At 76.4% G+C, this 52,796-nt stretch carries 46 protein-coding genes, 1 tRNA gene, 2 pseudogenes and 1 riboswitch; of the genes and pseudogenes, 27 read left to right on the forward strand and 22 right to left on the reverse strand.

Going from position 1 to position 52,796, the window contains the following annotated elements:
* Positions 1–45: 45 nt before the first annotated feature.
* Complete coding sequence (locus tag ACRYM0_RS07165) at positions 46–1,080, reverse strand: Gfo/Idh/MocA family protein (protein ID WP_432503505.1); 1,035 nt, start codon at positions 1,078–1,080, stop codon at positions 46–48.
* 108 nt (positions 1,081–1,188) lie between these two features.
* Between ACRYM0_RS07165 and ACRYM0_RS07170 the strand changes: the two genes are divergently transcribed.
* Entirely contained in the window at positions 1,189–2,250 is a 1,062-nt protein-coding gene (locus tag ACRYM0_RS07170; RefSeq protein ID WP_432503507.1) for a LacI family DNA-binding transcriptional regulator, read from the forward strand.
* Here ACRYM0_RS07170 and ACRYM0_RS07175 read toward each other — a convergent pair.
* Together ACRYM0_RS07175 and ACRYM0_RS07180 are read right to left on the reverse strand one after the other, a co-directional pair.
* Entirely contained in the window at positions 2,241–3,194 is a 954-nt protein-coding gene (locus ACRYM0_RS07175) for a glycosyltransferase family 2 protein (RefSeq protein ID WP_432503509.1), read from the reverse strand. The genes ACRYM0_RS07170 and ACRYM0_RS07175 overlap by 10 nt on opposite strands.
* Entirely contained in the window at positions 3,191–4,075 is an 885-nt protein-coding gene (locus ACRYM0_RS07180; RefSeq protein ID WP_432503511.1) for a glycosyltransferase family 2 protein, read from the reverse strand. The genes ACRYM0_RS07175 and ACRYM0_RS07180 overlap by 4 nt, the downstream gene beginning before the upstream one ends.
* 148 nt (positions 4,076–4,223) lie before the next feature.
* Here ACRYM0_RS07180 and ACRYM0_RS07185 point away from each other — a divergent pair, with 148 nt between their 5' ends.
* Both ACRYM0_RS07185 and ACRYM0_RS07190 read left to right on the forward strand, forming a co-directional pair.
* The gene (locus ACRYM0_RS07185; RefSeq protein WP_432503588.1) at positions 4,224–5,174 is read left to right on the forward strand and encodes a UDP-glucuronic acid decarboxylase family protein; all 951 of its coding nucleotides are present in this window, start codon (positions 4,224–4,226) and stop codon (positions 5,172–5,174) included.
* A gap of 26 nt (positions 5,175–5,200) precedes the next feature.
* Positions 5,201–6,661 carry a protein adenylyltransferase SelO gene (locus tag ACRYM0_RS07190; protein ID WP_432503513.1) on the forward strand — a complete coding sequence of 487 codons (1,461 nt, stop codon included), beginning with the start codon at positions 5,201–5,203 and terminating at the stop codon, positions 6,659–6,661.
* A 347-nt stretch (positions 6,662–7,008) separates the two neighbouring features.
* Here the strand turns inward: ACRYM0_RS07190 and ACRYM0_RS07195 are convergent, their stop codons facing one another.
* The 8 genes and pseudogenes from ACRYM0_RS07195 to ACRYM0_RS07230 form a co-directional block, all read right to left on the reverse strand.
* Positions 7,009–7,959: a glycosyltransferase family 9 protein gene (locus tag ACRYM0_RS07195; protein WP_432503515.1), complete on the reverse strand. Its 951-nt coding sequence runs from the start codon at positions 7,957–7,959 to the stop codon at positions 7,009–7,011.
* Between the two features lie 8 nt (positions 7,960–7,967).
* Positions 7,968–9,389: a PfkB family carbohydrate kinase gene (locus ACRYM0_RS07200; protein WP_432503517.1), complete on the reverse strand. Its 1,422-nt coding sequence runs from the start codon at positions 9,387–9,389 to the stop codon at positions 7,968–7,970.
* Positions 9,386–10,018, reverse strand: coding sequence for a D-sedoheptulose-7-phosphate isomerase (locus ACRYM0_RS07205; RefSeq protein WP_432503590.1), 633 nt, complete (start codon positions 10,016–10,018; stop codon positions 9,386–9,388). The genes ACRYM0_RS07200 and ACRYM0_RS07205 overlap by 4 nt, the downstream gene beginning before the upstream one ends.
* Positions 10,007–11,287: pseudogene (locus ACRYM0_RS07210) on the reverse strand (glycosyltransferase); the annotation flags it as partial. The gene ACRYM0_RS07205 and the pseudogene ACRYM0_RS07210, both read right to left, overlap by 12 nt.
* A complete protein-coding gene (locus ACRYM0_RS07215; RefSeq protein ID WP_432503520.1) occupies positions 11,284–12,255 on the reverse strand; it encodes a glycosyltransferase in 972 nt (323 codons plus the stop codon). The pseudogene ACRYM0_RS07210 and the gene ACRYM0_RS07215, both read right to left, overlap by 4 nt.
* The gene (locus ACRYM0_RS07220; RefSeq protein ID WP_432503522.1) at positions 12,252–13,319 is read right to left on the reverse strand and encodes a glycosyltransferase family 9 protein; all 1,068 of its coding nucleotides are present in this window, start codon (positions 13,317–13,319) and stop codon (positions 12,252–12,254) included. The genes ACRYM0_RS07215 and ACRYM0_RS07220 overlap by 4 nt, the downstream gene beginning before the upstream one ends.
* Positions 13,316–14,857, reverse strand: coding sequence for an HAD-IIIA family hydrolase (locus tag ACRYM0_RS07225; RefSeq protein WP_432503524.1), 1,542 nt, complete (start codon positions 14,855–14,857; stop codon positions 13,316–13,318). The genes ACRYM0_RS07220 and ACRYM0_RS07225 overlap by 4 nt, the downstream gene beginning before the upstream one ends.
* Positions 14,854–16,554 (reverse strand): carbamoyltransferase family protein, encoded by a 1,701-nt coding sequence (locus ACRYM0_RS07230; protein ID WP_432503526.1) that lies wholly within the window; start codon positions 16,552–16,554, stop codon positions 14,854–14,856. The genes ACRYM0_RS07225 and ACRYM0_RS07230 overlap by 4 nt, the downstream gene beginning before the upstream one ends.
* Before the next feature lie 192 nt (positions 16,555–16,746).
* Here ACRYM0_RS07230 and ACRYM0_RS07235 point away from each other — a divergent pair, with 192 nt between their 5' ends.
* The 9 genes from ACRYM0_RS07235 to ACRYM0_RS07275 all read left to right on the forward strand — a co-directional run bounded on the left by ACRYM0_RS07235 (position 16,747) and on the right by ACRYM0_RS07275 (position 22,569).
* Positions 16,747–17,319, forward strand: a complete 573-nt coding sequence (locus ACRYM0_RS07235; protein WP_432503528.1) for a CDP-alcohol phosphatidyltransferase family protein — start codon at positions 16,747–16,749, stop codon at positions 17,317–17,319.
* Between the two features lie 50 nt (positions 17,320–17,369).
* Complete coding sequence (locus tag ACRYM0_RS07240; protein ID WP_432503530.1) at positions 17,370–18,284, forward strand: DUF881 domain-containing protein; 915 nt, start codon at positions 17,370–17,372, stop codon at positions 18,282–18,284.
* Positions 18,281–18,613 carry a small basic family protein gene (locus ACRYM0_RS07245; RefSeq protein WP_432503532.1) on the forward strand — a complete coding sequence of 111 codons (333 nt, stop codon included), beginning with the start codon at positions 18,281–18,283 and terminating at the stop codon, positions 18,611–18,613. The genes ACRYM0_RS07240 and ACRYM0_RS07245 overlap by 4 nt, the downstream gene beginning before the upstream one ends.
* 10 nt (positions 18,614–18,623) lie before the next feature.
* Positions 18,624–19,403: a DUF881 domain-containing protein gene (locus ACRYM0_RS07250; RefSeq protein WP_432503534.1), complete on the forward strand. Its 780-nt coding sequence runs from the start codon at positions 18,624–18,626 to the stop codon at positions 19,401–19,403.
* Between the two features lie 68 nt (positions 19,404–19,471).
* Positions 19,472–19,858, forward strand: a complete 387-nt coding sequence (gcvH, locus tag ACRYM0_RS07255; RefSeq protein WP_432503536.1) for a glycine cleavage system protein GcvH — start codon at positions 19,472–19,474, stop codon at positions 19,856–19,858.
* Positions 19,859–20,033: 175 nt separating this feature from the next.
* Positions 20,034–20,558: an FHA domain-containing protein gene (locus tag ACRYM0_RS07260; RefSeq protein ID WP_432503538.1), complete on the forward strand. Its 525-nt coding sequence runs from the start codon at positions 20,034–20,036 to the stop codon at positions 20,556–20,558.
* Between the two features lie 44 nt (positions 20,559–20,602).
* Entirely contained in the window at positions 20,603–21,298 is a 696-nt protein-coding gene (gene ftsR, locus ACRYM0_RS07265) for a transcriptional regulator FtsR (RefSeq protein ID WP_432503592.1), read from the forward strand.
* Between the two features lie 70 nt (positions 21,299–21,368).
* A complete protein-coding gene (locus ACRYM0_RS07270; RefSeq protein ID WP_432503540.1) occupies positions 21,369–21,851 on the forward strand; it encodes a bifunctional nuclease family protein in 483 nt (160 codons plus the stop codon).
* 118 nt (positions 21,852–21,969) lie between these two features.
* Entirely contained in the window at positions 21,970–22,569 is a 600-nt protein-coding gene (locus tag ACRYM0_RS07275) for a MerR family transcriptional regulator (RefSeq protein WP_432503542.1), read from the forward strand.
* Positions 22,570–22,648: 79 nt separating this feature from the next.
* Here ACRYM0_RS07275 and ACRYM0_RS07280 read toward each other — a convergent pair whose 3' ends face one another.
* Together ACRYM0_RS07280 and ACRYM0_RS07285 are read right to left on the reverse strand one after the other, a co-directional pair.
* Positions 22,649–23,380 (reverse strand): SMI1/KNR4 family protein, encoded by a 732-nt coding sequence (locus ACRYM0_RS07280; protein ID WP_432503544.1) that lies wholly within the window; start codon positions 23,378–23,380, stop codon positions 22,649–22,651.
* A gap of 172 nt (positions 23,381–23,552) precedes the next feature.
* Positions 23,553–24,350 carry a ParA family protein gene (locus ACRYM0_RS07285; RefSeq protein WP_432503546.1) on the reverse strand — a complete coding sequence of 266 codons (798 nt, stop codon included), beginning with the start codon at positions 24,348–24,350 and terminating at the stop codon, positions 23,553–23,555.
* A gap of 126 nt (positions 24,351–24,476) precedes the next feature.
* A riboswitch (glycine riboswitch) is annotated at positions 24,477–24,567 on the forward strand.
* Between the two features lie 228 nt (positions 24,568–24,795).
* On the opposite strand from ACRYM0_RS07285, the gene gcvP reads away from it, so the two are divergent.
* Complete coding sequence (gene gcvP, locus ACRYM0_RS07290; RefSeq protein WP_432503594.1) at positions 24,796–27,579, forward strand: aminomethyl-transferring glycine dehydrogenase; 2,784 nt, start codon at positions 24,796–24,798, stop codon at positions 27,577–27,579.
* A gap of 25 nt (positions 27,580–27,604) precedes the next feature.
* Here gcvP and ACRYM0_RS07295 read toward each other — a convergent pair whose 3' ends face one another.
* Positions 27,605–29,008, reverse strand: a complete 1,404-nt coding sequence (locus ACRYM0_RS07295; RefSeq protein WP_432503547.1) for a glucose-6-phosphate dehydrogenase — start codon at positions 29,006–29,008, stop codon at positions 27,605–27,607.
* A gap of 95 nt (positions 29,009–29,103) precedes the next feature.
* Between ACRYM0_RS07295 and ACRYM0_RS07300 the strand changes: the two genes are divergently transcribed.
* Both ACRYM0_RS07300 and ACRYM0_RS07305 read left to right on the forward strand, forming a co-directional pair.
* The gene (locus tag ACRYM0_RS07300) at positions 29,104–29,598 is read left to right on the forward strand and encodes an NfeD family protein (RefSeq protein ID WP_432503550.1); all 495 of its coding nucleotides are present in this window, start codon (positions 29,104–29,106) and stop codon (positions 29,596–29,598) included.
* Positions 29,598–30,689 (forward strand): SPFH domain-containing protein, encoded by a 1,092-nt coding sequence (locus ACRYM0_RS07305; RefSeq protein WP_432503552.1) that lies wholly within the window; start codon positions 29,598–29,600, stop codon positions 30,687–30,689. Before ACRYM0_RS07300 ends, ACRYM0_RS07305 begins: the two co-directional genes overlap by 1 nt.
* A 22-nt stretch (positions 30,690–30,711) precedes the next feature.
* On the opposite strand, the gene ACRYM0_RS07310 is transcribed toward ACRYM0_RS07305, so the two are convergent.
* Complete coding sequence (locus tag ACRYM0_RS07310) at positions 30,712–31,263, reverse strand: hypothetical protein (RefSeq protein WP_432503554.1); 552 nt, start codon at positions 31,261–31,263, stop codon at positions 30,712–30,714.
* 80 nt (positions 31,264–31,343) lie between these two features.
* Between ACRYM0_RS07310 and ACRYM0_RS07315 the strand changes: the two genes are divergently transcribed.
* Both ACRYM0_RS07315 and ACRYM0_RS07320 read left to right on the forward strand, forming a co-directional pair.
* Positions 31,344–32,159 (forward strand): MBL fold metallo-hydrolase, encoded by an 816-nt coding sequence (locus ACRYM0_RS07315; protein WP_432503556.1) that lies wholly within the window; start codon positions 31,344–31,346, stop codon positions 32,157–32,159.
* A 138-nt stretch (positions 32,160–32,297) separates the two neighbouring features.
* Positions 32,298–33,386, forward strand: a complete 1,089-nt coding sequence (locus tag ACRYM0_RS07320; protein ID WP_432503558.1) for an arabinan endo-1,5-alpha-L-arabinosidase — start codon at positions 32,298–32,300, stop codon at positions 33,384–33,386.
* 15 nt (positions 33,387–33,401) lie between these two features.
* On the opposite strand, the gene ACRYM0_RS07325 is transcribed toward ACRYM0_RS07320, so the two are convergent.
* From ACRYM0_RS07325 to ACRYM0_RS07335, 3 genes are all read right to left on the reverse strand, one after another.
* Positions 33,402–34,370, reverse strand: a complete 969-nt coding sequence (locus ACRYM0_RS07325) for a core-2/I-branching beta-1,6-N-acetylglucosaminyltransferase family protein (protein WP_432503560.1) — start codon at positions 34,368–34,370, stop codon at positions 33,402–33,404.
* Between the two features lie 79 nt (positions 34,371–34,449).
* The gene (locus tag ACRYM0_RS07330; protein WP_432503562.1) at positions 34,450–35,529 is read right to left on the reverse strand and encodes a permease; all 1,080 of its coding nucleotides are present in this window, start codon (positions 35,527–35,529) and stop codon (positions 34,450–34,452) included.
* Positions 35,530–35,632: 103 nt separating this feature from the next.
* The gene (locus tag ACRYM0_RS07335) at positions 35,633–36,460 is read right to left on the reverse strand and encodes an aldo/keto reductase (RefSeq protein ID WP_432503596.1); all 828 of its coding nucleotides are present in this window, start codon (positions 36,458–36,460) and stop codon (positions 35,633–35,635) included.
* 111 nt (positions 36,461–36,571) lie between these two features.
* On the opposite strand from ACRYM0_RS07335, the pseudogene fdh reads away from it, so the two are divergent.
* From fdh to ACRYM0_RS07355, 4 genes and pseudogenes are all read left to right on the forward strand, one after another.
* Positions 36,572–39,817 (forward strand): annotated as a pseudogene (fdh, locus tag ACRYM0_RS07340) (formate dehydrogenase); the annotation flags it as partial.
* Positions 39,818–40,107: 290 nt separating this feature from the next.
* Positions 40,108–41,247, forward strand: coding sequence for a 4Fe-4S dicluster domain-containing protein (locus tag ACRYM0_RS07345; protein WP_432503564.1), 1,140 nt, complete (start codon positions 40,108–40,110; stop codon positions 41,245–41,247).
* On the forward strand, positions 41,244–42,437 hold the full coding sequence (gene nrfD / locus ACRYM0_RS07350; RefSeq protein ID WP_432503567.1) for an NrfD/PsrC family molybdoenzyme membrane anchor subunit: 1,194 nt from the start codon (positions 41,244–41,246) through the stop codon (positions 42,435–42,437). The genes ACRYM0_RS07345 and nrfD overlap by 4 nt, the downstream gene beginning before the upstream one ends.
* Positions 42,438–42,468: 31 nt before the next feature.
* On the forward strand, positions 42,469–43,362 hold the full coding sequence (locus tag ACRYM0_RS07355) for a formate/nitrite transporter family protein (RefSeq protein ID WP_432503569.1): 894 nt from the start codon (positions 42,469–42,471) through the stop codon (positions 43,360–43,362).
* Between the two features lie 81 nt (positions 43,363–43,443).
* Here the strand turns inward: ACRYM0_RS07355 and selD are convergent, their stop codons facing one another.
* A complete protein-coding gene (selD, locus tag ACRYM0_RS07360; RefSeq protein ID WP_432503571.1) occupies positions 43,444–44,451 on the reverse strand; it encodes a selenide, water dikinase SelD in 1,008 nt (335 codons plus the stop codon).
* Positions 44,452–44,501: 50 nt separating this feature from the next.
* Between selD and ACRYM0_RS07365 the strand changes: the two genes are divergently transcribed.
* From ACRYM0_RS07365 to ACRYM0_RS07390, 6 genes are all read left to right on the forward strand, one after another.
* Positions 44,502–44,597 (forward strand) — tRNA-Sec (locus ACRYM0_RS07365).
* A 65-nt stretch (positions 44,598–44,662) separates the two neighbouring features.
* Complete coding sequence (selA, locus tag ACRYM0_RS07370) at positions 44,663–46,000, forward strand: L-seryl-tRNA(Sec) selenium transferase (protein WP_432503573.1); 1,338 nt, start codon at positions 44,663–44,665, stop codon at positions 45,998–46,000.
* Positions 46,001–46,002: 2 nt separating this feature from the next.
* A complete protein-coding gene (gene selB, locus ACRYM0_RS07375; RefSeq protein WP_432503575.1) occupies positions 46,003–47,799 on the forward strand; it encodes a selenocysteine-specific translation elongation factor in 1,797 nt (598 codons plus the stop codon).
* A 189-nt stretch (positions 47,800–47,988) separates the two neighbouring features.
* Entirely contained in the window at positions 47,989–48,330 is a 342-nt protein-coding gene (locus ACRYM0_RS07380; protein WP_432503576.1) for a hypothetical protein, read from the forward strand.
* A 233-nt stretch (positions 48,331–48,563) separates the two neighbouring features.
* On the forward strand, positions 48,564–50,225 hold the full coding sequence (locus tag ACRYM0_RS07385) for a putative bifunctional diguanylate cyclase/phosphodiesterase (RefSeq protein ID WP_432503578.1): 1,662 nt from the start codon (positions 48,564–48,566) through the stop codon (positions 50,223–50,225).
* Between the two features lie 126 nt (positions 50,226–50,351).
* Positions 50,352–51,170, forward strand: coding sequence for a TrmH family RNA methyltransferase (locus ACRYM0_RS07390; protein WP_432503580.1), 819 nt, complete (start codon positions 50,352–50,354; stop codon positions 51,168–51,170).
* Here the strand turns inward: ACRYM0_RS07390 and ACRYM0_RS07395 are convergent.
* Genes ACRYM0_RS07395 through ACRYM0_RS07405 form a run of 3 tightly spaced genes read right to left on the reverse strand, consistent with a single transcriptional unit; the run spans position 51,118 to position 52,622 of the window.
* On the reverse strand, positions 51,118–51,558 hold the full coding sequence (locus ACRYM0_RS07395) for an SRPBCC family protein (RefSeq protein ID WP_432503582.1): 441 nt from the start codon (positions 51,556–51,558) through the stop codon (positions 51,118–51,120). The genes ACRYM0_RS07390 and ACRYM0_RS07395 overlap by 53 nt on opposite strands.
* Before the next feature lie 3 nt (positions 51,559–51,561).
* A complete protein-coding gene (locus ACRYM0_RS07400) occupies positions 51,562–52,110 on the reverse strand; it encodes a YbaK/EbsC family protein (RefSeq protein WP_432503584.1) in 549 nt (182 codons plus the stop codon).
* A complete protein-coding gene (locus ACRYM0_RS07405) occupies positions 52,107–52,622 on the reverse strand; it encodes a YbhB/YbcL family Raf kinase inhibitor-like protein (protein ID WP_432503586.1) in 516 nt (171 codons plus the stop codon). Before ACRYM0_RS07405 ends, ACRYM0_RS07400 begins: the two co-directional genes overlap by 4 nt.
* Positions 52,623–52,796 lie beyond the last annotated feature (174 nt).

Raw genomic sequence — 52,796 nt, forward strand, 5'->3', positions numbered from 1 at the left:
GCCCGCGGCACCGGGTGTGCCGCGGGCCCGTCCGCGCGTGCACGCTCAGCCGACGAGGACCGCCGCGGGCGGCACCGCGACCGGTGCACCCGTCAGCAGCGACTCCTGCGCGGCGTCGGCGATGCGGGAGGCCGCCACGGCGTCCTGCGGCAGGCACAGGTCGCCGTCGACCCCGTTCACCAGGTCCACGAAGGCGGCGACCTCGGCGCGGTAGGCGGCGGCGAAGCGCTCGGCGAACGTGGTGTGCGGGGGGCCGGCGGGGAAGGTGACGCCCGGCTCGGCCGAGCGCGCGGCCAGGGCCTCGTCCATGCCGACCACCACGGTGCCGCGCGAGCCCTGCAGCTCCAGGCGCACGTCGTGCCCGGCGCCGTTGTAGCGCGAGGCCGTCACCACCGCCAGGGTCCCGTCGTCCAGGGTGCACACCGCCAGCGCGGAGTCCACGTCCCCGACGCGGCCGATCTGCGGGTCGCCGTTGTTCGAGCCGCGCGCGTACACCTGCACCACCTCCCGGCCGGTGATCCAGCGCAGGACGTCGAAGTCGTGCACGCTGCAGTCGCGGAACAGCCCGCCGGAGGTGGCGATGAACTCCACCGCGGGCGGCGTGACGTCGCAGGTGACGGCGCGCACGGCGTGCAGCCAGCCCAGCTCGCCGGCGTCGAAGGCGCGCTTGGCCTCGCGGTAGCCGGGGTCGTGCCGGCGCTGGTGGGCGATCCGCACGACGCCGCCGCGCGCTGCGAGGTGCTCCAGGACGGGCAGCGAGCGCGCCACGTCCGGGGCCACGGGCTTCTCGCACAGCACGGGGACCCCCGCCTCGACGCCGGCGCGGATCAGCTCCGGGTGCGCCGCGGTGCCGGCGGCGACGACGAGGCCGTCGATCCCGCTGCGCAGCAGCGCCTCCACGTCGTCGGCCACGACCACCCCGGCGCCGTCACCGGGCAGCGCCGCGGCGACCGCGCGCGCCTGCGCGGGGACGGCGTCGGTGAGGGTGAGGGTCCCGACGCCGGGCGTCGCCACGATGTTCGCGGCGTGCATCGCGCCGATGCGGCCGACGCCGACCAGGCCGAGGTGCAGATCGGGCACGGGGACCTCCAGGGGAGCGGGAACGGGTGTTGGACCGGTCCAACGATCGCTAGGGTGGAGGTCTGGACCTGAGGTGTCAAGGCACCCGGCGGTGGTGGGGAGGCGGACGTGGCGCGGGGACGTGCGGGTGGTGCGGCCAGACCCACGATCCGCAGCGTCGCCGAGCGCGCCGGGGTGTCCAAGTCCCTGGTCTCTCTGGTGCTGCAGGGCTCGCCCCGGGTCGGCGAGGAGAGCCGCCGCGCCGTGCTGGCCGCCGTCGAGGAGCTCGGCTACCGCCCCGACCCGGCCGCCCGCAGCCTCGCCGAGCGGCGCACCCGCACCGTCGGCGTCGTCCTCGACGACCTGCGCAACCCCTGGTTCGTGGACCTGCTGGACGGGCTGCGCCCCGTCCTGACCGCGGCGGGCCTGCGCCCCGTGCTGGCCGACACGAACGCCGAGCCCCGCGCCGCCGGCGACCTCGTGCGGCTGCGCGTGGACGGGCTCGTGGTCGTCGGCACCCGCGACGACGTCACCGCCGTCGAGGAGGCCGCCGCGGCCGTGCCCACCGTCCTGGCGGGCACCCGCGACGCCCTGGGCGCGCCCGCGGACCTCGTCGCCGACGACGGCGAGGCCGGGGTGCGGCTCGTCGTCGAGCACCTCGCCGCGCTCGGGCACCGCCACCTCGCGCACGTCGCCGGGACGGGCGCCGTCGGAGCGCTGCGCCGGGACGCCTTCGAGCGCGCCGCGGGCGCCGGCGGCCTCACCGCGACGGTGGCGGCCGCGGACATGACCGAGGACGGCGGCCACCGCGCCGCGCTGCGGCTGCTGCGCCGGCCGCAGCGGCCCACCGCCGTGCTGGCGGCCAACGACGTCTCCGCCCTCGGCGTGCTCGCCGCCGCCGACGAGCTCGGCCTGCGCGTGCCGCAGGACGTCTCCGTCGCCGGCTACGACGACACGTCCCTGGCAGCCCTGCGCCGCGTCTCGCTCACCAGCGTCGACAACCGCAGCCGCGAGGTCGGCCGGCGCGCCGGCGAGCTGCTGCTGCAGCGGATGGCCGACCCGGCGACCGCCCCGCGCACCGAGCTGCTGCTGCCGCGGCTGGTGCCGCGCCGCAGCACGGGCGCGCCCGCGGCGTCGCCGCCCGGCCCGCCCGACCACCGCGGCGCTCGGCCGCAGCGCCCTCAGCCGTAGTGCCGCGAGGTCGAGGCGCGCTGGGACTCCTCCAGCGCCGCGAACCTCGCCTCGGCGTGCGGCGGCAGCACCCGGCGCTCGCGCACCAGCCACGGCACCCCGCGCACCGCGTCCAGGACCCCCAGGGCGCTGGTGCGGTCGCGGGGGACCGTGCGCAGCAGGAAACCCGTGCGCCGCAGCGCAGCCGGCACCGGCCGGCGCAACCACGTGAACCACAGGGTGTTGCGCACGCCGTGCCGCCGGCGCAGCTGCGACTCGCGCAGCACCGACGCCTGGTGGTGCACCGTCAGGTCCTCCAGGTAGCACAGCTCCCAGCCCGCCGCCGCGAGGTCGGCCGCCAGCAGCTCCTCCTCCCCGCCCAGCCACAGGCGCTTCGAGAAACCCCCCACCTGCAGGAAGGCGTCGCGGCGCACCACCGACGCCCCCGCCAGGAAGCTGCCCAGCGCAGGGCCCGGCAGGCCCGGTGCGCCCCGCACGGGGGAGTCGCGCAGCTCGGCGACGATCCCGTCCTCCACCGAACCCGGCTCCACGACGATCCGGGCGGTCAGCACCGCCACGCGCGGGTCGGCGTCCAGCACGTCCGCCGCGCGCGCCAGCGAACCGGGGTCCCACCAGGTGTCGTCGTCGCAGAACGCCACGTACGGCGTGCTCGCGCTGGCCACCCCGGTGTTGCGGGCCACCGCGCCCTGGTTCTCCGGCAGCACCACCACGTCCAGGCGGTCCGCGCCCGCGCTGCCGCGCGGGTGGCGCTCGCGCAGCGCCTGCGCCGTGCCGTCGGTGGAGGCGTTGTCCAGCACGATCACGCGCGGCCGCTCCGGCAGCCGCAGCAGCCGGCCCACCGCCAGCAGCGCCTCCTCGCGCCGTTGCCACGTGATCAGCACCACCGTGACGCGCTCGTCGGGCGGCCCGGTGGGGATCGCCTCCGCCACGTCCGCGGCGCTCACGCCCCGCGCTCCGCCAGCACGCGCAGCCGCCGCTCGACCTCCGCCGAGGGGTGCCGCCGCGCCCGCAGCGCCCGCGGCAACCGCGGTGCCGCGGCCAGGACCGCGCGGCGGTGCTCGCCGCCCTCGACCAGCCACCGGGCGCTGCGCGCCGCCGCCACCGGCAGCGGCCGGCGCATCCACGCCGTCAGCAGCTCGTTGCGGCCCAGCAGCTCCCGGCGGGAGGCCGCCGGGCCGCGGCTGGGGGAGGGGTGGTGGTGCGCCACGACGTCCTCCACGTACGCCAGCCCCCACCCGGCCGCGACCAGGTCGTAGGTGAGGCGCTCCTCCTCGCCGGCGAAGAAGACCACGTCGTCGAAACCCCCCGCCGCCAGGAACGCCTCGCGCCGCACCACCGCCGTGCAGGCCAGGAAACCCAGCACGTCCGGGCCCGGCAGGTCGGGGCTGCGGCCCCACGGGGCCGAGGCCATGTCCGCGCAGATCGGGTCCAGGTCCTCCTCGGGCCCCACCAGCGTCCGCCCCGCCAGCAGCGCCAGGCGGGGGTGGGCGGCGAACACCTCCACGGCGCGCGCCAGCGCCCCCGGCGCCCACCAGGAGTCGTCGTCGGCGAACGCCACGAGTTCCGTCCTCGCGGCCCGCACCCCCAGGTTGCGGGCCGTCGCCCCCAGGTTGCGGCCCGGCTGCAGCAGCCGCAGCGGCGGCAGCCCGGAACGCTCGCGCCGCTGCGCCTCGGCCCGCACCACCTCCACGCTGTCGTCCGTGGAACCGTTGTCCACCAGCACCACCGGCGCCTCGTGGCGCGGCAGGCTGGCGCGCAGGTCGTCGGCGCGGTCGCGGGTGGCGACCACGACCGTCACGTCGGGGGTGGCGGTGGAGGCACTCACGCGCCGGACGCTAGTGGCGACACGCCGCGGCGCGTGCGGCGGGGTCGGCGGGCGTGTCGGCCCCCGGGGTGGTTGCATCGCCCCCGTGACCGAGACCCCGCGCGAGACCACCCACGCGGCGGAGGCCGCCTCCGCCCCCTCCGGGACCCTGGACGTGCGGCGCTTCTCCCGAGCCGTGGTCACCGGCGGCGCGGGCTTCCTCGGCAGCCACCTGTGCGAGGCGCTGCTGGACGCCGGGGTCGAGGTCGTCTGCCTGGACAGCTTCCTGACCGGCGGGCCCGGCAACGTCGAGCACCTCACCGACCGCCCCGGTTTCACGCTGCGCCGCTGCGACATCACCGAGTACGTGCACGTGCCCGGGCCCGTCGACCTGGTGCTGCACTTCGCCTCCCCGGCCTCCCCGGTGGACTACCTCAAGCTGCCGCTGGAGACGCTGAAGGTCGGTGCCACCGGCACCTGGCACGCCCTGGGCCTGGCCAAGGACAAGGGCGCGCGGTTCCTGCTGGCCTCCACCTCCGAGACCTACGGCGACCCGCAGGTGCACCCCCAGCCCGAGACGTACTGGGGTCACGTCAACCCCGTCGGCCCGCGCGGGGTCTACGACGAGTCCAAGCGCTACGCCGAGGCGCTGACCACCGCCTACCGCACCACCCACGGCGTCGACACCGCCATCGTGCGGATCTTCAACACCTACGGCCCCCGGATGCGCGCCGCCGACGGCCGGGCCATCCCCACCTTCATCCGCCAGGCGCTGGCCGGTGAACCGGTCACCGTCGCCGGCGACGGGCAGCAGACCCGCTCCATCTGCTACGTCGACGACCTCGTCGTCGGCATCCTCGCCCTGGCCGCCAGCGGCCACCCCGGGCCCGTCAACATCGGCAACCCCGAGGAGCTGACCGTCCGGGGGATCGCCGAGGACGTCATCCGCGCCGCGGGGTCCCGCTCCGGCATCCGGTTCGTGCCGCGCCCGCAGGACGACCCGCAGGTGCGCCGCCCCGACACCACGCTGGCGCAGACCCTGCTGGGCTGGAAGCCGGAGGTCGACTGGGCCGAGGGGCTGCGCCGCACCGTGGAGTGGTTCCGCGCCACGGGCGCCTGAGCGGTACCGCGCGTAGTGTCGAGGGGGTGAGCCTCGCTCCCGTCCGCCCCGTCGTCCTCGATGACCGCTTCGCCCGCGAACTGCCGGAGATGGCGGTGCCCTGGCGGGCCGAGGAGGTCCCCGACCCCCGGCTGCTCGTCCTCGACGAGGAGCTGGCCGCCGAGCTGGACCTGGACGCCTCCTGGCTGCGCAGCGCCGACGGCGTGCGGTTCCTGGTCGGCGCGGCCGTCCCCGACGGTGCCGCGCCGGTGGCGCAGGCCTACTCCGGGCACCAGTTCGGCGGGTTCTCCCCGCGCCTGGGCGACGGGCGCGCGCTCCTGCTCGGGGAGCTCACCGACCGCGCCGGCCGGCTGCGCGACCTGCACCTGAAGGGCTCCGGGCGCACGCCGTTCGCCCGCGGCGGGGACGGCCTGGCCGCCGTCGGGCCGATGCTGCGCGAGCACCTCGTCAGCAGCGCGGTGCACGCCCTGGGCATCCCCACCGCCCGGTCCCTGGCCGTCGTGGCCACCGGGCGCACCGTGCGCCGCGAGGAGCCGCTGCCCGGCGCGGTCCTCGCCCGGGTGGCGAGCAGCCACCTGCGCGTCGGCAGCTTCCAGTACGCCCGCGCCACCGGCGACCTCGACCTGCTGCGGCGACTGGCCGAGCACGCCACCGGGCGCCACCACCCCGAGGTCGCCTCGGCCGAGAACCCGCACCTCGCCCTGTTCCGGGCCGTGGCCCGCGCCCAGGCGCGGCTGGTCGCCCGGTGGATGCTCGTCGGGTTCGTCCACGGCGTCATGAACACCGACAACACCACCATCTCCGGGGAGACCATCGACTACGGGCCCTGCGCCTTCCTGGACGCCTACGACCCGGCCACCGTCTACAGCTCCATCGACCACGGCGGGCGCTACGCCTACGGCAACCAGCCCGCCGTGGCGCAGTGGAACCTCGCCCGCCTCGCCGAGGCCCTGCTGCCGCTGCTGCACGAGGACGAGGAGCAGGCGGTCGCCCTCGCGCAGGACGCCCTCGGCGACTTCCGCGAGGAGTACCACAGCGCCTGGAGCGCCGGGGTGGCGGCCAAGCTGGGCCTGCCCGGTGCCGCGGGCGAGGTGGTGCGGCCGCTGGCCGAGGAGCTGCTCGCCCTGCTGCAGGCGGACCGCGTCGACCTCACCTCGTCCTTCCGGGCGCTGGCCACCGCCGCCCGGGGCGACGCCGGACCCCTGCATCGCCACTTCCTCGACGCCGCAGCGCTCGACGACTGGCTGGGCCGCTGGCGCGCCCTGGGCCCGGACGCCGACGCGATGGACCGGGTGAACCCGGTCTACGTCCCGCGCAACCACCTCGTCGAGGAGGCCCTCGCCGCGGCCACCGACGGCGACCTCGCGCCCTTCGAGCAGCTCCTGGACGTCGTGCGGGCCCCCTTCGCCGAACGCCCGGGCCTGGAGCGCTACGCCGCCCCGGCCCCGCCGGACTTCGGCGCCTACCGGACCTTCTGCGGCACCTGAGTCGCGCCGGGGCCCGGTCGGGTTGACGCCCGGGAGCCGAGGAGTCCCCGAGGGCTGGCTCTCCGCCCGCTACCGGGTGCACCATCGCACGAGGCCGCGCAGGAGCGGGCTCCGGACGCCCGCCCTCGGGGACTCCTCGGCTCCCTCGGAACTCACCACGCGCGGTGTGCGGCCTGGTTCCTGCCCAGGTGACGTGCAGCAGGGAGGGGGCGGGTGCGGAGGCCGGCGTCCGGAGCCCGCCCTGTGCGCTCGGGCGAGGCGGTGCACCCGGCAGCGGGCGGAGAGCCGGCCGCAGCACCCGCCACCGACCAACCACCCCACCCCGTGCCGCAGCCGGGGCGAAGGGTTCAGCGCGTGAGGAACCCGGCGGCGGCGTCCAGGACCTCCGCGACGGTGATCCGCGCCAGGGTCGGGTCCACGTCCGCGCCGTGCGGGTCGCCGACGTAGTCGGTGGCCGCCGGGTCGCCGTGCCACAGCACCGCGTGCCGGTCGGCGTCGATCGCCGGGCCCCACCAGTGCGGCGGGGTCGGGCCGAACAGCAGCACCGAGGGCACCCCCAGGGCCGTGGCCACGTGCGCCGTGCCGGTGTCGCCCGACAGGACCAGGCGCGCCGAGCCCACGAGGTCCGCCAGGCCGTCCAGGTCCAGGGCGCCGCAGCGGTCCACCGCGCCCGCGGCGGCCAGCGCCGCCCCGAGCACCGCCTCGTCCGCGGTGCCCGTCACGTGCACCTCGTGGCCGGCGGCGGTCAGCTCGCCCACCACGGCGGCCCACCGCTGCACCGGCCAGCGGCGGGCCGCGAACGCCGCACCCGGGTGCACCACGACCGGCCCGCTCACCGGCGCCGGGGGCAGCGGGCGCAACCGCAGGTCCTCCGGCCCGCAGCCGGCCCCCCAGGCGGCCACCAGGCGGCACCAGCGCGCCACCTCGTGCTCGTTGCGCACCCACCCCGGCCCGTCGTACCCGTCCGTGCGGAAACCCAGCAGGGCCTCCGGGCCCGTGGCCGCCAGCGGTTCCCGGCTGGCCGGGCCGTTGCCGTGCAGGTCCACCGCCAGGTGACCGGAACCCTTCGCGGCCAGCGGCTCCAGCCCCGCGGTCACGAGGACCTCGTCGACCACGCCGCGCCGCTGCAGGAAGCCGCCGATCCCGGCCGGCGCCGCCAGCAGCAGCCGCCGCTGCGGGAACGCCCGCCGCAGCCCGCGCAGCGCCGGCACGCCCGCCAGCAGGTCACCCAGCCCCAGCGCCCGCAGCACCAGCAGGTCCGCGCCGGTCAGCTCGCGCACCTCGCCGGGAGCGCTCACGGGTGCCGTCACGAGCGTCCCGCGCCGGCCGCCAGGATCGACGTGGTGGAGCGCCCGTCCAGGTACGGCAGCAGCACCACCCGACCGCCCCAGCTGCGCACCAGTTCCGCCTCGGGCAGCTCCGCACCGCCGTAGTCGCCGCCCTTGGCCCACACGTCGGGCCGCAGCTCCGCCAGCGCCGCGCGCGGGTCGTCCTCGGTGAACACGCCCACCGCGTCCACGCTCGCCAGCGCCCGCAGCACCCGCTCGCGGTCCGCCTGGCCCACGACCGGCCGCCCGGGGCCCTTCAGCCGGCGCACCGAGTCGTCGGAGTTGATCAGGACCACCAGCGCGTCGCCCAGGCCGCGCGCCGCCTCCAGGCAGCCCACGTGCCCGGCGTGCAGGACGTCGAAGCAGCCGCCCGTGGCCACCAGCGTGCCGCCGGACGCCCGCACCCGCGCCGCGACCTCCGCGGGCGTCGCCCCGGCGGGCAGCTCGCGCACGGGTGCCGGGGCGGGCGCGAAGAACCCGTGCGTGCCGCCGGCGGCCACCCACGCCGAGGCGTCGCGCACCGCCCGCGCCAGCGCCGGGGACAACGCCCCCGTGCGGGCCACCTCCACCGCCGCGCTGGCCGCGAAGCGGTCCCCGGCCCCGCACGGGTCGCCCGTCGCCGGCACCGCCGGCAGGTGCAGCGCCTCGCTGCCCGCCGCCGCGCAGTGCGCCCCGCCCGAACCGGCGGTCACGCACACGGCGGCCACGTCCCACACCGCGCGCAGCCGCGCGGCCAGCTCGTCCGCCCGCAGCGACCCCGCGTCCGGGTGGTGCGCCGCCAGCGCCCCGCGCGCCTCCGCCAGGTTCGGCGTCACCAGCGCGCAGCCGGGCACCGGCGGTCCGCCGCGCGGGTGCGGGTCCCACACCACCGGCACCCGGCGCGCCGCCTCGCCCAGCAGGGCCCGCAGCCGCGGCTCGCGCGTGGTGCCCGCGCCGTAGTCCGACACGAGCACCACGTCGGCCGCGGCCAGCGCCTCGCCCGCCGCCGCCAGCGCGGCGCCGTCCAGCTCGCCCGGGGTGCCCGGGCCGCCGTCGTCCAGGCGCACCAGCACCTGCCCGTCGGCGCGCACCCGCGACTTGCGCCGCGTCGCCCCGGCGTGCGGCAGCGCCACCACGTCCACCCCGCGCAGCAGCGCGCGCAGGCGCCCTCCCGCGTCGTCGCCGGCCACCGGCGCCACCAGCGAGACCTCCACCGACGGGTCCAGCGCCGCCAGCAGCGCCGTCAGCCCCGCCCCGCCGGGGGACTCGCGCACGTCCTCGACGTCCACCACCGGCACCGGCGCGTCCGGGGCCACCCGGTGCACCCCGCCCAGCACCTCCCGGTCCAGCAGCACGTCGCCGACCACGACGACGCGGCGCACCGACCGCGCGGGCACCGGCTGCCCCGCCACCGGGCTCACGCGCTGGCCTCCCGCCGCGACCGCACGGCGGTCAGGTCCATCGCGCGGGTGCCGCGGGCGGCCGGCAGGTGCGCCTCCACCGCCACGCACAGCGTGTGCACCGCCATCAGGTGCCCCTCCTGGACCGCCGAGGTCGACGGCCCCGGCATCACCACGGCGTCGTCGGCCAGGTCCACCAGCGGGTTCGGCGCCGACGTCGTCATCGCCCACACCCGCAACCCGCACTCGCGGGCCCGCTCCGCCGCGCGCAGCAGGTTCGCGCTGCGCCCGCTCGCCGACAGCAGCAGCAGCACGTCACCGGGGCGGCCGTGACCCTCCACCTGCCGGGCGAAGACCTCCTCCACCCCGTAGTCGTTCGCGATGGCCGTGACCGTCGAGGTCTCCGCGTGCAACGAGATCGCCGACAGGGGCCGCCGCTCGCCCAGGAAGCGCCCCACCAGTTCCGCGGTCAGGTGCTGCGCCTCGGCGGCGCTGCCGCCGTTGCCCGCCACCAGCAGCCGGCCGCCGCCGTCGACGACCTCCACCAGCTCGCGCCCCCACCGGTCCAGCCGGTCCGCCTGGCGCTGCAGCGCCGCCAGCACCCCGCGCAGCTCACCGACGTGCTCGCGCACGTACGCCCGCGTGCCCACGACCCCGGAGCCCTCCTCCAGCAGCAGCTCGTACGCCGACTCCGTGGAAGCGGCCACCCGCGCCCAGTCGTAGCGCTCCACCGCGACCTCGCGGCCCGCCGAGCCCAGCCGAGCGGCCACCGCCGCGTCCTCGACCACCGAGCGCAGCGCCGAGGCCAGCTCCGCGGGGTCCACGTGCCCGGCACCGTCCACCGGCACCAGCCGGCCCGTCACGCCGTCGCGCACCGTGTCCAGCATCCCGCCGACCGCCGAGGCCACCACCGGCACGCCCGCGGCCATCGCCTCCAGCACCGCGATGCCGAACGGCTCGTACCAGGGCGTGGCCACCAGCGCGTCGCTGGAGGCCAGCAGCGCCGGCAGGTCCGCGGGGGAGACCCGCCCCACCAGGCGCACCCGGTCGGCGATGCCCAGCTCCACGGCGATCTTCTGCAGGCGCACCGCCTCGTGGTCGCCGTCCAGGTCGTGCGCGGCCGGGCCGCCGGCCACCACCAGCTCGGCGTCGGGCAGCGCCTCCAGCGCGCGCACCACGGCCTCCACGCCCTTGCGCGGCACCAGCCGCCCCACGCTCAGCAACCGCGTGCGGCACCCCGGACGGCGCGGGCCGACCACGTCGGCCGGCACCTCGCCCGGCTCCGCGAAGCGCGCGGTGTCCACCCCGCACGGCACCACCTGCACCCGCCGCGGCGGCGCGCCCGAGGCCCGCAGCTCGGCGACCTCGTCGCGGCACGTGGCGATCACCAGGTCCACGTCCCGGGCCAGGCGGCGCTCGGCGTCCAGCCGTCCCGGCGGGCTGGTGTCCGCGCTGCCCTGGTACCGGCGCTTGACGCTGCCCAGGGCGTGGAAGGTCTGCACCAGGGGGATCCCGTGGGCGCGCGCGGCGGGCAGCGCCGCCGTGCCGGACATCCAGAAGTGCGCGTGCACCACGTCGGGGCGACGCTGCGCGAACTCCTCGTCCAGCACCTCGGCGAACGCCGGCATGAACGGCGCCAGGTCGTCCTTGGCGACCGGCTCGGCCGGCCCGGCGTCCACGTGCACGACCTCCACGCCCGGGCGCAGCCGGGTGCGCCCGGGCAGGCCCGCCGCGTCCCGGCGCGTGTAGACGACCACCTCGTGACCGCGGTCGGCCAGCGCCGAGGCCAGTGCCGCCACGTGCACGTTCTGCCCACCGGCGTCCACGCCGCCCAGCACGGCCAGGGGGCTCGCGTGCTCGGACACCATCGCGATGCGCCGCGGCGTGCGCGCGGTTCCGGTCCCTGCGGGGGCCCTCATGCCACCACCTCCTCGAGCAGTCGGTCCCAGTCCGCCAGGAAGCGTTCCACCCCGAACGCCGCGAGGGCGTGGCGGCGCGCCGCCTCCCCGCGCTCGCGGGCCTCGTCCGGGTCGGCCAGCCACCGCCGGGCGGTGGCGACCAGCACGTCGGGATCGCTGGAGAGCACCCCCGCCGACGGGGGCACCGCCTCCGGCGCGGCCGTCGCCGGCAGCGCCAGCACCGGCATGCCGATCATCATGGCTTCGATCATCGACAACCCCAAGCTGGTCCACCGGTAGGGGTGCAGGTAGGCGCGGTGCGTCCCCAGCGCCTCGTGCAGCCGCGCCTGCGGCAGGTCCTCGTGCACGCTCAGGCCCTCGCCCGCCGCCGTGCCCGCCACCCGCTGCGCCAGCGCCCGCACGCCCATGCCGTGCAGCGCCACCGGGACCTGCTCGGCCAGGCGCAGCAGCACGTCGGTGCCCGCCACCCGCCAGCGCCGCACCGGCTCGTTGACGCTGGCGGCCAGCGAGGCGGACGCGCCCGTGTAGCGGTGACCGGGGTCGATGACGCCGTGGTCCACCAGCGTGGTGCGCGCGTCGCCGCAGTCCCAGTACAGGCGGTTGAAGCTCGTCACGTGCGCGATCGGCACCGCGCGCTGGTCGGCCAGCGGGTGCCGGCTGTCCGCCGCGCCCGCGCGCGGGGCGTCGTGCTCCACGTAGACGGCCGGCACGTCGCGGCCGGGGCGGCGGCCCGTCCAGCGCTCCACCAGCTCCAGCTCCTCGGGGCGCTGCAGCACCACCACGTCGAACTGCGCCGCACGCAGCTCCGCCACGGGCACCTCCACGGCGCTCGCGGGCCAGTCCCAGGTGCGCGCGCGCCCGCGCCCGTCCGGGCCGCGGTCGTCCACCAGCGGCAGCAGGTACTCGTGCGCGCCGGAGACGAACGCGGTCATCCACGACCCGTGCACGTGCCAGACGAGGATCCTCACAGCGTCCCTCCCGCGGGAGCGTTCTCCCGGTCGACTTCCTCCACGACCGCCCCGGGGACGGCAGGTGCCAGCGCCTCCACGGCCGCCACGACCTCCCGCGCCCCCACGCCCGCCAGGCACGGGTGCCCCGGCACCGGGCACGCGCGGGCCCGCGAACCGCGGCACGCCGCGCTCTGGTCGCCCAGCAGCACGTGCGGCACCCCGTACGGGGCCCAGCGCGCCGACGGCACGACCGGCGCGAACAACGACACCACCGGCGTGCCCACCGCGGCCGCCAGGTGCGCCGGTCCGGTGTTGCCCACGACCACGGCGTCCGCGGCGGCCAGCACGGCCGCCAGCCCCGGCAGGTCGGTGCGCCCGCCGAGGTCCACGGCGCCGGGCGCGGCCACCGCGGCGGTCAGCCGCCGCTCCCCGGGGCCGCCGGTCACCACGACGTCGCGCCCGGCGTGCCGCAACGCCTCGACGATCCCGGCGGCCTGCTCCGGCAGCGGCGCCCGCGCCGGCACCGACGCCCCCGGGTGCACCACCACGTAGGAGGCCGGCAGGCCCGGCGGCGGCGGGGCGGTCGTCAGCACCCGCAACCGGCCGTCGTCGCCCGCGGGCACCGGGAAACCGGCGGCCGCGGCCAGTTCCAGCGCCGCCTCGGCCTCGTGCGCGTCGGCGCGCGGACCGCCCTCGCGGCGGTGCCGCACGTCCAGGAGCGAGCCGGGGTAGTCCTCGCTGGTGGCGCTGATGCGCGCCACCCCCGCCAGGCGCAGCAGCAGCGCCAGCGGCAGCGGGCTCTGGTGGAACGAGGTGAAGACCACCGCCTCGTCGTAACCGCGCTCGCGCACCGCCGACACGAGGTCCTGCACCGCGGCGGGGTCCACCGCGGCGGGGGAGAACCCGCTCCACGGCGGGTCGAACACGAGCACCTCGTCCACCCCGGGCAGCAGGCGCGCCGCACCGGCCCCGGCGGGGGAGGCCAGCACGTCCACGCTCGCGCGCGCGGCCAGCGCCCGCACCGCCGGACCCGTCAGCAGGACGTCGCCGTCGTTGTCCAGGCGCGCGGCCAGCACCCTCACGAGGAACCCCCGCGGCCGGCGGCCAGGGCCAGGTCCACCGCCCCGGCGAGGTCGGCGGCCACCGCCGCAGCGGCGGCGACCTCCTCGGGGCGGGTGACGGGCGTGGGCACCAGCACGGCCCGGGCGCCGGCCGACAGCGCCGCCTCCACGTCGGCGCCGATGTCGCCGACCACCAGGCACTCCGCCGGCAGCACGCCCAGCTCCCGGGCGGCGTCCAGCACCATCCCCGGCTCGGGCTTGCGGCGCGCGGACGGCTCGTCCGGGCCGTCGGGGCAGAACTGCACCGTGTCGAAGCCGCCGACCAGGTCGGCGAGGCGGGCGTTGACCGCCTCCACCTGCGCCGTCGTCAGCAGCCCGCGCGCCACCCCGGACTGGTTGCTGACCAGGCCGGTGCGCAGCCCCGCCGAGCGCACGCGCTCCAGCGCCTCGCGGGCACCGTCCACGGGGGCCACGAGGTCCGGGTCGCCGTTGTAGGGCACGTCGTGCACGAGGGTGCCGTCGCGGTCGAACAGCACCGCGCGCACCGGCGGCGGCCACGGCGCGGGCGGGTCGCGCCGCCAGCGCAGTTCCGCGCGCACCCGGTGCCACACCGCGGCCGGCGGGATCGCGGCGCTCGTGACGAGCATGCGGCGCACCTCCGCGGCGTCGCGCGGTCCCGGTGCGATGCGCCGGTACGAGAACTCCGCCGTCAGCCCCGCCCAGGCCAGCGCGGCGACGGCCGCGGTGCGCCGGCGACCCGCCAGCGAGGCCACCACCGCGGTCGCGGCGGCCGCGGTCGTGACCACGTGCCCCGGCAGCCTGCCGACGGCCGACTGCGCGCGCTCGCGCCAGCCCGGGCCGTGCAGCGCCGACATGGTGGCGTCATCGGCGTTGCCGCGCTGCTGGCGCAGGCTGGCCAGGTCGGTGGAGGGACGCACCGGGTGCACGGCGCCGTGCTCGCCGCGCACCAGTTCCCAGCCGGCGTCCAGCACGCGCAGCGCCAGGTCGGCGTCCTCGCGGAACGCGCGCGGGAACCGCTCGTCGAACCCGGCGACCTGCTCCAGCGCGGTGCGCCGGTACGCCATGTCCGCGGTGATCCACGCCGCGTCCGCCAGGCCGGCCGTGCCGCGCTCCCAGTCGGTGGGGCGCCGGTGCTCCGGCAGCGGGACGGTGATCCGCCCCTGCACCCCGGCCACCCGTCCCGGCGCCGCGGCCAGGTCGGCCACCAGCAGCTGCGACCATTCCGGGGGCAGCTCCACGTCGTCGTCCACGAACGCGACCCACTCGCTCGCGGTGCGCCGCCAGCCGGCGTTGCGCGCCGCGGCCGGGCCGCGCCCGCCGGAGCGCACCAGGCGCACCGGCAGGCCGGCCGCGCGGGCGCGCTCGCAGGCGCGCTCGCAGGGGTCCTCGCCGCTGTCGCGGCCCCGGCGGTCGTCGACCACGACGACGAGTTCCGCAGCGGGGCCCCGCTGAGCGGCCAGCGTGGTCAGCAGGACGTCGAGGCTCGGGCGCCCCACCGTGGGGACGACGACGGAGAACCGCGGTGCGGTGGAACTCACGCGCCGTCGGCCCCGGACGCGCCCTGCTCCGCCGGCGCGGCGAAGGTGCTGCGACGCACCAGGTGCGGGCCGAGGACCAGCAGGTCCACGGGCGCGGAACCGAACAGCTCCAGCGCGTCGCGCGGGTCGTCGACCATCGGGCGCCCGGCGGTGTTCAGGCTCGTGTTCACCACCACGGGCAGGCCGGTGCGCTCCTCGAACGCGCGCAGCAGGGCCGCCACCTTCGGGGTGCGCTCGTCGTCGATCGTCTGGATGCGCGCGGTGCCGTCCACGTGCGTGACGGCCGGGATGCGCTCGCGCCACTGCGGCGCCACCTCGTGCACGAAGAGCATGTACGGGCTGGGGAACGGCCCGTCGGAGAAGATCTCCGGCGCCCGCTCCGAGAGCACCATCGGTGCCACCGGGCGGAACTGCTCACGGCCCTTGACGTCGTTGAGGCGCTCGAGGTTCTCCTTCTTGCCCGGGTGCGCCATCAGGGAGCGGTGCCCCAGCGCGCGCGGGCCGAACTCCGCCCGGCCGTCGAACCAGGCGACCACCCCGTCGGCGGCCAGCACGTCGGCGACCTCGCCGGCCAGGTCCTCGGGGGTGCTGAAGGGCAGGCGCGCGGTGCGCAGCCACTGCGCCAGCTCCTCGTCGCTCCAGGAACGGCCCAGGGCGGCGTCGTGCATCGGGACGATCGCGTCCCCGCCGTCGGCGGCCAGCTGCAGCGCGGCCCCCAGCGCGGTGCCCGAGTCGCCCGCGGCGGGCTGCACGAACACCTCCTCGAACGGCGACTCGCGCCAGATGCGGGAGTTCGCCACGCAGTTCAGGGCGGTGCCGCCGGCCATCGCCAGCACCCGGTCACCCGTCTTCCCGTGCAGCCAGGTGGCGACGTCCACGAGGGTGCGCTCGAGCACCTCCTGCACGCTGGCGGCCAGGTCGGCGTGGTCGGTGTCGCGGCGCGGGTCCCACTGCTCGCCGTCCAGCAGCCGCGGCGCCCACCGCGACCAGTCCGGGGCCTGGGCGACGAAACCGCCGTCCCCGGTGGCGTGCACGAACTCGGCCAGCTCGTCGGCGAAGCGGGGCTTGCCGTAGGAGGCCAGCGCCATGACCTTGTACTCGTCCGAGGAGTGCAGGAACCCCAGGTGCGCGGTCAGCGACTCGTAGAGCAGGCCCAGCGAGTGCGGCAGCCGCTGGCTGGCGAGCACCTCCAGCGACCCGCCGCGGTAGCGCCCGGCCAGCGAGGAGACCGCCTCGCCGCGCCCGTCGATCGTCAGCACGCTGCAGCCGCCCTCGCGCGCGGCCTCCGGGGAGGCCAGCGCCGCCGAGGCGGCGTGCGCGACGTGGTGGGGCACGTGGCGCACCTTCGCCGGGTCGAGCCCGGGCAGGGCGGTGGCCAGCGCCTCGGCGGCGCGCTCGGCGTAGCGGGTGCGGATCGCGTCGTCCGGGTCGCCCAGGTCCAGCTCGGAGCTCGGCAGCACCAGCGAGGGGTCGTACGAGTAGCCGACGAGGTCGAGGTCCTCCGGGCGCAGGCCGCCGGCCGCGAGGGCGTGCTTGATCGCCAGCTCGGGCAGCTCCCACGTCGAGTACGGCACGGGCCGCTTGCCGTGCTTGCGGCGGCTGAAGCGCTCCTCCTCCGCGGCGAAGACCACCTCGCCGTCGACCACGAGGGCCGCGGCGGGGTCGTGGAAGACGGCGTTGACGCCGAGCACGCGCATGGGGGTCGTCCCTCTCTGTCCGGGCGATCGCCCACGTCCGACGGTGTGCACCGGCGCGCGGCGAGCGCGGACCGGCCGAGCCGTAGGCTGCCAGAGGCGGCAGCCCGCTGCCCGCCAGGGGGCGCGGCGCGGCGCAGCGGAGTCGAACACAACCACAGGGGGTGCGCAGTGGCTACGGCGGGTGGTCAGGCGGTGAGCGACCGGGTCTGGACGCTGCCGAACGCGCTCAGCTTCCTGCGCCTGCTGCTCGTGCCGGTCTTCGCAGTCCTCATCGTGCGCGGCCACGACGGGTGGGCGCTGCTGGTGCTGGCCGTCAGCGGCGCCAGCGACTACCTCGACGGCCACCTGGCCCGCCGCTGGGACCAGGTCACCCGTCTCGGGCAGGTGCTCGACCCCTTCGCCGACCGGCTCTACATCTTCACCACGCTGCTGGGCCTGGCCTGGCGCGACCTGGTGCCGTGGTGGCTGGTCGTCGTGCTCGTCGCGCGCGACGTCGCGCTGGCGTGCACCGTGCCGCTGCTGGCCCGGGTGGGCCACGGCGTCCTGCAGGTGCACTTCCTCGGCAAGGCGGGCACCTTCTGCCTGCTGTACGCCTTCCCGCTGCTGCTGCTGGGCGAGGTCAGCCCGCTGCTGTCGGCGGTGGCCGGCGCGGTCGGCTGGGCCTTCGCCCTGTGGGGCACCGGGCTGTACTGGTGGGCGGGGGTGCTGTACCTGCAGCAGGTCGCCGGGCTGGTGCGGGCGGAACGGGCGGCGGGCGGGGCGTGAGCGGGACCGCCCCGGGAGCGCCGGCGTCGCGGCGGCGCCCGGACGCCAGCATGAGCCTGCTCACCGAGGTGATGCAGCGCCCCGTCGACCCCGGCTACGCGGCCGCCGCCGAGCGCCGCCGCGCCGCCGGCGACCCCCGCCCGGGTCGCCCCCGCGCGCTGAGCGCCGTGGCGGCCCTCGTCCTGGGCACGCTGCTGGCCGTCGCCGGCGTGCGCGCCGCGGTCGGCGCACCGAAGGCCGACCGGGGCCGTGCCGAGCTGCTGGAGCGCGTGGAGGCCGCCACCGCCCGCGCCGACGCCCTGGCCGCCCGGGCGGCGCAGCTGCGCGGGGACAACGCCGCCCTGGCCGAGCGCCTGGGCGGGGACCCGGCCGCGGCCGCCGGCGCGGTCGCCGACGCGCTGGCCGTCGCGGCCGCCGCCGTCCCGGTGAGCGGACCCGGTCTGGAGGTGACGCTCAGCGACGCCGCGCCGGACCCCGTGCAGGTGCAGGGGGCCGGCGCCCCCGGGCGCGTGGTGGACCGCGACCTGCAGACGCTCGTCAACGGGCTGTGGCTGGCCGGGGCCGAGGCCGTCGCGGTCGACGGGGTGCGGCTGTCCTCGCTGTCGTCGATCCGCGCCGCCGGGGAGGCCGTCCTCGTCGACTACCGCCCCCTGACCCCGCCGTACCGGGTCAGCGCCGTCGGCGCGCCGGCAGCGCTGCAGACCGGCCTGGCCACCTCGGTGGCGGGCCGCTACCTGCAGGTGCTGCAGGACAACTACGGCATCGGCGTGGACGTGCGCACCGCCTCCGCGGAGGACCCGCTGGTGCTGCCGGCCGCCGGACGGCTGCAGCTGCGGGTGGCCCGGCCCCCGACCGGGGACGGCGCGGCGGGCGCGGCCGGCGGCGGGACGGCGGGTAGCGTTCCGGCGGCCGGCGCCGGCGCGCTGGACGGGCAGGAGCCGGACGAGCGGGGAGGGGTGCCGTGATCGCGGCCGTGGGGCTGCTGGTGGGGGTCGTCGCCGGGGTGCTGCTGCACCCGGAGGTGCCCGTCGCCCTCCAGCCGTACCTGCCGATCGCCGTGGTCGCGGCCCTCGACGCCGTCTTCGGGGGGGTGCGCGCCGTGCTCGACGGCATCTTCGACGACCGGGTGTTCGTCGTCTCGTTCCTGTCCAACGCGGTGGTGGCCGCCCTCATCGTGTACCTGGGCGACCAGCTGGGCGTCGGCTCGCAGCTGTCCACGGGCGTCGTGGTCGTCCTGGGCGTGCGCATCTTCTCCAACGCCGCGGCGATCCGCCGGCACCTGTTCAAGGCGTGAGCGCGCTCCGGTGAGCACCGCCCCCGCCCCCCGACCGCCCGGCGCCTCGCCGTGGCGGCGCCTGTGGCGCGCGGCGCGCCCGCGGGCCACCCGGGCCCAGCTGCTGGCCGGGGTGCTGTGCGCCGCGCTGGGCTTCGGCGTCGTGGTGCAGGTGCGCCAGACGGACGTGGCGGGCCTGGCCGACCTGCGCGAGAGCGACCTGGTGCGCATCCTGGACGACGCGGGCGAGCGGGGGGACCGGCTGGCCGAGGAGGTCCGCGAGCTGGAGCGCACCCGCTCGGAGCTGACCGCCGGCACCGACTCCGCCGAGGCCGCGGCGCGGGCCGCCGAGCAGCGCGCGCTGGAGCACGGGCTGCTCGCCGGCACCGTGCCCGCGGTCGGCCCGGGCATCACGGCGACGATCACCGACCCCGCCGGCGAGGTGGGGGCCGCGCAGTTCGTCAGCCTGGTGCAGGAGCTGCGCGACGCCGGTGCCGAGGCGGTGCAGGTGGGGGACGTCCGCGTGGTGGCGAGCACCGCCTTCCAGTCCCCGCCTGCGGGCAGCGGGCCCGGTGTCGTGGTGGACGGCACCCTGCTGACCCCGCCCTACGAGGTGCGCGTCGTGGCCGACCCGCAGACCGTCTCGACGGCGCTGGACATCCCCGGCGGCGTGCGGGAGTCGTTGCGGCAGCTGGGGGCGGAGCTGTCGGTGCGCACCTCCGAGGAGGTGCGGGTGAGCGCCTTGCACGCCGTCTCCAGCCCTCAGTACGCTCGCCCGGCGTCACCGGGAGCCGCCGCCGGGGACGAGTGACCGGCAGCGGTCGACGGCCCGGGGCGCCCGTCCCGCCGGCCCCCCCACGACGAGGAGCGAGACGCCCCATGGCCTCCAGCGTGCCCGAGGACCTGCGCTACACCGCCGAGCACGAGTGGGTGCGCGTCGAGGAGGACGGCACGGTCCGCGTCGGCATCACCGACCACGCGCAGGGCGCTCTGGGCGACGTGGTGTACGTGTCCCTGCCCGCCGAGGGCGAGGCCGTCACGGCCGGCGCGGCGTGCGGCGAGGTGGAGTCCACCAAGAGCGTCAGCGAGGTCGTGGCCCCCGTCAGCGGGGTCGTCGCCGCGCAGAACCCCGGTCTGGAGACGCGCCCGGACCTGGTGAACTCCGACCCCTACGGCGAGGGCTGGATGTTCACCGTCACCCCCTCCGGCGACGCCCAGCTGGACGGGCTGCTCGACGCGCAGGCCTACCGCGCCCACCTGGGCTGACCCGCGCCGGCCCGCCCGGGCGGGGCGGGGGCGCGCCCGGACGGGTGGCGTGCACGGGGAGTGTGGAGCCGGTCGCAGGCCCCGGCTAGGGTGGCGATCAGCGTCAGGAGCGGGGACCGTCCCGCGGCGGTGTGCCGGGCGGACGGTCGTCCGCGGTGTTGCGAGAGGTGGTGCGATGTCTCCGTCGGGCACGTCCCCGGACGAGGGGACGACCCCCGGGCCGGGCGCGGACGAGCGTCCCGCCGATTCGACGATGTCCTTCGCGGGACTGGCCGTCCCGGAGGTCCACGAGGCCGTCGAGGGGGGCCTCAGCAGCGAGGACCTGGCGGCGGTGGAGGCGCTGCCCCGCGGTTCCGCGCTGCTGGTGGTGCGCCGCGGCCCCAACGCGGGCGCGCGCTTCCTGCTGGACGCCGAGCGGACCTCGGCCGGCCGGCACCAGGCCAGCGACATCTTCCTGGACGACGTCACCGTCTCGCGCCGGCACGCGGAGTTCGTGCGCGCCCCCGACCCCGTGAGCGGGCCGGGTTTCCGGGTCCGCGACGTCGGCAGCCTGAACGGGACCTACGTCAACCGCGAGCGCATCGACGACGTGCTGCTGCGCCCCGGGGACGAGGTGCAGATCGGCAAGTACCGCATGGTCTACCACCCCAGCCCGCAGTCGTCGGCGGCCGCGGCCGGTGGGGGCGGGCGGTCGGCGTGAGCGCGGCGGCCTCGCGGGCGGCCTTCGACCCGGACGCGCCGCGCATGACGATCGGCGAGGTGATGGCGCTGCTGTCGCCGGAGTTCCCCGACGTCACCATCTCCAAGATCCGCTTCCTGGAGGAGCAGGGGCTGGTGGAGCCGCGGCGCACCGCCGCGGGCTACCGCAAGTTCTCCTCCTCGGACGTGGACCGGCTGCGGTACGTGCTCTCCGCCCAGCGCGACCACTACCTGCCGCTGCGCGTCATCCGGGAGAACCTGCACGCCATCGACCGCGGGCTGCAGCCCCCGGAGCAGCCCGGCGCGGCTCCGCGCGTCCCCGACGCGACGGGTGCGCCGTCCGTGGAGCGCTTCGACGGCAGCGCCGCCCGGTTGCGGCTGACCCGCGCCGAGCTGCTGCGCGAGAGCGGCGTGGACGGCGAGCTCCTGGACGCGCTGGAGGGCTTCGGCGTGCTGGGGCCGGCCCCCGGCGGGCCCTGGTACGACGGCGAGGCTCTGGAGGTGCTGCGCGCGGCCGCCACGCTGGCCGGGCACGGCATCGAGGCCCGGCACCTGCGCGTGTTCCGCTCGGCGGCCGACCGGGAGGTGGCGCTGGCCGAGCAGGTGGCGGCCCCCCTGCAGCGGCAGCGCTCCGCGGACTCGGCGGACCGTGCCGAGCACGTGGCGCGCGAGATCGCGGCGGCGTGCCTGCGGCTGCACACCGCGCTGGTGGCCGGGGCCCTGAGCCGCATCACGGGCTGAGCGGGGCGCGCCGCGCGCCACGTGCCGGGCGCCGCCCCCCTGCGGCGCCGGAGAGGGGTACGGTGAAGGCGTGCGTGCGCTCGATGTCATCGGCGTCCGGGTCGAGATGCCCTCCAACAACCCCATCGTGCTGCTGCGTGAGCGCGACGGGGACCGCTACCTGCCGATCTGGATCGGCGCGCCGGAGGCCAGCGCCATCGCCTTCGCCCAGCAGGGCGTGGTCCCACCGCGCCCGCTGACCCACGACCTGCTGAAGGACGTGATCACCTCCCTGGGCCGCACCCTGGAGGAGGTGCGCATCGTCGAGGTGCGTGACAACGTCTACTTCGCGGAGCTGGTCTTCGACGGGGGCGCGACGGTCAGCTCGCGCACCTCCGACGCGATCGCCCTGGCGCTGCGGGTCGGCTGCCCGATCGTGGGCGCCGACGAGGTGCTGGACTCCGGTGGCGTGCCGGTCCCCGACGAGGACGAGGACGAGGTGGAGAAGTTCCGCGAGTTCCTCGACCACATCACCCCGGAGGACTTCGAGTCCGGTTCGGGCCCGGATCGGTGAACGGCGCGCCGCGCGCCTCGTTGACGCTCCGCGGGTGCGACTCTACGGTCAGTTGACAGGACGCTCCCGGTCGGCACGGCACCGACGATCGGACCGGGGCGATGATGAGGAGGCCGGCGTGAGCAGAGGCGAGGCAGACGCGGGTTCGTCGCGTGGCGGGAAGCCCGTGCCCGCTCAGGGCCTGCTGTTCGCCGAGGACCTGCCCGAGCTGGACGACGAAGTGGGCTACCGCGGCCTGACGGCGTGCAAGGCGGCCGGCATCACCTACCGCCAGCTGGACTACTGGGCCCGCACGGGTCTGGTGGAGCCGAGCGTGCGCAGCGCCTCGGGATCGGGCTCGCAACGGCTGTACGGCTTCCGCGACATCCTCGTGCTGAAGGTCGTCAAGCGCCTGCTGGACACCGGGGTCTCGCTGCACCAGATCCGCACCGCCGTGACCCACCTGCGCGAGCGCGGGGTGGACGACCTGGCCCAGATCACGTTGATGAGCGACGGTGCCAGCGTCTACGAGTGCACGTCCGCGGACGAGGTGATCGACCTCGTCCAGGGCGGCCAGGGGGTCTTCGGCATCGCGGTGGGCCGGGTGTGGCGCGAGGTGGAGGGCGAGCTGGCCTCGCTGCCCAGCGAGCGCCTGGCCGAGCGCACCGAGGTCGCGGCCCCGGCGGTGGTGCTCGCCGACGAGCTGAGCACCCGCCGCCGCGCTCGCGAAGCGGGCTGAGCAGCACGCACGCGTGACGGCGCCCCCGGCCGCAGGGCCGGGGGCGCCGTCACGCGTGCGGTGGAACCCGCCGATCGGCTCAGTCGAGCAGGTGCGCGTTGGGTAGGGCCTGGCGCGCGAAGGGGTCGACGACCCAGTCGTGGCTGTCGGGCAGCCACAGCACCGCCGCGAGCAGCGCGTCGGCCCAGGTGGACAGCAGCACCTCCAGGGGTACCCGCCAGGAGTGCTGGTAGGACTCGCCGTCCTCGGCGAGCTCGAGCAGTTCCACCTGCGTGCTGGAGGAGCCCAGCCGCACCGCCAGCAGCCCCTCGTCGCGGGCGAACACCGGCAGCAGGCCCGGCGGGGCGCCGGGGCCGGGGCCCTGGCCGCTCGCCCGGCGCACCGCGTCCTCCAGGCTCAGCGGCACCCACCCGCCGGGGCCGACGGTGGGGGAACTGGTCCGGTAGCGGGTGCGCACCGGTTCCACGCCGTCGACGCAGCGCCACCAGGCGCGCGCGCCGCGCGGCACGAGCAGCCCCATCTGGCGCTCGGTCGCGTCCAGGGCCGCGTCGTCCACGCCGGGGCGCAGTCGGGTGGCGATGTCCGCGCCGGCGCGCGCCCACCGCGCGCGCAGCACGTCGACCAGCTGCAGGACGCGGGTGGCGTCGGCGCCCTCGACGTCGGGGTGGCGCACCGGCTCGCTCGCGGTGGTGCGCTGCGGGGTGAGGGCCGGGGGTGGTGCGGGGTGTGGGATCGCCGTGGCCGCCGCCGCGGGGGCGGTCCGGGCGGCGCGCACCAGGCGGTGGCGGTTGACGGGGGAGCTGGACGTCACGGAACCTCCTCGGACCCGCGGCGGAGCGGGGTGGTGCTGGGTGGCGCTGGGCGGTACTGGTGGTGCGGCCGGACCCGCTGGCGCACACCGTGATCGCACGGTAAGGGTGTCCGGTGCCGTGCGCACGTCGGCGCCGCCACGGCAACCCCTGCCCGGCCAAGTGTCGCTGAATTCACCCTCCGTGACCAGAGGGGCGGGTCCCGTCTCGGACGTGCTGGTCGAGGACCACGTCGAGCAGGCGGTCGAACTGCTCGGCCACCCGCTGCGCCGCCACGGGGCGCAGCGCGTGCAGCGGCTTGCCCGCTCCTTGCGACTGCGGCACGGCCACGCGGTCGGGCAGCGGTTCCAGGACCAGGTCGCCGAACAGCGAGCGCAGCTCCTCCAGCCGGAAGCGCTGCTCGCCCGAGCGGGGCGAGTACCGGTTCACCAGGACGCCGGCCACCCGGGGGCCCGAGCGCAGCGCGGCGACCTCGTCCAGCGTGCGGCCCACCGCGGCCACCGAGAAGCGGCTGGCGTCGGAGACCACGAGGACGGCGTCGCTGGCGCGCCAGGCCGAGCGGGTCAGCCCGCCCAGGGACGGCGGGCAGTCCAGCAGGGCGAGCTGGTGGTCGTCGAGCTTGCGCAGCGCGCGCCGCAGGCTCTCCAGGTCGGCCTCCTGGGGGTCGGGCGCGTCCAGCCCGGCGGAGGCGGCCGAGCCGCTCACCACGTCGAGCAGCCCGGGGTGGTCGTCCACCCACCCGCTGGGGGCCACCGCGGACTCCGCGACGCGGCGCTTGGGGGTGCGCAGCACCGCGGCCACGTCGTGCGCGCGCTGCGCGGTCACGTCCAGCCCCGAGGTCGCGTCGGCCTGCGGGTCGAGGTCGACGACGAGGGTGCTGAGGGAGCGGTGCAGGGCGGCGGACGCCAGCCCCAGGGTCACCGACGTCTTGCCCACGCCGCCCTTCGCGCTGCAGACGGTCACGGTGATCATCGCGAGAGGATACCGGTCCACGCGGCCCGGACCGCCCGCGCCGCAGCGGGATCGGTCCTCGCGCCACCCGTCGCACCAGCGGGTCGCGAGCACCGGTGACCTACAGTGGCACCGGAAGCTGGCTGCGCATCCCGCGCGGGAGAGACCCCGGTCCGGCCGGGGCGCCGAAGGGGCAACGACCCCGGAACCTCTCAGGCGGAAGGACCGCGGGGGACAGGCCGCTCTGGAGGTCCCGCCGCGCGGGCCGACAGACGGGGACGTCCTGACCGCCACGACCCCCGGAGCCCCCGTGACCGCCACCGCACCCGCCCCCTCCGGCACCACTCCCGGCAGCACCAGTCCCGGCAGCACCACGCCCGACAGCACCGCCGCGGCCCCCGGCACGGGCGGGCCGGTGCCCTTCGCCGGCCGGCACATCGGCCCCGACGCTGCGCAGGCCGCCCGGATGCTCGCCACCGTCGGCCTGTCCTCCCTGGAGGAGCTCGTCGAGCGCGCCGTGCCCGCCGGCATCCTCGAGCAGCCCGGCGCCCTGGACCTGCCGCCGGCGCTGGACGAGGCGTCGGTCACCTCGGCGCTGCGCGCTCTGGCTGCGCGCAACCGCGTGGTCCCCTCGATGATCGGCCTGGGCTACCACGGCACCCGCACCCCCGCGGTGGTGCGGCGCAACGTCCTGGAGGACCCCTCCTGGTACACGGCGTACACGCCGTACCAGCCGGAGATCTCCCAGGGCCGGCTGGAGGCGCTGCTGAACTTCCAGACCGCGGTGGCCGACCTGACCGGCCTGGACGTGGCGAACGCCTCCCTGCTCGACGAGGGCACCGCCGCGGCCGAGGCGATGACGCTGGCCCGCCGCGTATCGAAGGCGCCCGCCGGAGCGGTGTTCGCCGTCGACGCCGACGTGCTGCCGCAGACCCTGGCGGTGCTGCGCACCCGTGCGGTGCCGCTGGGCGTCGAGCTGGTGGGCGTGGACCTGGACGCCGCCGACCCGCTGGCGGCGCTGGGGGAGCGGGCCCCGTTCGGCCTGCTCGTGCAGTACCCGGGCACCTCCGGCTGCGTGCGCGACCTCGCGGGCGTGGCCGCGGCCGCGAAGGCGCGCGGCGCGGTGGTGGTGGCCGCCGCGGACCTGCTCGCCCTGGCCGTGCTGCGCGCACCCGGCGAGTTCGGGGCCGACGTGGCCGTCGGCTCCTCGCAGCGCTTCGGGGTGCCGATGTTCGCCGGCGGCCCGCACGCGGCGTACGTGGCGGTGCGCAAGGGGCTGGAGCGCAACCTGCCCGGCCGCCTCGTGGGCGTCTCCAAGGACGCCGACGGCGCGCCCGCGTACCGCCTGGCCCTGCAGACGCGCGAGCAGCACATCCGCCGCGACCGGGCCACCAGCAACATCTGCACCGCGCAGGTCCTGCTGGCCGTGGTGGCCGGCTGCTACGCCGTGCACCACGGCCCGGAGGGGCTGCGCGCCATCGCCGCGCAGGTCGCCGGCACCGCCGCCGGTCTGGCGGCCTCGCTGCGCGCCGGGGGCGTGGACGTCGTGCACGGGGAGTTCTTCGACACCGTCCTGGCCCGCGTGCCCGGCCGCGCCCGCGACGTGGTGGCCGCCGCCCTGGAGGCGGGGGTGAACCTGCGCCTGGTCGACGACGACCACGTCGGCCTCACCTGCGACGAGACCACCGGGCCGCAGCAGGTGGCCGCGGCGCTGGCCGGGTTCGGCCTGCGTCCGGCCGAGCGGGCCCCGGCCCACGCGCTGCCCGCCGGGCTGCTGCGGACCTCGCCGTTCCTGACGCACCCGGTGTTCTCGCGGCACCGTTCGGAGACGTCGATGCTGCGCTACCTGCGCCGGCTCTCCGACGCCGACTACGCCCTGGACCGCGGGATGATCCCGCTGGGTTCGTGCACCATGAAGCTCAACGCCACCACCGAGCTGGAACCGGTGTCGTGGCCGGAGTTCGCCGACCTGCACCCGTACGCGCCGGCCGACCAGCTCGCCGGCACCGCGCAGCTCGTCGCGGACCTGGAGCACTGGCTGGCGGAGGTCACCGGGTACGACGCGGTGTCCCTGCAGCCCAACGCGGGTTCCCAGGGCGAGTTCGCCGGGCTGCTCGCGATCCGCGCCCACCACCGCTCCCGCGGCGAGGCGCACCGCACGGTCTGCCTGATCCCCAGCTCCGCGCACGGCACCAACGCGGCCAGCGCGGTCATGGCCGGCTTGCGCGTCGTCGTCGTGGCCTGCGACGCCGAGGGGAACGTCGACCTGGACGACCTGCGCGCCAAGGTCGCCGAGCACGCCGGCGACCTCGCGGCGATCATGGTGACGTACCCGTCCACCCACGGGGTGTACGAGGAGTCGATCCGCGAGGTCTGCGCCCTGGTGCACGACGCCGGCGGCCAGGTGTACGTCGACGGGGCCAACCTCAACGCCCTGGTGGGGCTGGCCCGGCCCGGCCGGTTCGGCGCGGACGTCTCCCACCTGAACCTGCACAAGACGTTCTGCGTCCCGCACGGCGGCGGCGGACCCGGCGTCGGCCCGGTCGCGGTACGCGCCCACCTGGCGCCGTTCCTGCCCGCCACCACCCCCGACGCCGACCCCGAGCGCGTCGGCATGGTGTCCTCCGCGCCGTTCGGCTCCGCCGGGATCCTGCCGATCTCGTGGGCGTACGTGCGCCTCATGGGCGCGCAGGGGCTGCGCGCCGCCACGGTGCAGGCCGTGCTCAGCGCCAACCACGTCGCCGCCCGCCTGTCCGGGGCGTTCCCGGTGCTCTACCGCGGGCCCGGCGGGCTCGTGGCCCACGAGTGCGTCCTGGACCTGCGCCCGATGACGAGGGCGACCGGCGTGAGCGTCGAGGACGTCGCCAAGCGGCTCGTCGACTTCGGTTTCCACGCCCCGACGATGTCGTTCCCCGTCGCCGGCACCCTCATGGTCGAACCCACCGAGAGCGAGGACCTCGCGGAGGTCGACCGGTTCTGCGACGCGGTGCTCGCCATCGCCGCCGAGGTCCGGGAGATCGAGGAGGGCCGCTGGGCGGTGGCCGACTCCCCGCTGCGCCACGCCCCGCACACCGCCGCCTCGCTCGTGGGCGAGTGGGACCACCCCTACACCCGCGAGCAGGCCGTCTACCCGCCCGGGGTGGACCCGCGCACGAAGTACTGGCCCCCGGTGCGCCGCGTCGACGGCGCCGCCGGGGACCGCCACCTGGTGTGCTCCTGCCCGCCGCTGGAGGAGCTGGCCGAGGCCTGAGCGGACCGGCGGCGCGCCCGCGGGGTCAGCGCCCGTCCGCCCCCTCCAGGGCGGGCGGGCCCTGCGGCCCGTCGCTGCCGGCGGGGTACTCCCGCAGCGGCGCGGCCCCGCGCTGCCAGGCGGCCAGGATCGGCTCGACGATGCGCCAGCCCTCCTCCGCCTCGGCCGCGTGCGCCGACAGCCGGGTGTCCCCGGCGAGCACCGCCAGCAGCAGCTGCCCGTACGGGCCGGGCTCCTGCCGGGCCAGGTCGGCGCCCATCTCCACGGCCTCCAGCTCGAACGGGTCGCCGGCGCCGTTGAGGTCGAAGCGCAGCGAGACCCGGTCGGGGTCCAGCTGCAGGCGCAGCTCGTTGCGGTGCGGGCGGGGCCCCTCGAACACCGCGTGCGGCACCTCGGCGAAGCGGACCACCACCTCGCGCCGATCGGCCGCCAGCGCCTTGCCGGTGCGCAGCCGGAACGGCACGCCCGCCCACCGCCAGGTGTCCACGTGCAGCACCACCTCGGCGTACGTCTCGGTGCCGCGCTCGCCGTCGACGCCGGGCGCGTCGACGTAGTCGTCGACCTCCCGGCGGCCGTGGCGGCCGTCGACCGTGCCGGCGGTGTACCGCCCGCGCGCCGTGCAGCGGGCGACCTCGTCCTCGTCCAGCGTGCGCACCGCGCGCAGCACGTCGACCTTGCGGGCGCTGAGGTCCGCCGGGCGCATCGACTGCGGCGGCTCCATCGCCACGTACGCCAGCAGCTGCAGCAAGTGGTTCTGCACCATGTCGCGCAGCGCGCCCGAGCGGTCGTAGTAGCTGGCGCGGGACTGCGCGTCCACGGTCTCGTCGAAGACGATGTCGACGGACTCCACGTGGGTGCGGTTCCACACGGACTCGAAGAGGCGATTGGCGAACCGCAGACCCAGGACGTTCAGGACGGTCTGCTTGGCCAGGAAGTGGTCCACCCGGAACGTGCGGTCCTCGGGCACGACCCGCCCCAGCGCGGCGTTCAGGCGCCGGGCGCCCTCCAGGTCCTGCCCGAACGGCTTCTCCACCACGACGCGGACGTGCTCGGGCAGGTCGCACTCCCCGAGCGCGGCGACGACCCGTTCGAACAGCACGTGGGGCAGCGCCAGGTACACCACGACGGGCTCGCCGTCGCCTGCGCGCTCCAGCGCGGCGCGCAGCACCTGCGGGTCGGTGACGTCGCCGTGGACGTACGCGGCGGTGCCGGCCAGCTGCTCGCGCACCTCGTCCGGAGCGTCGCCCGCACCCTCGGCCAGGGCCCGGCGCACGTGGTCGCGGAAACCCCCGTCGTCGAGGTCGTCCTGGGCGACGCCCACCAGCCGCACCCCGTCGGGGTGCACCGGGGCGATCTGCGCCAGGGCGGGCAGCAGGTATCGGGCGGTCAGGTCCCCGGTCGCGCCGAGGACCACGAACTGCGCGGTCACGGATCCCTCCATCCTCGTGCGGGTGCGTCCGGGCCCCAGCACAGCAGCCGGGGCCGCCGCGCGCGCGCCGGGGCACCCCTAGGATCGGGTCGGGGGTGATCGCGGTGGGGTTCCTGGAGGAGCTGCTCGAGCGCAGCTGGCTGCTGTGGATCGCCGCCGCGCTCGTCCTGGGCATCCTGGAGATCACCGCGATCGACCTGGTCTTCGCGATGCTGGCCGGCGGCGCCCTGGCCGGGGCGCTGGCGGACGCGCTGGGCCTGGGGTTCGTGGGGCAGGTCCTCGTGGCCGCCGCCGTCGCCGGGCTCCTCATCGGCACGATCCGCCCGGTCCTGCTGCGCCGGCTGCGCATGCCCCCGACGGGCACGACCAACGCCGCGGCGCTCGTGGGCCGCCCCGCGCTGGTCCTGCACGAGGTCACCGTCCGCGGCGGCCTGGTCAAGCTCGCCGGCGAGACGTGGTCGGCCCGGTCGGCGCCGGGCCGGGCGTTCGCCGAGGGCGAGGACGTCGTCGTCACCGCGATCGACGGCGCCACCGCCGTGGTCGGCCCCGCCGACGGCGGGGCGCCGGAGCAACCCGAGGAGAGCACCTGATGGTGGACACCGTCGTGACCCTGGTCGTCCTGGTCCTCGTCGTCCTGTTCGCGGTGGCGGTGATCGTCCGCACCATCCGCATCGTCCCGCAGGCCTCCGCCGTCATCGTGGAGCGGCTGGGGCGCTACTCGCGCTCGCTGGACGCCGGCCTGCACTTCCTGGTGCCGTTCATCGACAAGGTCCGCGCGACCGTGGACCTGCGCGAGCAGGTGGTCTCCTTCCCCCCGCAGACCGTCATCACCTCCGACAACCTCGTCGTGAGCATCGACACGGTCATCTACTACCAGCCCACCGACCCCAAGGCCGCCACGTACGAGATCGCCGACTACATCCAGGCGATCGAGCAGCTCACCGTCACCACGCTGCGCAACGTGGTCGGCTCGCTGGACCTGGAGCAGACCCTCACCAGCCGCGACCAGATCAACGGCCAGTTGCGCGGAGTGCTGGACGACGCCACCGGGCGCTGGGGGATCCGCGTGAACCGCGTCGAGCTGAAGGCCATCGACCCGCCCGCCAGCGTGCAGGACTCCATGGAGAAGCAGATGCGCGCCGAGCGCGACCGGCGCGCGGCCATCCTCAACGCCGAGGGCTTCAAGCAGTCGCAGATCCTCACCGCCGAGGGGGAGAAGCAGTCGCAGATCCTGCGCGCGGAGGGCTCGGCGCAGGCCGCGATCCTGCGCGCGCAGGGCGAGGCGCGCGCCATCACCCAGGTCTTCGACGCGATCCACCGCGGCGACCCCGACCCCAAGCTGCTGGCCTACCAGTACTTGCAGACGCTGCCGCAGATCGCCCGCGGCGACGCCAACAAGCTGTGGATCGTGCCCAGCGAGCTCAACGACGCGCTGAAGGGCTTCGGGGCGATGTTCAACGCGCACGGCGGTTCCAGCTCCGACGGGGGAGGCGGGGGTGCCGCACCGCGGCGCCGGCCCGAGGGCGAGGCCCCGGCGGCCGGTTTCGAGGAACCCGTGCTGGAGGACCCGGCGGAGGCGCTGAACCGCGCCCGGGCCGAGGCGGCCGGCGCCACCCGCGACGCCGAGGGCGCCACCCGCCGGGTCGGCGGGACGGGTGGGGTGCCACCGCAGGAGGGGTGAGCGCCCCGGGCGGACACGCCCCTCAGCCGGCCTGGGGCGGCACCGCGGTCCGCCCACCGGTGTGGCCGGACCCCAGCGCCTCCACCACGGCGGTGCGCCGCAGCGACTCCAGCTCGGCGGCCTGCCGGTCGGCGCGGTGCACGAGCTCCTGCAGCTCCTCGGCGTCCAGCCGGGGGTCGTTCATCGCCAGCTCCCGCAGCGAGCGCCACAGCGCCCCCTTGCCCTGCACCCCCAGGGAGAGCATCTCCAGCTCGACCACGGAGCTCAGCGGCGAGCGGCGCAGCAGGCGCCCGTTGGTCTTCAGCGTCCCCAGCGCCTCCCCGGCCCGGCCCAGCGCCTGCAGGCGGCGGTCGGGTTCGACCCCCAGCGTCCGCATCAGGCGGGTCAGCGTGCGGCGGTCCTCGTCGATCTCCGCGGTCAGGCGCCCCAGCGCGTGGCCGGCGTCGGTGCCGCGGTGGCTGCGCGCCGCGCGGGCGAACCGGGCGCGGCCGGCCGTGGCCCCGGCGAGGTGGTCGTTGAGGTAGATGGCCAGCAGGTGCTGCCGGTCCGGCGGGGGGGTGCGCTCGTCGTCCACGTCGGTGCACTACCCGCGGCGGGCGGGGAGAAACCGTCCTCGGGCGGTTCCCGCCACCCTCGGCGGGGTAGGGGACGGTCGTGGAGCCCAGCGACCGGGAGCTGTCCCTGACCTTCATCGGCACCGCGACGACGCTCGTGCGCTACGGCGGGCTGACGCTGCTGACCGACCCGAACTTCCTGCACCGGGGGCAGCGCGCCTACCTCGGCAAGGGGCTGGTCGCGAAGCGGCTCACCGAGCCGGCCCTGGGCGTGGCGGACCTGCCGCGGCTGGACGCCGTCGTGCTCTCGCACCTGCACGGCGACCACTTCGACCGCGTCGCCCGCCGCGGACTGCCGCAGGACGTGCCGCTGCTGACGACGCCGCACGCCCGCCGGCGCCTCGCCGGCCGCCACGGCTTCACCGACGTCACCGGCCTGGGCACGTGGGACTCTCGCACGCTGGTGCGCGACGGGGTGCAGGTCCGGGTGACGGCGGTGCCCGGCCGGCACGCGCCGGAGCCGTGGCAGCGGCTGCTGCCCCCGGTGATGGGCAGCGTGTGGGAGTTCGGCCCGCCCGGCGCGCGCGCCGAGTTCACCGTGTACGTCTCCGGGGACACCCTGAACGTCCCGGAGCTGCGGGAGATCCCCCTGCGCTACCCCGAGGTGGACCTGGCCGTGCTGCACCTGGGCGGCACCACCCTGCCCGGTGGCCTGGTGGTCACGATGGACGGCGTGCAGGGCGCCGACCTGCTGCAGGTCGTCGAGCCGGTGCACGCCGTCCCGGTGCACGTGGACGACTACCGCCTCTTCCGCTCGCCGCTGTCGCACTTCCGCGACGAGGTGGAGCGCCGCGGGCTGGGGGAGGTCGTGCGGTACGTGGCGCGCGGGCAGACCGCGGTGTTCGACCCGCGCTGAACGGCTGAACGACCGTCCGCTGCGGCCGCCGTGCGTCCCGCGACGCGCCGCCCACCTGCTTTACAACGTTGTGAGTGATGGGCATCCTGTGAGGGCACTCGCACGGAGTGCGCTCGACGAGGAGCAGGAGGAAACCCCGTGCCCCGTTCCACCACCGGCGACGAGACGGTCCCCACGCGGCGTCGCCGCACCACCCTGGCCGCGGCCACCGCGGCGCTGTGCCTGCTGGCCGGTGCCGGCACCGCGAACGCCGCCGGGCACCACGGCCCCCCGCCCAGCGGCAAGCTGCCCATGAGCGGGGACACCGGCGACTACGTGCCCGGGGTCGTGGACGACCCCGTGCACGACCCCACGTTGTTCAGCGACCGCGGCACGTACTACGTCTTCTCCACCGGCGTGGCCAACGCCGACGACCCCGGCGGGGTGTTCGTGCGCAAGGCCACCGACCTGGCCGGGCCGTGGGAGTCGGTCGGGGCGATCGAGCTGCCGGAGTGGACGAAGGCGTACGGCGTGGGACACCTGTGGGCCCCGCACGTCGTGCAGCGCGGCAACACCTTCTACCTGTACTACGCGGCGTCCTCGTTCGGGTCCAACAACTCCGCCATCGGCGTGGCCACCACCCGCACTCCCGGCGACCTGGACAGCTGGGTCGACCACGGCCCCGTCCTGCGCTCGGACACCGACGACGACTACAACGCCATCGACCCGCAGGTCTTCTCCGACGGCGGCCAGTGGTACATCGCCTTCGGCTCCTTCTGGACCGGGGTGAAGATCCAGCGGCTGTCGGACATGTTCACCCCGACCGGTCCCGTCATGGACCTGGCCAGCAACCCGGTCGACCCGCCCAACGCCATCGAGAACCCGCAGGTCTTCAAGCACGGCGGCTACTGGTACCTCACCGTCTCCTGGGACTTCTGCTGCCAGGGCGTGAACAGCACCTACAAGACCGTCGTCGGCCGCTCGAAGAGCCCCACCGGCCCGTTCGTGGACCGCGAGGGCGAGGCCATGACCGACGGCGGCGGCACCCTGCTGCTGGGCGCCCGCGGGAACCAGATCGGCACCGGCGCCCTCGACGTGCTCAACGACCGCGGTCGCACCTACGCCGTGCACCACTACTACGACGCGAAGACCGGCGGCACGATCCGCATGCAGATCCGCGAGGTGGAGTGGCGCGACGGCTGGCCGTACTTCAGCTACGGCCCCGGCGACGGCGCACCGGCGTCGTGAGGCCGCCCGGGCGGATCAGCCCGGGCACTCCACGCCCGCGCGGTCGGCGTCCACCAGGGCGTCGACCGCGCGGACGAAGGCGTCGCTGGCGGGGCTGACGACCTTGCGGGCGAACGCCGCGCCCGAGGCACGCACGGCCTCCAGGTCCGAGAGGACCACGGTGCGCGGGTGAGGGCTGCCCCCGGGGAAGAACGTCCAGCTGGTGGGACCCGCCTCGACGCGCAGCTCCGGCCGGGCGCCGAGGACGCTGTGCGCGAACGACTCGTCCGGCAGCAGCGTGGAGGCGAAGTACCGCTGCACCGTCCGGTCCTGCGCGGCGGCCAGCAGGTGCGCCACCGCGCGAGCCGACAGCGTCATCCACAGCGAACCCTTGCGGTAGGCCACTCCCTCGGGCGCCGCGGGGCAGCCCGGGCCGCGGCGGTGCCCCAGCACCAGGGTCCGGCCCCCCGCCAGCCGCAACCGGGGGCCGCCCACGAAGGCGCCGGCCCGCTCGCTCAGGCGCGCGGCGCCCCCCACCCAGCGCGGCGGGAGCAGGTCGCCACCCGGCACCTCGTGCCAGCAGTCGCGGTAACGCTCGGCGTAGTCGCGCGGGTCCGGGCGCAGCAGCGCGTCGGTGCCGCGCTCCAGGAGCCCCTCCTCCCACCGGCGCAGGTCGCGCACCGGGTGGTCCTGCCCCGAGACCACGACCGTGGCCCGGGGCTGCCAGCGCTCCTCCGCCGTGCGCAGCGCCTCCAGGACCGCGGCCGTCAGCGACCACGTCCCCCAACCGACCCGCAGGCGGCTGCGCAGCTCCTCCGCGCCTGCCGCCGCCAGCTCGCGCGTCGGCAGGAACCCGCTGCCCCGGGCGTGCCGGACCAGCACCCTGGCCCCGGGCGAGAGCTCCCGCACGCGCTGCACCGCGCCGAGCACCCGTCGCGGTTCGGTGTGCGCGAGGAGGACGTACGCGAAGGACGTCGCCCGGGGCGCCGGGGCGGCTTGGAGCACGACAGGGAGTGTGAAGGTTGAACCTGCGACGGTCCAGTGGTTCGGCGAAGTCACCACCGGGCGCCGCACGGGGACGCCGTCACCCCCGCCCCGTCAGGAGCGTCAGCAGCAGCGCACCCAGCAGCCCGCCGGCGGCCACGACCGCCAGCGTCCACAGCACCACCCGCACCCGCAGGGCGCGCGCCACCATCACCGCCGACGGCAGGCTCACCGCGGGCAGCACCACCAGCAGCGCGCCGACCACGGCGCTGCCGAAGCCGACGGCGGCCAGCCCCTGGGCCAGCGGCACCTCCCCGGCCGTGGGGATCACCAGCAGCGTGCCGAGCACCACGGCCACCAGCGCGGTCAGGACGCCCCACGAGCGGGCGTCCTGGCCGAGCGGGAAGAGCCAGCCGCTGAACGCGCCCACCGCGAACACCACGACGAGGTACTCCGGCACGACGAGCAGCGACGTGCGCGCCAGCGCGCGGGGGAAGCCGCGGGCGCCGGGCTCGTCCGCGGCGGCGGTGACCACCTCCGCGGCGTCGGCGGGGACCCGGTCACCGGCCAGGCGCGCCACCAGCGCGCTGCCGGCCACCACGACGAGCAGCCCCACCACCAGCCGCACCGCCGCCCACTGCCACGGCGCCACCAGCAGCAGGAACACCAGCACCGCGGGGTTCAGCAGCGGGTTGCCCAGCCAGTAGGCCACCACCCCGGCGGTGGGGGCGCCGCTGCGGCGCAGGGCCGAGGCCACCGGTGCCGTGCAGCAGGTGCACATCATCGACGGGGTCGCCAGCAGCCCGCCGACCAGCGCGCTGGAGGAGCGGCGGCGCCGCTGCAGCAGGCCCAGCAGCCAGCGCCGCGGCACGAGCGTCCGCACGGCCGCGGCGATGACGAGGCCGGCGACGAGCGCCTTCCACACCGCGGCGGCGTAGACCTGCGTGAACCTCCAGCCGGCCGCGAGGCTCGGCGCGGACCCCGGCTCGATGCCGGCGGCCTCGACGACGGAGGTCCCCGACCAGGCGCGCGTGCCCGCCAGCTCCACCGTCCGCGCCGCGTACGGCGACCACTTCGACCACAGCAGCAGCCCGGCCGCGAGCGCGGCGAACACCAGCACGCCCAGCACGGCGGACCTGCCCGGCCCGCGAGCGGGTACGGGGGTTCCGGGGACGGCCACGGGGGGCTCCTCTCGACGGTGCCCGCGGGCGTGCGCTGCTGCACGCGCCGGGCGGCCGCCGCACCGTAGCGCGGCGGCCGCCCCGGCGGTGCGCGCCGGCGGGTCAGTCGGGCACGAAGTCGAACGTGTCCGGGTTCGGGCCGGTGCGGCCCTCCTCGCCCTTGTCCAGGGCGCCGATCGCGACCACGTCCTCGCCGCTGAGCTCGAAGTCGAACAGGGCGAAGTTCTCCTCGATGCGCGCCGGCGTCGTCGACTTGGGGAAGACGACGTCACCGCGCTCCACGTGCCAGCGCAGCACGACCTGCGCGGGGCTCTTCCCGTACCGCTGGGCGATCTCCGTGACGACCGGGTCGCCGAGGACGGCACCTTGGGCGATGGGCGACCACGCCTCCACCGCGATCCCGTGCTGCGCGCTGGCGCGGCGGACCTCGTCGTTGGTGAAGTACGGGTGCACCTCGATCTGGTTGACCGCCGGGACGACGGTCGTCTCGTCCAGCAGCCGCCGCAGGTGGTGCGGCTGGAAGTTGGACACCCCGATCGAGCGCAGCCGGCCGTCGGCGTGCGCCTCCTCCAGCACCCGCCAGGTGGAGGCGAAGTCCCCGCCGTACCGGGTGGGCAGCGGCCAGTGGATGAGGAACAGGTCGAGGTAGTCGGTGCCCAGCGCCGCGAGCGAGTCGTCGATCGCGCGGCGGGCGGCGTCCGGCTCGTGGAAGCCGTTGTTCAGCTTGCTGGTGATCCAGACGTCGGCGCGGTCCACGCCGGCGTCGCGCACGCCCTGGCCGACTCCCGCCTCGTTGCCGTACATCTCGGCGGTGTCGACGTGCCGGTAGCCGACCTCCAGGGCGCGGCGCACCGCCTGCGCGGTCTCGGCCGGGTCGATCTGGTAGACGCCGAAGCCCAGCTGAGGGATCTCGCGGCCGTCGTTGAGCATGATCGTGGGCACTGCCACGGGAACTCCTCCTCGGTCTGGCTGACCTGTCGCGCAACACGCTGGTCCCGGTTGCGCGAGCGCGCCACCGGAACCTGCCGTATGGTCCGGGCCATGGGGTTGAAGACCTTCATCGAGGGCTGGCCGGTCTACCGGCAGCTCACGGGCGACGATCCGCTGGGACGCGGTGCCGCGTCGCAGTCGAAGCGGTCCGCGACGCTGACGCCGCGCACCGCGACGGCCGACAGGGTCGCGAAGTCCGTGTGCCCGTACTGCGCCGTCGGCTGCGGCCAGCGCGTCTACGTCAAGGACGAGCGGGTCACCGCGATCGAGGGCGACCCCGACAGTCCGCACTCGCGCGGGCGGCTGTGCCCCAAGGGTGCGGCCAGCGAGCAGCTCGTCAACGGCGACCAGCGGGTGACGACGGTGAAGTACCGCGCCCCCTTCGCCACCGAGTGGTCCGACCTCGACCTCGACACCGCGATGGACATGATCACTGACCGGGTGATCGACGCGCGCCGTCGCGGGTGGCAGGACGCCGACGACCACGGCAACAAGCTCAACCGCACGATGGGGATCGCCAGCCTGGGTGGCGCCACGCTGGACAACGAGGAGAACTACCTCATCAAGAAGCTCTTCACCGCGATGGGCGCCGTCCAGGTGGAGAACCAGGCCCGCATTTGACACTCCGCCACGGTGCCCGGTCTGGGTGCCTCGTTCGGTCGCGGTGGGGCCACCGGTGACCTGCAGGACCTGAGCAACGCCGACGTCATCGTCATCCAGGGTTCGAACATGGCCGAGTGCCACCCGGTCGGGTTCCAGTGGGTGATGGAGGCGAAGGCGCGCGGGGCCAAGGTCATCCACATCGACCCCCGCTTCACGCGCACCAGCGCGCTCGCGGACACCTACGTGCCGATCCGCAGCGGCACGGACATCGTGCTCCTCGGGGCGATCATCAACCGCGTCCTGACGCAGGAGCGGGACTTCCGCGAGTACGTGCTGAACTACACGAACGCCTCGTGGATCATCAACGAGGACTTCCAGGGCACCGAGGACCTCGACGGGCTGTTCTCCGGGTTCGACCCCGAGACCCGCTCGTACGACACCGACTCCTGGCAGTACGCCGGCTCCGAGGAGCACGGCGACGAGGAGGAGGAGACCAACCGCTCCTCCGACAGCGAGACCGGCCAGTCCATGGGGTCCGGCGGCGCTCCCGTCGACCACCAGCAGATCCAGCGCGACGAGACGCTGCAGGACCCGCGCACGGTCTGGCAGATCCTCAAGCGCCACTTCGCGCGGTACACCCCGGAGATGGTCGCCGAGGTGTGCGGCGTGCCCACCGACGTCTTCGACGACGTCGCCGAGGCGTGGATCTCCAACTCCGGCCGCGAGCGGACCGGCGCGCTGGTCTACAGCGTGGGCTGGACCCAGCGCGGCACCGGCGTGCAGTACATCCGCACCGGCGCGATCCTCCAGCTGCTGCTGGGGAACATGGGCCGCCCGGGCGGCGGCATCATGGCGCTGCGCGGCCACGCCAGCATCCAGGGCTCCACGGACATCCCCACGCTGTACAACCTGCTGCCCGGGTACCTGCAGATGCCGCACGCCGAGCGCCACCCGGACCTGCAGACCTACGTGGACAGCATCAAGGGCACGAACCAGAAGGGCTTCTGGGGCAACGCGGACGCCTACACGGTCAGCCTGCTCAAGGCGTACTTCGGTGACAGCGCCACCGCGGAGAACGACTACCGCTTCGACGACCTGCCCCGCATCAACGGTGACCACGGCACCTACGGCCAGGTCATGGACATGATCGCCGGCGGGAAGATCTTCGGGTACTTCCTGCTGGGGCAGAACCCCGCGGTCGGCTCCGCGAACGGCCGTGCCCAGCGCCTGGGCATGGCCAACCTGGACTGGCTCGTGGTGCGCGACCTCGTGATGATCGAGAGCGCCACGTTCTGGAAGGACTCCCCGGAGGTCGGCACCGGCGAGATCGTGCCGGAGGAGTGCCGCACGGAGGTGTTCTTCCTGCCCGCCGCCACCCACGTGGAGAAGGAGGGCACCTTCACGCAGACGCAGCGGTTGCTGCAGTGGCGCGAGAAGGCCGTGGAGTCCCCGGACGACGCGCGCAGCGAGCTGTGGTTCTTCTACCACCTGGGCCGGCGCATGCGCGAGAAGCTGGCCGGCTCCACCGACCCGCGCGACCGCCTGCTGTTCGACATGACCTGGGACTACCCGGTGCACGGCGAGCGCGACGAGCCCGACGCCCACGCCGTGCTGAAGGAGATCAACGGCTACGACGTGACCACCGGGGAGCTGCTGCCCGGGTACACCTCGCTCAAGGCGGACGGCAGCACCTCCAGCGGCTGCTGGATCTACTCCGGCGTGTACGCCGAGGGCGTCAACCAGGCCGCCCGCCGCAAGCCCGGGCGCGAGCAGAACCTGCACGCGCCCGAGTGGGGCTGGGCGTGGCCGATGAACCGCCGCGTCCTGTACAACCGCGCCTCGGCGGACCCGGACGGCAAGCCGTGGAGCGAGCGCAAGGCGCTGGTCTGGTGGGACGAGGACACCGGGAAGTGGACGGGCGACGACGTGCCCGACTTCGAGGCCACCAAGGCGCCCTCCTACCGGCCGCCGGAGGGTGCCACGGGCGTGGAGGCCCTCGCCGGTGACGACCCCTTCGTCATGCAGTCCGACGGCAAGGGCTGGCTGTTCGCGCCCAAGGGCGTCGTCGACGGCCCGCTGCCGGCGCACTACGAGCCCGCCGAGTCGCCGTTCCGCAACACCGTCTACACCCAGCAGCAGAACCCGGCGCGGGTCATCTACACCAACCACCTCAACGAGGTGCACCCCAGCCCGCCGGAGCCGGGTGACGACGTGTTCCCGTACGTGTGGACGACCTCGCGCCTCACCGAGCACCACACGGCCGGCGGCATGAGCCGGTTCCTGCCGTACCTGTCGGAGCTGCAGCCCGCGCTGTTCATGGAGGTCTCCCCGGAACTGGCGGCCGAGCGCGGCCTGCAGCACCTGGGGTGGGCGCACGTCATCACCGCGCGGGCCGTGGTGGAGGCGCGCGTCATGGTGACCGACCGCCTGGCCCCGCTGAAGGTGCAGGACCGCGTGGTGCACCAGATCTGGCTGCCGTACCACTGGGGCTCGGGGGGCCTGACGACCGGCGACGTCGTCAACGACCTGGCGCACATGACGGTCGACCCCAACGTCCACATCCAGGAGTTCAAGGCCGGCACGTGCGACGTGCGCCCGGGGCGCCGGCCGCAGGGGCGCGGGGCGCTCGACCTCGTCGACGAGTACCGCGTGCGCGGCGGGGTCACGATGGCCACCGGCAGCGTCGCGGTCACCCAGCAGTACCTGGACGGGCGGGTGGCCCGCGGCGAGCAGGCCGTGGCCGGTGGCACCCCCGCGGGCACGGGGGAGCACCCCGAGCTCATCGAGAAGGTGCTGTCGGTGCGGCACGACATCCGCTCCCGGCCGGGGCAGCCGCAGCAGGAGGGCGTCGACGGGCGCGCCCTGGTGCTGGGCGACGGCCCGCGCGCGGCCGCCCGCAGCGCGGGCGAGGACCGGGCGGACCGGGCGGACCGGGCCGACGGGGACGGCGCCGGCGACGGCGGGGAACAGGGGAGGGAGAGCTAGTGGTCTCGGCGAACAGCCTGTCCGGGCGACTGGAGGACCCTGCCCGCGACGCGGGGTACGTCGACCCGCCACCGCGCAAGGGCTTCTTCACCGACACCTCGGTGTGCATCGGCTGCAAGGCCTGCGAAGTGGCGTGCAAGGAGTGGAACGCGGTGCCGGAGGACGGCATCGACCTGCTCGGCATGTCCTACGACAACACCGGTGGGCTCGGCGCGGACTCCTGGCGCGCGGTCGCCTTCATCGAGCAGTCCCGGCCGGTGGGGAACCAGACGGCGCCGTTCTCCTCCGCGGCCACCGGCCGCAGCGCGGAGCAGCTGCAGCAGGACACCGTCGCCGCCGGCATCGACGTGTTCGACGAGGCGTCCCGCCTCGGGACCGGCGTCCCCGGCGGGCAGCCCCTGGCGGACGCCGCCGCGGACGCCTCCGGCGGCTGCGGGTCGGGCGGCGGGTGCGGTTGCGGCGCCCAGGCGTCCGCCACCACGAGGTCCTCCGGGACCGCGGAGGAGGGCGAGCAGTTCCTCGGCATGCCGGGGATGCTGGCGCCCGCCGCGCTGCCCGACCGCGACGGCCGGCAGTCGATGCGCTGGCTGATGATGTCCAACGTCTGCAAGCACTGCACGCACGCCGCCTGCCTGGACGTGTGCCCCACGGGGTCGCTGTTCCGCACGGAGTTCGGCACCGTGGTGGTGCAGGAGGACATCTGCAACGGCTGCGGGTACTGCGTGTCCGCCTGCCCCTACGGCGTCATCGACAGGCGCGAGGTCGACGGCCGGGCCTGGAAGTGCACCCTGTGCTACGACCGCCTCGGCGAGGGGGACACGCCGGCCTGCGCGAAGGCGTGCCCGACGGAGTCCATCCAGTACGGCGACCTCGACGAGCTGCGTGAACGGGCCGAGCGGCGCCGGCAGCAGCTGCACGACGTGGGCGTCACCGAGGCGCGCCTGTACGGGCACGACCCGGACGACGGCGTCGGCGGCGACGGGGCGTTCTTCCTGCTGCTGGACGAGCCGGAGGTGTACGGGCTGCCGCCGGACCCCGTGGTCACCACCCGGGACCTGCCCTCGATGTACAAGCACATGGTGGTCGCCGCCGGGGCGATGGTCCTGGGCGTCGTCGCGGCGGCGGTGGGGCGGCGATGAGCGAGCAGCCCCAGATGAAGGGTCTGCAGCCGGAGCCACGGCCCTCCCAGGCCACCCCGCACCAGGCCGGCCAGCCCGACCGGCCCGGCACGGACCCGGTGGGCGGGCAGGCGGCGCGCATGTGGAGCGCCGGCATGGGGCGCCGGCGGCAGGAGGGCGGCAAGCGCCGCCGGGGTGATGTCAACGCCGTCGTCCCCGAGGCGGAGTTCCGCTCCTACTACGGCCGCGCGGTGCTCAAGCCGCCCGTGTGGGAGCACGACATCGCCTACTACCTGTTCACCGGCGGGCTCGCCGCCGGCAGTTCGATGCTCGGCGCGGTGGCGAACCTGCGCGGGGACGTCGGCGCGCGCCGCGGCCTGCGGCTGACCGCCCTCGGGGCGGTCGGCGCCAGCGCCTACTTCCTCATCGCCGACCTGGGCCGGCCCGAGCGCTTCTACCAGATGCTGCGCGTCGCCAAACCCACCTCGCCGATGTCCGTGGGCACGTGGATCCTCTCCGCGTACGGGCCGCTGGCGGGGGCCGCCGCCGTCTCGGAGGTCGCTCCGCTGCTGCCCCGGCACGGCCTCCTGGGCCTGGCGCGCAAGGTCGCCGGGCCGGCTGGTGCCCTCGCCGGAGCCGGGGCGGCGTTGACCGCCCCGCTGCTGGCGACCTACACCGCGGTGCTGTTCGCCGACACCGCCGTGCCGAGCTGGCACGAGCCGTACCGGGAACTGCCGTTCGTGTTCGCCGGCAGCGCCCTGGCCAGCGGAGCCGGCGCCGGGATGCTGCTGGCGCCCCTGGCGCAGGCCGGCACCGCCCGCACCGCCGCCGTGATCGGCGCCGGGCTGGAACTGACCGCGGCCCACCGGATGGAGAACGAGCACGGCATCGTCAGCGAGCCGTTCCACCACGGCCGGCCCGGCAGGTTCCTGAAGACCGCCCGGGCGCTCACCCTCGCCGGTGCCGCCGGCGCGGTCCTGGGCCGCCGCTCCCGGTTGCTGTCCGCCGCCGCGGGCGCCAGCCTGCTGGCCGGGTCGCTGCTGACGCGCGTGGCCGTCTTCGAGGCCGGGGTGGCCTCCGCGAAGGACCCCAAGTACGTCGTCGTCCCCCAGCGCGAGCGCCTGCGGGACCGCGCCGCGCGCGAGCAGCAGGACCACCGCGCCGAGGACGGGGGAGTCCAGCAGGACAGCGCCCAGGAGACCCGCACGTAGCACGCACACAGCACCACCCCGGGGAGGGACCGTGGCGTTCAAGTCACCCGACCAGATCGCCGTCGCCGCCGTGGCGGCGGGGGAGAAGAAAGCCCACCTGAGCGTCGGCAAGCTCCTCGTCGGCGGTTTCCTCGCCGGTGCCTACATCGGCATCGCGGGCCTGCTGGCCGTCGACGTCAGCGCCGGCATGGACCGGGCCATCTGGGGCGGTGCCGTCACCTTGATCACCGGCGCGGTGTTCAGCCTTGGCCTGATCCTCGTCCTCATCGCCGGCTCGGAACTGCTCACCGGGAACATGGCGCTGGTGCCGATGGCGCTCATGCGGCGCAAGGCCACCTGGGGGCGCCTGGCGCGCAACTGGGGCCTGGTGCTGGCCGGGAACCTGGTGGGCTCGCTGTTCGTGGCCTACTTCCTCGCGGTGCAGACCGGGGTGATCGGCGGCCCGGGTGCCGAGGACGGCACCACGGCCGCCGCGACGTTCGAGCGGCTGTCGTCCATCGCGTCCGGCAAGGCCCTGGCGGAGAGCAACCTCGAGGTGTTCCTGCGAGCCATCGGCTGCAACTGGCTGGTGTGCCTGGCGGTGTGGATGTCGCTGGCGGCGGAGGACGTCGCCGGCAAGATCCTCGCGATCTTCTTCCCCATCACCGCGTTCGTGGCCCTCGGGTTCGACCACGTCGTCGCCAACATGTTCTTCCTGCCCGCCGCGTACTGGGCCGGGACCCCCGGCCTCGGCTGGGGCGACATCCTGGCCAACTGGCTCTTCGCCGGGCTCGGCAACGCCATCGGCGGCGCGGTGCTCGTCGGGGTCGCCTACTGGTTCCTGTACCTGCGCGGCACGCCGCAGGACGCGTCGAAGCCGGCCGGCACTTCCGACGACTCCGCCACCGCCGGCGCCCCCCGCGGCAGCGGCCGCGACGCCCCCTGACCCTCCCGACCCCCGCGGTGATCTTGCACGGTTGAACCTTCACCCGTGCAAGATCACCGCGGGGCGGAGGCGGCCGGGGGGTCAGCGGACGGCGATGGTCACGCCGTCGCGGGCCGGGACGAACTCGCCCACGACCGGGTACCCGGGCACCTCACCGGCCACCAGCAGCCCGCCGGAGGTCTGCGCGTCGGCCAGCAGCACCAGCTCGTCCTCGCCGGTGCGCCCGGCGTCCAGGCTCGGGCGCACCCACTGAAGGTTCCGGCGGCTGCCGCCGGGCACGAACCCGGCCGCCAGCGACTCGCGCGCACCGTCCACGTACGGCACCGCCGCGGCGTCCACGACCGCGCTCACCCCGCTGGCGCGGGCGATCTCGTGCAGGTGCCCCAGCAGCCCGAACCCCGTCACGTCGGTGGCGCAGCGCGCCCCCGACGCCAGTGCCGCCTCCGAGGCGTGCGCGTTCAGGGTCGTCATCACCGCCACCGCCTGCTCGAAGACCTCCCCGGTCTGCTTGTGCCGGTTGTTCAGCACCCCCAGGCCCAGCGGCTTCGTCAGCGTGATCGGCACCCCCGCCACCGCCGCGTCGTTGCGCAGCAGGCGCTCCGGGTCGCCCGTGCCGGTCACGGCCATCCCGTACTTCGGCTCCGGGTCGTCGATGCTGTGCCCGCCGCCCAGGTGGCAACCGGCCGCCGCCGCCGCGTCGGCGCCACCGCGCAGCACCTCGCGCGCCAGCTCCGGCGGCAGCACCTCGCGCGGCCATCCCAGCAGGTTCACCGCCACCAGCGGCGTGCCGCCCATCGCGTACACGTCGGACAGCGCGTTCGTCGCCGCGATCCGCCCGAACGCGTAGGCGTCGTCCACCACGGGGGTGAAGAAGTCCGCCGTCGCGATCACCGCCAGCCCGCTGCGCACCCGCACGACGGCGGCGTCGTCGCCCACCCCCACGAGCAGGTCCTCGCCCGGCGGCGGCGCCAGCCCCGCCACCATCTCCTCCAGCTCCCCGGGGGGGATCTTGCACGCGCAGCCGCCGCCGTGCGCGTACTGCGTCAGGCGCACCGTCGCCGTGGGGTCCGTGGTCGTCACGGCGCTCACCGTAGGCCCGCGCCGCGCGTGTGGCAGGCTGGCCCCCGCACGCTGAGCGGGGAGGCGTACGGGTGCCTGGTGGCCCCCGCGGTCTTCAACACCGACGTGACCGAGCACCTCGGTCAGGTGGGTTCGATTCCCATCCGCCTCCGCCAGCGCGCACCCCCGCCGGCGCACGCCCTGGCCCCCGGGTGGGTGCCCGGGGGTAGGTTCGGCCACCGTGCCCGCCGCCCCGACCGCCACCCAGCCCGAGAGCCCGCAGGACCCGCGCCGCGCCGTGCCCCGCACCGACGCCGTCCTGGCCGCCCCGGAGCTGGCCGCCGCCATCGGCGCGCGCGGGCGCGAGAGCGTCAAGGCCGCCGTGCGGGAGGTGCAGCAGCGGGTGCGCGCCGGGCAGGTCGCGCCCGGCGACGTCGTGCCCGCCGTCCTGGCCGCCCTGCCCCCCACCGCCACCGCGCGGCGCGTGCTGAACTGCACCGGCACCGTCCTGCACACCAACCTCGGGCGCGCCCAGCTCGCCCCCGCAGCCGTGGACGCCGTCGCCACCGCCGCCGGCGCCACCGACGTCGAGATGGACCTGGCCACCGGCCGGCGCGCCCGGCGCGGGCGCGGTGCCCTGGCCGCCCTGCGCGCCGCGGTGCCCGACGCCGGCGACGTGCACGTCGTCAACAACGGCGCCGCCGCCCTCGTCCTGGCCGCCACCGCGCTGGCCGCCGGCCGCGAGGTCGTCGTCAGCCGCGGGGAGATGGTCGAGATCGGCGACGGGTTCCGCCTGCCGGACCTGCTGGTCTCCACCGGCGCGCGCCTGCGCGAGGTCGGCACCACCAACCGCACCACCCGCGCCGACTACGCCGCCGCGATCGGGCCGGACACCGGCATGGTCCTGAAGGTCCACCCCTCCAACTTCGTCGTCACCGGCTTCACCGCCGGCGTGGACGCCGGCGACCTCACCGGCCTGGGCGTTCCCGTCGTCGTCGACACCGGTTCCGGGCTGCTGGCCCCCGAACCGCTCCTGCCCGGTGAACCGGACGCCGCCACGGCCCTGCGCGCCGGCGCCGACCTGGTCACCGCCAGCGGCGACAAGCTCCTCGGCGGCCCGCAGGCCGGGTTGCTGCTGGGCCGCGCCGACCTCGTCGAGCGGCTGCGCCGGCACCCCCTGGCGCGGGCGCTGCGCGTGGACAAGCTCACCCTCGCCGCCCTGGAGGCCACCCTGCGCACCACCGCCACCCCCACCCACCGGGCCCTGCACGCCGACGTCGCCGTCCTGCGCGAGCGGTGCGCGGCGCTCGCCGGAGCGCTGCGCGCCGGTGGTGTGGACGCCGAGGTGGTCGACGCCGCCGCCGTCGTCGGCGGCGGCGGCGCGCCCGGGGTGCAGCTGCCCTCCGCGGCCGTCGCGCTGGACGAGGCGCTGGCCGCACCGCTGCGGCTGGGGGAGCCGCCCGTCGCGGGGCGCCTGGAGCGCGGCCGGCTGCTGCTGGACCTGCGGTGCGTGGACGGCTCCGCGGACGCCGAGGTCGCCGGCGCCGTGCTGCGCGCGGCGCGGGGAACGGGGGTCTAGGGGTGCACGTCGTCGCCACCGCCGGTCACGTCGACCACGGCAAGTCCAGCCTGGTGCGGGCCCTGACGGGCACCGACCCGGACCGGCTCGCGGAGGAGAAGCGCCGCGGCCTGACGATCGACCTGGGCTTCGCGTGGGCGCAGCTGCCCGGCGCGGGCACCGTCGCGTTCGTCGACGTCCCCGGGCACGCCTCGTTCGTGCCCACCACGCTGGCGGGGGTGGGGCCCGTGCCGGTGGCGCTGCTCGTGGTGGCCGCCGACGGCGGGTGGATGCCGCAGTCCGCCGAGCACCTGGCCGCGCTGGACGCCCTCGGGGTGCGCCACGGGCTCCTGGTGGTCACCCGCGCCGACCTGGCCGACCCCGCCGGCGCCCTGGCCGCCGCCCGCGAGCACCTCGCCGGCACCACCCTGGCCGGGGTGCCGGCCGTGGCGTGCAGCGCCGTCACCGGCGCCGGCCTGCCGGAGCTGCGCAGCGCGCTGGCCGGCGTCCTGGCCGCCGTGCCGGCACCGCCGGCCGACGCCCCCGTGCGCCTGTGGGTGGACCGCGCCTTCACGGTCCGCGGGGCCGGCACGGTCGTCACCGGCACCCTGGGGGCCGGCACGCTGCGCGGCGGCGACGAGCTGGACCTGGCCACCGCGTCCGGGGTGCGCCGCGTGCGGGTGCGCGGGTTGCAGAGCCTGGAGCAGGACGTGGCCCGGGCCAGCGGCGTGGCCCGCGTCGCGGTGAACCTGCGCGGCGTGGAGCGCGGCGACGTCACCCGCGGCGACGCCCTGCTCACCCCCGGCTGGTCGGTGCGCACCGGCGTGGTCGACGTGCGCTGCCCGGGCGGGCGCGCCGACGGCGAGCCGGAACCGCTGCCCGCCCGCATCGTCGTGCACGCGGGCTCCGCCGCCGTGCCCGCCCGCACCCGCCCGCTGGGCACCGACGGGCCCGACCTGCTGGTGCGCCTGCAGCTGGCCGCGCCGCTGCCGCTGGTGCTGGGCGACCGGCTCCTGCTGCGCGACCCCACCCGCCACCTCGTCCTGGGTGCGGGCGTCGTGCTCGACGTGCGCCCGCCCGCGCTGCGCCGGCGCGGCGCCGCCGCGACCCGCGCCGCCGACCTGCACGGCCTGCACGGCGAGCCCGACGAGACCTCCGAGCTGCGCCGCCGCCGCGTGGTGCGCGGCGCGGACCTGCGCGCCATGGGCGTGGACGTGCGCACCACGCCCGTGGCGGGGGACTGGCACGTGGCGCCGGGCCTGCTGGAGCAGGTGGCGCAGCGGCTGGCCGCGCTGGTCGCCGAGCACGCCGCCGCCGACCCCCTGCAGCCCGGACTGCCGGTCGAGGAGGCCCGCCGGGCACTGGCCCTGCCGGACCGGGCGCTGGTGCTGGCCGCCCTGCGCCCGCCGCTGCGCGTGGTGGACGGGCGCGTGGTGGCCGGTGCGGCCGCCGGGGAGCTGCCGCCGCGGGTGGCGCGCGCCGTGGCCGCCGTCCTGGACGACCTCGCCGCCCGCCCGTTCGCCGCCCCCGACGCCGAGCGGCTGCGGGAGCTGGGACTGGGGCGCAGCGAGCTGGCCGCGGCCGTGCGCGCCGGGCGCCTGGAACGCGTCGCCGAGGGCGTGGTGCTCGCCCCGGGGGCGCTGCGGCTGGCCGCGCGGGAGCTGGCCGGCCTGCCGCAGCCGTTCACCGCCAGCCAGGCCCGCGGGGCGCTGGGCACCTCCCGCCGGGTGGCGCTGCCGCTGCTGCAGGCCCTGGACGCGGCGCGGCTGACCGCCCGCGACCCCGACGACCGCCGGCGCGTGCTGGCCGGGGCGGAGTGATCGGGGTGGACTGACCGCCGCGGACCGACCGGGGCGGGTGCGGCGCCGGTGGGCCGTCCGGGGGGTGGTGCGCCGCCACGCGGGTGAGTGCGCGTTTAAGCACAGCGCCGTCATGTGATCACGTGGTGACACTGGGGCAGCGCCCCCCGCACCGGGCGGCGCCGCGCGACGCACCCGGAGGAACGGCCCGTGAGCACTCCCCAGCCCCACCCGCTGCCCGAGCCGAGCGGTCCGCGCGTCGTGCGCCTGCAGCCGGTCCTGGCCACCGCCGTGCCCGCCACGGGGCTGGTGGCCTCCGTGGTGCTGTTCGCCCAGGCCGGCCCCGGCACGGCCGCGCTCGTCGCCGGCGGTGCCCTGCTGACCGGTGCGGCGCTGCGCTGGGCGCACCGCACCGCCGCCCTGGCCCGCAACCTGCGGGCGCTGGGCCTGAGCGTCCCCGGCAGCGAGGGGCGGGACGAGGTGGACGCCCCCCGCGTCCGGGACGCGGGCGCCGCCGAGGCGGTGGTGCCGGCTCGCGGCGAGGCCGCCTGACCGCACCCGCCCTCCCGCCGGCGCACCGGCTCTCCCGCTGCAGCGCTACCGCCTCCGGCCGCGCTGACCCGCCGGTGCACCTGACGAGGCACCCGATCGGGTGACGGGTGGGGTTGCTGAGGTGCCGCCCCTGCGGCAGCGTGTTCCCCTTGTCACGCAGTGCAGTGACGCGCGAGGCTTCGACGATCCGGGGACGGGCGCCGGTTCGCACCGGTGGGGAGGGAGGGCAGGCCATGACGTTGTGGCCCTGGTCCGCGCGTCACCGGGCCGGTGACGACGTGCGCGCCCGCGTGGTGCCGTGGGCCGTGGCGTCCCCGCTCGTGGTCGTGGGCGTCGTGGCGCTCGCGCAGCGCGCCCTGGACGGCCCGCCCAGCCTGGCCACGCTGCTGGCGGCCCTGTGCGGTGGGCTCGTCAGCGCCCTGCTGCTGCTCGCGCTGGCCGTGAAGTCCGCCGAGCGCGTGGACGAGGACGCCCGCCAGCGCCAGGACCTGCTCGACGCGGCGCTGCGCCAGGCCCTGCACGACCCGCTCACCGACCTCGGCAACCGCCAGCTGTTCACCGACCGCCTCCAGCACGCCCTGGCCCGGCGCGGCTCGCGCGGCTGCGCCGTGCTCTACCTCGACCTGGACGGCTTCAAGAAGGTCAACGACACCCACGGTCACGCCGCCGGCGACGCCGTGCTCATCGAGGTCGCCCACCGGCTGCGCGCCGCCGTGCGCCCCGAGGACACCGTGTCCCGCTTCGGCGGTGACGAGTTCGCCGTGCTGTGCGAGGACCTCGCCGACGACCTCACCGCCAGCCGCATCGCCGAGCGCGTCGTGTCCTCCATCGCCGACCGCCCCGTGACCGTCGGCCCGGACCGCTCGCTGACCATCACCCCCAGCGTCGGCATCGCCCTGGCGAGCGACGAGGGCGACGCCTCCAAGCTGCTGCGCCGCGCCGACGCCGCCCTCTACCGCGCCAAGGAGGGCGGCAAGGCGCGCTCGGAGCTGTTCGACGAGCACATGCAGGCCCAGGCCGTGGACGCCTCCCAGACCGAGGTGGACCTGGCGATGGCCGTGGAGCAGGGGCAGCTGCGGCTGCACTACCAGCCCATCGTCGACCTCACCGACGGGCACGTGCAGGGCGTGGAGGCCCTGCTGCGCTGGCAGCACCCCCGCCGCGGCCTGCTGCACCCCGGCGACTTCGTGCCCCTGGCCGAGCGCACCGGCCTGATCGTGCCGATCGGGCAGTGGGTCATCCGCGAGGCGTGGCGGACCCTGTCGGAGTGGTACGGCCGCGAGGGCGACGACTGCGACTTCACCGTCTCCGTCAACGTCTCCCCGCGCCAGCTGGCCGGCGGGCAGCTGCTCGACGCCGTGGCCGCCGAGCAGCCGCCCGGCGCGGCCGGCAACGCGCTGCTGGTGGAGGTCAGCGAGGAGCTGCTCGTCGCCGACGCCAACGCCGGCTTCAGCACCCTGCACGCGCTGCGCATGATGGGCGTGCGCGTGGGCGTGGACGACTTCGGCCGCGGCGTCTCCTCCCTGTCGCACCTGCAGACGATGCCCGTGGACCACGTCAAGGTGGACCGGCACTTCATCGCCGGCCTGGGCCGGCGCCGCCAGGACGAGGCCGTCGTCGCCGGCATCATCGGCATGGCCCGCAACATGGGCGTCGGCGTCATCGCCGAGGGCGTGGAGACCCCCGAGCAGCTGGGGGCGTTGCGGCGCATGGGCTGCGACGCCGCCCAGGGCTTCCTGCTGGCCCACCCCGGGCCCGTCCTCGACCTGGACCGCGCGCTGCCCGAGGCCACCGCCGGGATGCTGCACGACGTCCTCGACCTCGAGCGCGCCACCCGCGACGTCGAGGCCGGCGCCCACGCGGCCGCGCTGCCCCGCGACCCCGCCGTGCGCTGAGCCCTTCGAGCTCTCGCCGCTCGACACCTCCCCGTGGTGATCTTGCACGGGTGAACGCTCGACCGTGCATGATCACCACGGGGAGGCGGGTGTCGAGCGCAGAGCGGTGCCGGGTAGCGTCCCGGCGTGCCGCGGATCGAGCTCGACGACCTGACCGATGACCGGTACGCGGACCTGCTGCGCGACTACACCCACCTGAAGGACGTGCAGCTGCGCGCCCGCCGCGAACCCGCCGAGGGCCTGTTCCTCGCCGAGGGCGTCGAGGTGGTCCGCCGGGCGCTGGCCGCCGGGCACCGGCCCCGCTCGTTCCTGCTCAGCCCCGCCCGCGCCGACGAGCTCGCCGACGTCCTGCCGCCCGACGTCCCCGTCCTGCTCGCCCCCGTCGAGGCGTTCGCCCGGCTGACCGGCGTGGACCTGCACCGCGGCGCCATCGCCTCGATGCACCGCCCGCCGCAGCGCGACACCACCGTCCTGCTGGACGCCCTCGGGCCCGGCCCGCGCCGGCTCGTGGTCCTCGAGGACGTCGTGGACCACACCAACGTCGGGGCGCTGTTCCGTTCCGCCGCCGCGTTCGGCGTCGACGGCGTCCTCGTCAGCCCCCGCTGCGCCGACCCGCTCTACCGGCGCAGCGTGCGGGTCTCGATGGGCACCGTCCTGCACCTGCCGTGGGCGCGCGCCACCACCTGGCCCGGCGACCTGGACCTGCTGCGCCGCAACGGGTTCACCGTCGCGGCGCTGGCGCTGGCCGACGACGCGGTGGACCTGGGGGAGTTCCGCGCCCCCGAGCGCCTGGCGCTGCTGCTGGGCACCGAGGGCGACGGGCTCAGCCGGAAGGCGCTCGCCTGTGCCGACGTGGCGGTGCGCATCCCCATGGACGAACGGGTGGACAGCCTCAACGTCGCCGCGGCCAGCGCGGTGGCGCTGTGGCAGACGCGTCCGCGCTGACACCCCCGCCGACACTCCCGCTGACGAGGCGGCGCAGGGCGACCCACGCCAGCGGCGCGTACGGCGCGACCAGCAGCGCCGGGGTCAGCCGCAGCTCGGTGAGGCTGCCGCCGGGCACCGAGACCACCCGGTGCTCCAGTTCGGCGACCAGCGGCCCGGCACCCACCCGCCACCGCCAGGTGCGCGAGGGCTCGTCCACGGCGGTCACCCGGAACGGCAGGCGCACCCCCAGCGGCGCCCGCACGGTGCCGGTGACGCCGGCGGCGATGCGCGGCGCGGAGCAGTCCACCCCGGCGATCTGCGGCGACCACGACGGCCAGCGCGCCGGCAACGCGTAGTCCTCCCACGCCGCGTCCGCGGCGCGCCGGCCGCGCGCCACCAGCAGCACCGCTCAGCCCGGCAGGGCGATGTCGGCGACCTCCGCGCCGGGCAGCGCGGCGACGTCCGCGCCGCGCACCACGAGCTTGGAGCGGCGCACCCCGGAACCGATGAGCACCCACGGCGAGGCCGCCACGGCGCGGTCCACGAGGACCCGCCACCCGTCCGGCAGCCCCACCGGGGTGATGCCGCCGAACTCCATCCCCGACTCGGCCACGGCCCGCTCCTGCGGCAGGAACGACGCCTTGCGCACGTCCAGGGCCTTCTTCACGGCGCCGTTGACGTCGGCGCGGGTGGTGGCCAGCACCACGCACGCCGCGACGCGCTCGTCACCGGCGCGCTTGCCGGCCACGACCACGCAGTTCGCCGACCCCGCCGGCGGCACCCCTGCCGCCTCCACGAGGGCGGCGGTGTCGGCCACGTCCGGGTCGATCGCGCACACCCACGCCCCCTGCGGCAGCGCCGCGGCCACCTGCGGCGGCAGCAGCTCGGGGTGCTCGGCGGCGGGCAGCAGCTCCAGCGTCCCGGCGACCTTCTGGGCCTCGGCGGGTGCGGTGCTCACCGGGAGTAGACGGGGGCGAGCGTGGCGCGCGCCAGCACGTGGCCGAGGCTCATGAACGCGGCGACGGTGGGGGTGGCGCCCTCGGGCAGCCCCAGGGACTCCACGTCCAGGGCGTGCACGGCGAAGACGTAGCGGTGCGGGCGGTCGCCGGGCGGGGGAGCGGCGCCGGTGTAGTCGGCGGTGCCCATGTCGTTGCGCAGCACGGTGGCGCCCTCGGGTGCGGGCTGCGCGCCCGCACCGGTGGGCAGGCTCGTCACGGTGACGGGCAGGTCCACGACCGTCCAGTGCCAGAAGCCGGCCGGGGTGGGGGCGTCGGGGTCGAAGACGTTGAGCAGGAACGACTTCGTGCCCTCCGGGAAGCCGGACCAGGACAGCTGCGGGGACGTGTTCCCGCTCGCGTGCGCCTCGGCCATCGGCTCGCCCTGGGCGACGTCGGTGGACGTCAGCGTGAAGGACGGCACCTTCGGCAGCAGCGAGTACGGGTCCGGTGCGACGGGGCGTTCGAGGTCCATGCCCCGACCCTACGAGCCCCGCCCACCGCCCGCAGCCCGCCCACCCGCTGCCTCCGGCCCCGTCGCGACCCCGCCCCTCCCTTCTTCCGTGTTGTTGGTCGGGGGGGCGGGGGCCCGGGGGAGGTGTGCCCGCGGGGGCGTGGGGGGGGGGGGGGGGGGGCGGGGGGGGGGCGG

It is taken from the genome of Kineococcus arenarius subsp. arenarius (genome assembly GCF_050871845.1).
Taxonomy (GTDB): Bacteria; Actinomycetota; Actinomycetes; order Actinomycetales; family Kineococcaceae; genus Kineococcus.

What these genes read in the sequence shown, in the direction of transcription:
- ACRYM0_RS07335 (WP_432503596.1), bottom strand. Translation starts at nt 36,460, where the DNA reads ATGCTCAACGACGGCCGCGAGATCCCTCAGCTGGGCTTCGGCGTCTAC.
- ACRYM0_RS07285 (WP_432503546.1), bottom strand. Translation starts at nt 24,350, where the DNA reads ATGATCACCGTGACCGTCTGCAGCGCGAAGGGCGGCGTGGGCAAGACG.
- ACRYM0_RS07385 (WP_432503578.1), top strand. Translation starts at nt 48,564, where the DNA reads ATGACGTTGTGGCCCTGGTCCGCGCGTCACCGGGCCGGTGACGACGTG.
- nrfD (WP_432503567.1), top strand. Translation starts at nt 41,244, where the DNA reads ATGAGCGAGCAGCCCCAGATGAAGGGTCTGCAGCCGGAGCCACGGCCC.
- ftsR (WP_432503592.1), top strand. Translation starts at nt 20,603, where the DNA reads ATGACGATCGGCGAGGTGATGGCGCTGCTGTCGCCGGAGTTCCCCGAC.
- ACRYM0_RS07240 (WP_432503530.1), top strand. Translation starts at nt 17,370, where the DNA reads ATGAGCCTGCTCACCGAGGTGATGCAGCGCCCCGTCGACCCCGGCTAC.
- gcvH (WP_432503536.1), top strand. Translation starts at nt 19,472, where the DNA reads ATGGCCTCCAGCGTGCCCGAGGACCTGCGCTACACCGCCGAGCACGAG.
- gcvP (WP_432503594.1), top strand. Translation starts at nt 24,796, where the DNA reads ATGCTCGCCACCGTCGGCCTGTCCTCCCTGGAGGAGCTCGTCGAGCGC.
- ACRYM0_RS07405 (WP_432503586.1), bottom strand. Translation starts at nt 52,622, where the DNA reads ATGGACCTCGAACGCCCCGTCGCACCGGACCCGTACTCGCTGCTGCCG.
- ACRYM0_RS07305 (WP_432503552.1), top strand. Translation starts at nt 29,598, where the DNA reads ATGGTGGACACCGTCGTGACCCTGGTCGTCCTGGTCCTCGTCGTCCTG.
- ACRYM0_RS07230 (WP_432503526.1), bottom strand. Translation starts at nt 16,554, where the DNA reads ATGCGCGTGCTCGGCGTCAACGCCGTCTTCCACGACCCCGCCGCGGCC.
- ACRYM0_RS07260 (WP_432503538.1), top strand. Translation starts at nt 20,034, where the DNA reads ATGTCTCCGTCGGGCACGTCCCCGGACGAGGGGACGACCCCCGGGCCG.